Below are 55631 nucleotides of genomic sequence, written 5' to 3'. Positions count from 1 at the left end.
AACCTCAAGGAAACCCAGGTCCGCGATGTGCGCGTCGGTCAGGAAGTGCGGGTCCATGTGGATGCGCTGCCCGACCATGACATCATCGGCCGTGTGGAGAGTGTCGCCCCGGCCTCGGGTGCGACCTTCAGCCTGCTGCCACCGGAAAATGCCACGGGCAATTTCACCAAGATCGTGCAGCGTGTGCCGGTCCGTATCGCCCTACCGCATGATGCCGAAACCCTGGCTTCCCTGCGCGCCGGTCTGTCGGTGGTGATCGAGATCGACAAGCGCGATGCGGGCAACCCAGCTGCCCTGGCTCAGTTGGCCCAGCACTAAGGTCCTTCATCATGGCACAAGCAGCCACAATGCCGACGGGGCGCCCCCTGGATGCCCCGGTGCCGACCCGTCGCGTCATCGCCTTTTTCGCGATGGTCGTCGGCATGTTCATGGCGATCCTGGATATCCAGATCGTCTCTGCCTCCCTGGCGGAAATCCAGGCGGGTCTGTCGGCCTCATCCGAGGAAATCGCCTGGGTTCAGACGAGTTACCTCATCGCCGAAGTGGTGATGATCCCGCTGTCCGGGTTCCTGGGCCGGGTTTTTTCAACGCGCTGGGTCTTCGCGGTCTCGGCGGCTGGCTTCACGTTGATGAGCGTCGCCTGTGGCCTGTCGACCTCCATCGAGGAGATGATCCTTTTCCGCGCGCTCCAGGGCTTCATCGGCGGCGGCATGATCCCGTCGGTCTTTGCCGCCAGCTTCTCGATCTTCCCGCCCTCCAAACGCTCGACCGTCACGCCGCTGATCGGCCTTGTGGCCACCTTGGCGCCGACCATCGGGCCGACCATCGGCGGCTATTTGACCGAGCTGATGTCCTGGCACTGGCTGTTTTTCATCAACATCATCCCCGGCATCATCGTCGCCCTGACCACCTTCAGCCTGATCGATTTCGACAAGCCCAACCTGAAGCTGCTGGAAAACTTCGACTGGTGGGGCCTGCTGTTCATGGCGATGTTCCTGGGCGGCGCCGAATATGTGCTGGAAGAGGGGCCGCTGAAGGATTGGTTCGACGAAGACATGGTGACGATTTTCACCGTGATCGCCGTCGGCGGTGGCATTGCCTTCTTTACCCGCATGTTCACGGCCAAGCAGCCGATTGTCGACTTGAGTGCCTTCAAGAACCCGAATTTCGCGATGGGCTGCCTGTTCTCCTTCGTGATGGGCATCGGACTCTATGGCCTGACCTATATGTATCCGCTCTACCTGGGGCGGGTGCGGCATTACTCGTCGTTGATGATCGGCGAGACGATGTTCCTGTCGGGCCTCTGCATGTTCCTGACCGCCCCGATCGCCGGGCGCCTGTCGACCAAGGTCGATCCCCGCTACATGCTGGCAATCGGCTTCGTCGGGTTCGCCATCGGCACCTATATCGCCAGCGGCGTCACCAAGGATTGGGACTTCTACGAACTGCTGTGGCCGCAGATCTTCCGCGGCGTGTCGCTGATGATCTGCATGATCCCGGTGTCGAACCTCGCCCTTGGCATGCTGCCGCCCGAACAGCTCAAGAATGCCTCCGGGCTTTATAACCTGATGCGCAATTTGGGCGGCGCGGTGGGGCTAGCCTCGATCAATACGATCATGAACAGCCGCTTTGATCTACATCTCGCCCGCCTGCACGAACAGGTGGATGCCAGCAGCGCGGCGGCCCAGCAGTGGCTGAATTCCCTGGCGCAGAAGTTCGCGGGCGGGGTCGATCCGCAGGCGATGGCGCTGAAGCAACTGACGGCAATGGTCCGGGCCGAGGCCTATGTCATGAGCTTCGGCGATGCCTTCATGGCGTTGACGATCCTGTGCGCCGCGCTGGTGCCGGTGGTGCTGATGGTCCGCAAGCCGCAGGCGCGGGCCGGGGGAGGCGGCGGCCACTAGAAGCCTACCCCCTTCTTGTGTTCGCCAACCCAACCGGCGCCTTCGACTTGATGTGAGGGCGCCGGTTCTTTCTTGTCCCAATACATTTTTGTCTGTTCCAGGCAGCAGGGGCTGCGATTATTTTCCGGGTCCACATGTTCTGTGGAGCCCCCGATGACCACCCTGATCCCTAGCCAGCGACAGCTTTTCGATATCCCGGAGGATATCGCCTACCTCAATAGCGCCTATATGGGCGCTTCGCCCCGCCCGGTGGTGGAGGCTGGCAATCGCGCCTCCCAGCGCAAGGCAATGCCCTGGCAGATCACGCCCGCCGACTTCTTCACGGATTCAGAAAAGGCCCGCAGTCTCTTTGCCCGGATGATCAATGCCGGGGCGGACGATATCGCGCTGGTGCCTGCCGTCTCCTACGGCATGGCGGTGGCAGCCAAAGTGCTGCCGATCAAAAGCGGTCAGCGCATCCTGACGCTCATCGAGCAATTTCCCTCCAATGTCTATCCCTGGCAGGACCTCGCGCGTCGCAAGGGCGCCGAGTGTGTCTCACTGCCCCGGCCCGCCGATGACGACTGGACGTCCGTGCTGCTGAGTGCCATCGATGCACAGACGGCCATTCTCGCGGTCCCCCATTGCCATTGGACCGACGGTGGGCTGGTCGATCTGGTGGCGGTGGGCGAGGCTTGCCGCAAGGTCGGTGCCGCGCTCTGCATCGATGCCACCCAATCGATGGGCGTGCTGCCGTTCGATGTGCAGCAGATCCAGCCGGATTTCGTCGCGGTCGGTGGCTATAAATGGCTGCTGGGGCCCTATAGCTATGGCTATCTCTATGTCGCCAAACGCTGGCAGGAGGCCGAACCGCTGGAGGAAACCTGGCTTGGCCGCCGCTATTCGGAAGATTTCTCCGGCCTCGTCAATTATCGCGAAGACTATCAGCCGGGCGCGCGCCGGTTCGATGCGGGGGGACGCAGCAACTTCGCCCTGACCCCGCCAGCGATTGCCGCGCTTGAACTGATGCTGGGCTGGGGCGCGGATAATCTCAGCGCTACTTTTGGCGCCCGCAACGATGCCATCGCGGCCCGGATGGAGGAGCGCTTCGGCCTCAAAAGCGTGCCGCGCCATCGCCGGGCGCCGCATTACTTAGGCCTGCGCTTCCCTGGCGAGGTTCCGGCCGACCTTCCCGCCAAGCTGGCAGCGGCCAAGGTCTATGTCAGCGTGCGCGGCAAGGCCATGCGGGTGACGCCCCATGTCTGGACCACTGAGGGTGATGTCGAGCGGCTGTTCGAGGTGATGGGGCAGGCGTTGGGGTAATGAAGGTCGTCATCCCGGGACTTGATCCCGGGATCTCCTCCGAGGCCGCATCAAGCAAGGGCTGTCATCCCGGACTAGATCCGGGATCTTGTGTAGACAAACCGCGTCGAGAAATTGGCCGGAGCCCGGCCACCGGAGATCCCGGGATCAAGTCCCGGGACGACGAGTTTAGGTGATGCTACACCCTAATCCAATCGATCTCCAGCTTCGTCCCCGCCGTTAGCAGCAGGCTATGCAGCGGGGAGAAGCGAGGCAGGTCTTCCTGCCACAGCGCCAGTTGCTCATCACTCGCATCGGTTCTGATCCGAACTGTCTGACGCACCTCCGGCCAGGCGTTCGGCAGGGCTTGCGCCAGCCAGACGCCCCGGCGGTCGAGGGTGGCGTCGGCGGTCACTTCCACATGATGGATGGCGAGGCCGTCGCGGCGTCCCAGGCGGCGCAGGATGATATTGGTCACGCCGATCAGGGCCGCGACGAAGGTTTCGGTCGGGGCGGCACCCTGGTCGGTGCCATCACGCTCGGGCGGTTCGTCGAGGATGATCTCATGGCCCCGGCACATCACATGGCTGCGGGCGTAGGTCGGGCAGTCGCCTGCCAGTTTCAGGGCGACCGGCCCCAGAAAAACCGGATCGATTTTCAACGTGCCGCGCGTCGCCATCACCTTGCTCCTCCTCAGTCCGTCCGCTAAGCTTACTGTATCGTTTAAGCACGCATAAAGCATGGGGGCAGGCAATGAAAAAGCGCACGTTTGGTAAGGGGTTTACGGTTGCACTTATGACCGGTGCGGCGCTGTTCATTGGAAGCGCACCGGCAGTAGCGCAGACCAGTTTCAAGTTCGCTGGGTCGGCCGACGTCGCGTCGATGGATCCGGCGGGCCGGTTCGAGATTTTCACCCTCGGTTTCCTGCATGCGATTTATGAGCCGCTGATCCGCTACAACAGCGATCTGAAGCTGGAACCGGCGCTGGCGACCAAATGGGAACAGCCCGATCCGACCACCTGGCGCTTCACCCTGCGCGACGGTGTGAAGTTCCATGACGGCACGCCCTTTACCGCCGAAGACGTCGCTTTCACCATCCTGCGCGGCAAAGCCGAAGGCTCGGCCATGATCCCGACGCTGGCGCTGGTGACCGATGCCGTGGCGGTGGATGCCAAGACGGTGGATCTGAAGCTGTCGCGCCCCTCGGCCACCATCCTCAACGATCTCGCTTTTGTGCTGATCATGAGCAAGAAGTGGGCGGAAGCGAACGGATCTGCGACCCCGACCAATCTGCGCGCCAACAAGCTGGTGCCTGCCCACACGCAAGCGATGGGGACCGGTCCCTATAAGCTGGTGGAGCGCGCGCCGGATGTGTCGACCGGCCTTGCCCGCAATGCCGACTGGTGGGACAAGCCTGCCAAGCCGCTGCCTGAAAAGATCGACTATAAGCCGATCAAGGCCGCGAGCACGCGGCTTGCGGCACTGCTGGGTGGCGAGATCGATTTTGTCGATCCGGTGCCGCTGCAGGATATCGCGCGGCTGAAATCGACAGCTGGTTTCACCGTCAGCCAAGCGCCCGAACTGCGTACCATGTTCCTCGGCATGGATCAGGCGCGGGACGAGCTGCTGGAAAGCAGCGTCAAGGGCAAGAATCCCTTCAAGGATATCAAGGTCCGTCAGGCCTTTTATCAGGCCATCGACGTGGAGGCCTTGAAGAGCCGCCTGATGGGCGGGGCGATCCAGCCGACCAATTCCATGATCGGTCCTGGCATCGTCGGCTATGACGCCAGCCTGGAGCCACGCTTGCCCGTCGATGTGGCGGCGGCCAAGAAGCTGATGACGGATGCGGGTTATGCGGACGGCTTCACGGTCGGGATGGATTGCCCGAACGACCGCTGGGTGAATGACGAACAGGTCTGTCAGGCGGTTGCCAGCATGCTGTCGCGCATCGGCGTGACGGTTCAGCTGCGCAGCCAGCCGGTCGGCCCGTTCCTGGGCAAGCTGTTCAAGAAGGAAACCAGCTTTTATCTACTGGGCTGGACGCCGGGGAACAACGACGCGCTGGACGTGCTCAAGCCGATCATGTCGCCGGCAGAGGGCGGCGCGGGCTTCTTCAACTTCGGTGGTTACAGCAATCCGAAGGTGACCGAGCTGATGAAGGCGGTGGAGGTCGAAACCGACACGGCTAAGCGCAATGCCATGATCTCGGAAGGGTTGAAGATCCACTCGACCGACATCGGCCATATCCCGCTTTATCGCCAATATACCAGTTGGGCCTACAAGAGCAGCGTCAGCGTCGTACAGCGCGCCGACGGTATCCTGCCCCTCTGGCAGGTGTCGGTTCAGTGAGGGCGCCGCTGCCGCTTGATGCCGTGCTGGGGCTGGCGAGCGATCTGATCCGCGCGCCCAGCCAAGGTGGCATCGATACGCCGGTCGCGGTGCTGGAAGTGGGGGCGAGGGCGCTGGGCGCCCTTGGCCTCGCACCCCGCCTGCTGGATGACGAGAATGGTCAGCCGGTCGCTTTGATGGCCGAGATCGAAGGCGGCAAGCCGGGACCGACTTGGGTTCTGAATGCCTGCATCGATACGGCGCCTGCCGGTGATCGCGGGGCCTGGAGCCTCGATCCCTTCGCCGGGGTGGTGAAGGATGGCTGGCTGTGGGGACGCGGGTCGGCCGACAGCAAGATCGCGGTCGCCAGCTTCTGTCATCTGGCGGCCGAGCTGGCGAAATCGAAAGACAGCTGGCATGGCAAACTGATCGTGCTGTTCGACGCGGACGAGCACACCGGCCGCTTTGGCGGTATCAAGCGTTTCATCAAGGAACGCCGGGATATCGGCGGCGTCATGGTCGGCTATCCCGAGAATGACATCGTCAATATCGGGGCGCGCGGCTTCTGGCGGGCGAAGATCGAGGTTTATGGCACCGCCCAGCATTCTGGCGCGGTTTCGCCGGTGCCGAAGAATGCCACAGTGAAGCTGGCCCGTCTGATCCAGGCCATCGACGCGGTGACGCCGCCGCCGCCGCCCGAAGGGGCGCCGTTCCCGCTGCCGCCCAAGCTGACGGTGACAGGGGTGGAAGGGGGCAGCGGATTTGCGATGGTGCCGAATGCGGCCTCGCTCAATCTCGACTTCCGCCTGACGCCCGCCTTCCAGGCGCCGGTCGCGCAGAAGCTGATCGAAGGGATCGTGGCCAAGCTCGACGCCGAAATCCCCAGCGAACGGCCCACCAAGATCGCCGCACTTGAAAGCTGGGGGGCCTATAAGCTGCCTGCCGATTCCCAGTTGGGAACGGCGCTGGTGGCCGGGGCGAGCCTTGCCGCCGGACGTCCTGTGCCGGGGGAGGTCTGCGGGCCATCGAATATCGGCAACTACCTCGCCGACCTCGGTATTCCGGCGACCTGCGGGTTCGGCGTGACCTGCAAGGGCGTGCATGGCGCGGACGAGCGGATCGAGATTGCCTCAATTCCGCTGGTTTGGGATGCCTATGGTCATGCGTTGGAGAAACTGCTGATCGGCTAGTCCCCCATGCCATCCCGCTTTATCGAGACGATGATCGACATCCCGGCGCCACCCCGCGTGGTCTGGGATGTCCTCACCGACTTTGCTTCATATCCCGAGTGGAACCCCTTTATCCGCCGAATCGATGGAGAGGCGGTCGATGGGCGCTCCATTCGGGTCTGGCTGAAGGCGCCGGGGCGGCCGACATTCAAGATCCGCCCGCGTCTGACGGCGATGGTGCCGCGTCAGGAAATGCGGTGGCTCGGTAGTTTCCTCGCGCCGGGGGTCTTTGACGGTGAACATTATTTCCGCCTGTTCCCCCATCCCGGCGGGACCCGGTTCGAGCATGGCGAGCAGTTCAACGGCATGCTGGTGTCGGTCCTGATGGGCAAGGGGATGCAGGCCGCGACGACACGCGGGTTCGAGGAAATGAACGAGGCGCTGTCAAAGCGCTGCGAATTGATCGAATCCAAAGTTTCTGTGACAGAATAAGGGCTTGTTCCGACACAATTTTGTCGTTGGCCCGTGGTGTGGGGTTCAGTGGTTAATTCTTCAAAGAGGGGAGAAAAACCATGAGCAGCAACACCGAGGGCGAAGTCCATCTCTATCGCTCCACGCGCTTCACCCGCCTGGATGCCGTGAAGATTCCACTCATCATGGCAATGCTGGCCCTGACCGCGTTGTTCGGCACGCCCGTGGTGCTGCTGTGGGTGAATGGGGCGTTTCTGACGTATTAGACCGTGCGTATGCTGTCATCCCGGGCATGACCCGGGATCCGGCCGAAGGTCGTTGCAAGGTAGGGGCGCCTGAAACCGGTCATAAGGGCGGCCGGATCCCGGCTCGAGGCCGGGATGACAGGGTTTTTAGACCGCCAGTTTCGCCCGCAATTCCTGCTCCGAGAACTCGTCGCGTTTGCCGGACAGGATGATCTGGCCGCGCTCCATGATCGCCAGCGTGTCGCCCAGTTCGCGCGCAAAATCGAGATATTGCTCGACCAGTAGGATCGCCATGGTGCCGCGATCCGCCAGCATCCGTAGAACCCGTCCGATATCCTTGATGATCGACGGCTGAATGCCTTCCGTCGGCTCGTCCAGGATCAGCAGTTTCGGCCGCATCACCAGCGCCCGCCCGATGGCGAGCTGCTGCTGCTGACCGCCCGACAGATCGCCGCCGCGACGGTTTTTCATATCGGCCAGCACCGGGAAAAGATCGAAAATCTCGTCCGGGATATAGCGGTCGGCGCGGGAAACGGCGGCATAGCCGGTCTGAAGATTTTCCAGCACCGTCAGGCGGGGGAAAATCTCGCGGCCTTGCGGCACCAGGGCGATGCCCTTGCGGGCGCGGTCGGCGGGTTTCATGGCCGCGATATCCTGGCCATCGAACTCCAGTTTGCCGGAGCGAATGCCCTGCAGCCCCATGAGCGCGCGCATGAGCGAGGTCTTGCCGACACCATTGCGGCCCAGCACGCAGGAGATCTTGCCCAGTTCGGCCGAGACGGAAACCCCGCGCAGAATATGGCTGGCACCGTAATAGAGCTGGATGTTTTCGGCGGTCAGCATCGCCTTATCTCCCAAGATAGACTTCGACGACACGTTGGTCAGCCTGCACGGCATCAAGCGTGCCTTCGGCTAGGACCGAGCCTTCGTGCAGGACGGTGACGCGCGCTCCCAGCGCCCGCACGAAGGTCATGTCATGTTCGACGACGACGATGGTGTGATGCCCGGCCAGCCGCAGCAGCAGGGCGGCGGTCGCCTCCGTCTCGCTATCGGTCATACCGGCGACCGGCTCGTCCAGCAGCAGCAGGCGCCCGTCCTGGATCAGCAGCATGCCGATTTCGAGCCACTGCTTCTGGCCATGGGAGAGCGATCCCGCCAGGATATGGCGGCGGTCGGTCAGGCCGACTTCCACCAGGACCGCCTCGATCCGCTCGGCAAGGCTCTTGGTGCGGCGGGCGGTCAGGGTCGGCCAGAGGCCGCGTGGGCCGGAGGCGGCAAGGTCGAGATTGTCCCAGACGCTCAAGGTTTCGAAGACCGTCGGCTTCTGGAACTTGCGGCCGATGCCCAGGGTGGCGATGGCGGCTTCGTCCAGCTTGGTCAGATCCACGGTGCCGTCGAACAGCACGTCGCCGGTATCGGGCCGGGTCTTGCCGGTGATGACGTCCATCATGGTCGTCTTGCCCGCGCCATTCGGCCCGATGATCGAGCGCATCTCGCCCGGTGCCAGCACCAGCGCCAGATTGTTCAAGGCGCGGAAGCCATCGAAGCTGACCGATACCCCATCCAGATAGAGCGCGGTTCCGGCGGCGACCTGGGAGGCGATGGAGAGAACGGCATCAGGCATGGGTTTTCTCCTCGACCGCTGTGGGCTCCACCGGCTTGGCGGCACGCTTGGGCAATTTCAGGCCGACCAGCCCCTTGGGCAGCAGCAGCGTCACCAGGATGAACAGTGCCCCCAGGGCAAAGGGCCAGAGATCGGGTGCTATGCCGGTCAGCCAGCTCTTGGCGCCGGCCAGGGTGACGGCGCCGACCACCGGGCCGATCAGGGTCCCACGGCCGCCCAGGGCCACCATGATCGCGATCTCGATGGAATTGGCGGGTGAGAATTCGGACGGGTTGATGATGCCGACCTGGGGGACATAGAGCGCGCCCGCCAAACCCGCCAGCATCGCCGACAGCACGAAGGCCGCGAGCTTGACGTTGGTGGCGGAATATCCCAGGAACCGCAGACGGCTTTCGGCATCGCGCACCGCTACCATGACGCGGCCCAGCTTGGATTGCCCCAGAGCCCAGGTCAGCAGGAGGCCGCCGCCCAAGGCCAGGACGCTTAGGATGAAGAAACCGACGCGGGTGCCGGGGTTCGAGAGCTCGAACCCGGCGATATCCTTGAAGTCGGTCAGGCCGTTATTGCCGCCGAACCCCATCTCGTTGCGGAAGAAAGCCAGCATCAGGGCATAGGTCATGGCCTGGGTGATGATGGAGAGATAGACCCCGGTGATGCGCGAGCGGAAGGCGAGGCCACCCAGCACAAAGGCCAGCAGACCCGGCACTACCAGCGCCATCAGCAGGGCGAACGGCAGGATATCGAAGCCAGACCAGTACCAGGGCAGTTCCTTCCAGTTCAGGAAGACCATGAAGTCCGGCAGGTTGGCGTTGCCGTAGGAGCCGCGCGTGCCGATGTTCCGCATCAGATGCATGCCCATGGCGTAACCGCCCAGCGCGAAGAAGGCGCCATGGCCCAGTGACAGCACCCCGCACTGACCCCAGACCAGATTGAGGGCGACGGCCAGCAGGGCGTAGCAGGCATATTTGCCAAACAGCGGGATCAGATAGTTCGGGATGATCCCCATACCGTTCAGGACCGGCACCAGCACGGCAATCCCGGCAAGAACCGCAAGGGTGAGAAGGAGAGGGCGGGACAAGGTCATGGCTTAGCTCTCCACCGACCGGCCTTTGAGGGCGAACAACCCGCGCGGCCTGCGCTGGATGAACAGAATGATGATGACCAGCACCAGGATCTTACCCAGCATCGCGCCTGCCATCGGCTCCAGCAGTTTGTTGACGAGGCCCAGGGACAGGGCGCCCGCGATGGTGCCCCAGAGGCTGCCGACCCCGCCGAAGACCACGACCATGAAGCTGTCGACGATGTAGGCCTGACCGAGGTTGGGCGAGACATTGCCGATCTGGCTCAAGGCGACACCGGCGATCCCGGCGATCCCCGATCCAAGCCCGAAGGTCAGGGCGTCGACCCGGCCGGTGCGGATGCCCATGGCGCTGGCCATCGGACGGTTCTGGGTGACGGCCCGCATCTGCAGACCCATGGCGGAGAACCGCATGATGGCGGCGAGTCCGGCGACGACCGCGACGGCGAACAGGATGATGACGAGGCGGTTCCAGGTCACGACCTGACCCGCGACGATCTCCATGCCGCCGGTCATCCAGGTCGGGTTGGCCACCTCCTTGTTGGGCGCACCGAAGATCGAGCGCACCGCCTGCTGCAGCGCGAGGCTCACGCCCCAGGTCGCGAGCAGGGTTTCGAGCGCGCGGCCATAAAGGAAGCGGATGATCCCGCGCTCGATGGCGATGCCGATGGCGCCTGCGACCAGGAAGGCGGCGGGCACTGCGACAGGCAGATACCAGTCGAGGAAGCTGGGCGGCAGATAGGTGCGGAAGACCTGCTGGACCACGTAGGTCGTATAGGCGCCGATCATGATCATCTCGCCATGGGCCATATTGATCACCCCCATCACGCCAAAGGTGATGGCAAGACCGCAGGCCGCCAGCAGCAGCACCGAACCAAGGCTCAGGCCTTGGAAGATATTCAGCCCGAAATAGACGAAGCTCAGACGGGTATCGATGGAAGCCAGTGCAGTGTCGATGGCCGTTTTGACCTGGGGGTTTTCCTCTGCTGCCAGACGGGTACGCAGCAGCCCTTGGGCGCGCGGGGTCGCCTGCTCGCCCAGGTTCTTCACGGCAGCGATCCGGCGGGCTGGGTCGGGATCGTTCAGTTCGACGATGGCGAGCGTGCTTTCGATCCGCTCCTTGATCGCCGGAACTGTCTCGGCGGCCAGGGCGGTGCGGAGCAGGGGAATGCTGTCGGGGGTCGGGCTGGCCTGGATCGCTTCGACCGCCGCCGTGCGGGCGGCGGGATCGCTGTCGAACAGGGCCAGACGGCCCATGGCGCCGCGCAGAACGCTGCGCACGCGGTTATTGAGCGGGATCGGTGCCGCACTATCGGTGACGGCTGCGCCGGTCAGGGCGTCCTTGCCATCAATCACCAGGGCTCCGGCGTCGGTTGCCTGGAGGTTCCCGTCCGACAGGGCCTTGAGGATTGGCAGAACCTTCGGGTGGCCACTGGCGGCCAGCGTCTCGATGGCGGACGCGCGCTCGGTAAAGCCGCCGGTCGCCAATTGCCGATAGGCGTCGTCGGCGCTTTGCGCGAAGGCGGGCTGGATCAGCATCAACAGCCCGAATATGAGCGAGAGCAGGCGCATGGCCGTCCCCTAAGCAACCAGTAACAACATTAGAAAATCCGGGGCGACGGTGATCGCCGCCCCGGGAGAACCGAACTTCCTAGAGGGGTTTGAAGCGGGGTTCGGTGCAGTTGCCGCAGACCCAGGGGAAGGTCCAGTCGGCTTTGAGCTTGGCGCTCTCGGGGATGAAGGGCGACCAGGCATCGGCCTTGATCGGACCCTTGGTCTGCCAGACGGTCTGGAACTGACCATTGGCCTGGATTTCACCGATCATCACCGGCTTGGAGAGGTGGTGGTTGGTGTTCATCACCGCTTCGAAGCCCGACGGCGCCTTGACCTTCTGGCCGTAGAGAGCCTGACGGACGGCATCGACATCGGTGCTGCCGGACTGGGCCACGGCCTGCGCCCACATCTTGAAGCCGATCACGGTGGCTTCCATCGGATCGTTGGTCACGCGCTTCGGGTTCTTGATGAAGCTGTGCCACTGCTTGATGAAGGCGTCGTTTTCGGGCGATTTCACCGACTGGAAGTAGTTCCAGGCCGCCAGATGACCGACGAGGTTCTTGGTGTCGATACCGGCCAGTTCCTCTTCACCGACCGAGAAGGCGACGACCGGAACCTGTTCGGCCTTGATGCCCTGGTTCGAAAGTTCCTTGTAGAAGGGAACGTTGGCATCGCCATTGATGGTCGAGACGACGGCGGTCTTCTTGCCGGCCGAGGAGAATTTCTTGATGTCCGAGACGATGGTCTGCCAGTCGGAATGACCGAACGGCGTGTAGTTGATCATGATGTCTTCGGCGGCGACGCCCTTGGACTTCAGGAAGGACTCAAGGATCTTGTTGGTCGTGCGCGGATAGACATAGTCGGTCCCGGCCAGGACCCAGCGCTTCACATCGCCGCCGTCCTTGCTCATCAGATATTCGACGGCCGGGATCGCCTGCTGGTTCGGGGCGGCACCGGTGTAGAAGACGTTGCGCGAGGATTCCTCACCCTCGTACTGCACGGGATAGAACAGCAGGCCGTTCTTTTCCTCGAACACCGGCAGCACCGACTTGCGGCTGACCGAGGTCCAGCAACCGAAGACGGCCGCGACCTTTTCCTTTTCCAGCAGCTCGCGCGCCTTTTCGGCGAACAGCGGCCAGTCGGATGCCGGATCGACGACAACGGCTTCGACCTTCTTGCCCAGAAGACCGCCGTTCTTGTTGATCTCGTCCACCATCATCAGGACGGTGTCTTTGAGGGTCGATTCCGAAATGGCCATGGTGCCGGACAGCGAATGCAGGACGCCGATCTTGATGGTGTCGGCGGCAAAGGCGCTGGATGCAAAGGCGACAAGGCTGGCAGAGAGCAGCAACGCAGTCTTATTCATGATTGGGCCTCCCAAAGGCGGTTGACGTGTTGCATTGCGGTAAAAGCATGCGGCGTGCCAACTGCGGTTTTTGGCCAAATATTCAAAAAGTCATATTTTGTTTTTCGCATCTCAAACGAGCGTTGTTCATAAAATTGACGCGGATTTTGGTGAATTTAAGCTCAACGCATTGAGATAAAAAGGCATTATGGGCGATGATTAAATTGCGATCATCAGTTCAATAAATGAACAATATTTCAGATATTTCTCTTTATTTCTCAAATATTTCTGTATTTGCCTATGATTATTATTGATAATCGCCGTCGTGAACGCCCGTCAAGTCTCTTGACGGGCGTTGCAAAAAGCGACGATGGTTAAGGTGACAGGGTAAGTTTTCCCATATGTTTCTGGCGGTGCAAAAAAGCTAACGACATGGCCGAGCATGTTCTGATTGTCGAAGATGATGAGGCCGTTCGCGGATTGCTGGCGGCGGTCTTGAGCCGTGCCGGGCACCGGGTGAGCGAGGCCGAGGATTGGTCGGAAGCCTCCGCCGTGCTGCATTCGGTCAGCGTCGACCTGATCCTGCTGGATCTGACCTTGCCCGACGCCTCGGGTCTAAGCCTCACCCGGTCGGTGCGGGCGCTATCGGATGCTCCGATCATCATCGTCTCCGAACGGGGCGGCCCGGAGGAGCGGGCGCAGGGGTTGGAGTTCGGGGCGGAAGATTACGTGCCAAAGCCGGTTTTCGCCCGCGAGCTGCTCGCCCGCGTACGCAACGTGCTTGGGCGTCGTCAACCCCTGGCGCCGGGTGCCTCGCAGGTCTGGAAGATCGAAGGGGCGAGCCTGGATCCCGCTGCCCGCAAGGTCTGCAATGGCGAGGGGATCGCCATCGACCTGACGCCGACTGAGTTCGATCTGCTGCATATCCTGACCCAGCGCAGCCCGCGCATCCAGAGCCGCGACCAATTGATGGATGCGCTCGGCACGGGCGAGGGCGACAGCGGTGCGCGCAGTATCGATATCCTCGTCAGCCGCCTGCGCCGCAAGATGGGGCCCGTGGGGGCCTTCATCGAAACCGAACGCGGCCACGGCTACAGGTTTTCGGGGCGCGTGCAGCGCGGCGCCTAGAGCCCTGACGGCGCCTTGTCGTCGAGGACGGTTTCACGCCAGTGCCAGAGTGCCGCCAGCCCCGGTGCCAGGGCCTGATCGAGCGTGGCCAGCATCTCGGGGTCATTCGGCATGGTTTCGAAGATCCGGGCGGCATCACGCAGCCCCGCAAGGCCATAGCTGCCTGCGGCCCCTGCCAGCCGGTGGGCCGCATCCGCACTTCCCTTGATATCGCCTGCAATTGCCGCTCTTTTAATCGCTGCGAGGTGGCGACGCAGAATATCGGGTAGGGCATCGAGCAACCGGGCCGTCTCCTCAGTCCCAAGGGCGGCAAACAGATCATCGGGCAGATTGCGGTCGAAGGCGGTCAAGGTGGCGGGTGCCACCATATTCTCCCAGAGCTCACGCCCCTGCATCGCCAGCGATAGCGCGCGGGACAGGCGTTGGGGGTCGATGGGCTTTGCAATCAGTCCCATCATGCCCGCCGCCCGGCAGGCCGCCTGATCGTCGGGCATAAGGTTCGCCGTGACGGCCAAAACCGGCAGACGCTCGCCCGCTTCGGCAGCGGTTTCGATCAGACGGCGCGCGACGGCCAGCCCATCGACGCCGGGCAGATGAAGATCCACAAGCGCGATATCGAAACTGCCGGGAGTGAAGAGGTCGAGCGCAGCGGTGCCGTCTTCGGCAAGGCTGACCCGATGGCCATCGCGTCGCAACAGTCCGGCGATCACATCGCGATTCACCATCTCGTCCTCGACAATCAGGATGCGAAGCGGTGTCGTCGGCAATGTCGGGGCGGTGTCATCTACCGGGGCTTCGGTTGCGGGCAACTGCAGGGTGACGCTGAAACTGCTGCCTTGTCCTGGCTGGCTCCTCACAGCCAGCGTTCCCTCCATGGCCGAAACCAGACGGGCCACGATGGCGAGGCCGAGGCCTGAGCCGCCGAAACGGCGGGAGAGGGCGCTGTCCACCTGATAGAAGGGTTCGGTCAGGCGTGGCAGTGCCTCTGCTGGAATACCCATGCCGGTATCGCTGACCGTGAAGGTGAGGGCATCGCCCTGCGCCGCGATTTCCAGGACGACCCGCCCGGCGGTGGTGAATTTGATCGCATTGCCGATGAGGTTGAGCAGCACCTGACGCAGTCGGGCGGGGTCGCCGCGCACATGCTCGGGAATCGTTGGATCTAGTGTCAGATCCAGGACCAAGCCCTTGGCTTCGGCAGGATTGCGCATCAGGGCGACCAGATCGCTCGCCAACTCGCAAGGCTGGAACGCCTGATCCTGCAGTGTGATGCGCCCCGCCTCGATGGCCGCGATATCCAGGATATCGTTCAGCAGCGTGGCCAGCGTTTCCCCCGACTGGCGGATAGTCCGCACATGCCGTCTCGCCTCGGCATCCATACCGCAGCTATCCAGCAACTCGACCATCCCCAGCACGCCGTTCATCGGGGTGCGCATCTCATGACTCATGACGGCCAGGAATTCCGTCTTGGCGCGTGTGGCGGCTTCGGCCTGCTCCTTGGCGGTCGAAAGCTCGGCGGTGCGTTCGTCGACCATCCGCTTCAGGCCGGTCTGATAATCCGCGATCCGCGTCGCCATCTCGTTGAAGCCACCGGCAAGATCGTCGATCTCGCGGCTACCCTGATGGCCTTCGATGGGGGTGAAACGGCCATGGGTCAGGTCATGGGTCGCCTCGGCCAGATCCTTCAGCGGGGCTGCGATGCCACGGCCGACGAAGACGGAGGCGATGATGGTCAGCAGCAACGAACCGCTGATGACGACCCAACCTGCGATGCGCAGGCGCTGCACGGCGGCCAGACTCTCCCGCACATCGGTGCGCACCACCATTGCCCAGCGGAAGGAGGGGAGGTAGCGCCAGGCGGCCAGCACTTCCTCGCCCCCGGCATCGATAGCCTCTCCGACACCCCGATCCCCACGCAGGGTGCGGGCTGCGATATCGGCCAGGGGCAGGTCGGCGTTCCAGGCATCGGCGGGGACGATCAGGGTGGCGCCGGTGCGCCCAAGGCCTGTCGGATCGGTGACGATATCCCTGATCGCGCTGCGGTCGAGGGTCAGGGCGACCACGCCGATCAGGGCGCCCTCCCGCAGGACCGGGGCGACGGAGGCGGTGACACGGCCGTCGCCTTGGGCGAAATCCGCCACTTCGGCCTCCAGCAGCGTCCGCGCCCGGTCGACGGCGGCCAGCAGGGGGCCAGATTGCAGGGAGAGGCTACTGCCCGTGGTGAAGAGCGGCTTGCCGCTGGGGTCAAGCAGGATCAGTTCGTGGGCTCGGAAAGCCTCGGCATGGCGACGCAGGGTTGCGGCGGTTTCCGGGGTATCCGTTTCGGTCAGCGCGGCAGCGACGGTGGGCAGGGTCGAGAGCAGCGCAATCTCCGCCACACGGTCGCGGGCGAAGCCTTCGATGCGCGCCGCCTTCTGATCGGCCACGGCGGCGAGGCTGGAGCGGATCTCGTCCACCAGATTGCGCTCGACCGTAGAGAAGTAACCCCAGACGAACAACATCAGGGGCAGCAGGCCCAGCAGCATGTTGCCCGCTGCGATCTCGCCCGCCAGTGGCAGTTTCAGCCTGAGCGATTTCAGGGAGCTGACCATTGGCCTCCCCATTTGCGATAGAGCTGATCGAGGAAGGTCAGCCAGTCGGCCTGACTCATGAGGGCGGGGAAGGGGACGGGACGGATGGGGCGTCCGCTGTCCCACAGGATCGCGAAGCTACCGTCCGCCTGGATCTTGCCGATGCGGACGGTCTTCCAGACGTGCTGGCTGATAGTGTCGATCTGGATCAGGCCACCGGGGGCCATCATGCTCTGCCCGCGTACATGGCTGCGATAGTCCCGCCAGTCGGCCGACCGGGCTTCGGTGACCGCCTTGGCCCAGAGATGTACGCCGTAGTAGGCGGCCTCCATCGGGGCGGTCGTCACATAATCCTGGCCGAAACGCGCCTTGAAGCGACGGACGAAATCCCGGTTCTCGGGCGTGTCGACCGTCTGGAAGTAATTGCGCGCGGCATAATCGCCCTTCATCAGGTCGGGACCGATGGCCTTCACCTCGGCCTCGGCGACGGAAAAGGACATGACCGGCATGGTTTCGGCCGTAATCCCGGCCGCACGCAGCGCCTTGTAGAAGCCGATATTGCTGTCACCATTGATCGTATTGAAGATCACATCCGGCTTGGTGGCCTTGATGCTGGCGGCAATAGCCTCGAAATCCTGACCGCCGAGGGCGACATACTCGTCCCCGACGATTTCGCCCTGCAGGGCCGTGACCTGAAGGGCGATGATCCGATTGGCAGTGCGCGGGAAGACATAATCGCTGCCGACCAGGAAGATGCGTTTGCCGAGGTTATCGAGCGTCCATTTGATCGCTGGGATGATCTGCTGATTGGGGGCGGCGCCCGTGTAGACGATGTTCGGGGACTGCTCCAGCCCTTCATATTGCACGGGGTAGAAAAGAACGGCGTCCCGTGCCTCAAAAATGGGCTTTACGGTCTTTCGGCAGGCACTGGTCCAGCATCCGAAGATGGCAGAGACCTTGTTCTGGGCGATCAGCCGCTCGGCGCCACCGGCGAAAGTGGGCCAGTCGGAGCGGCCGTCCACGACGATAGGTTCGACCGGACGCCCCAGCACGCCACCTGCTGCATTAAGCTCCTCGATGGCAAACAGTGTCGCATCGACCACCGTGCGCTCGGACACGGCCATGGTTCCGGTCAGGGAATGCAGCACGCCGACCTTGATCGGCCCCCTTACCGGGCCTGTGCCGTCCGAGCGCATCTGCACTGTCATCACGGTCGCAAAGCCGATCATCCCGGCCAGAACCAGGGCAGCGAAAAGATTGCGGCGGCGAAGGGCGTGATCGGGCATCGCGAGGGGGCTGGCTGAATTGGAAATCCGGGTGCCGCTATGCAAGGCGCGCGCCCGGATACCGCACCTGATCAATCGATTTGCTAAAAGCGTTTGCTTAACGGCGGTTTGTTCGACAGGCGCACAATTTTTCGCCGTCAGATCCGAAAAATTTGGTTCAAAAATGTCGCAGGTTCAGCAATATCTGATAAGCATACCTCTACTAATGAAGGTCCCTTGGGCAGAAGCGGATAAGAAAGAGGAAACGATGAAAGCCAAGCAATTCCTGGTCGTCTCGATGTTGGCGCTCGCGCCTGTCGTTTCCGCCAAGGCAGGCGAGACTCCGGCCCCGGCCGGTTCGTCCGTCTATCTGATCGAGCCGAAGGATGGTTCGACCGTGAAGAATCCGGTCAAGATCGTCTTCGGTCTGAAGGGCATGGGCGTGGCGCCCGCTCTGGTCGAATGGCCGAACACGGGTCATCATCATCTGCTGATCGACGTGGATAACTTCGACCCCAACAAGCCGCTGCCGAACAATGCGACCCATCTGCATTTTGGCGGTGGCGAGACCGAGAAGATCATCAATCTTCCGCCGGGGAAGCACACCATTCAGGCCGTGCTGGGCGACCATAATCACGTTCCGCACGCGACGCCGGTCCAGTCGGAAAAGATCACTATTACCGTCGAATAATTTCGACAGGAGCGGCGGCGTTGAATCTCAGCATCACACAGCGGTTCTGGCTCGCTACGACGCCGATCCTTCTCATTGCCGTGGCGGTCGTTGCCACGACGATCACGCTTCTCTACGACAAGGCCTGGCGCGAACAGGCCGAGGCGACGCAAATCGTGCTTATGAAGCGCGTCGCCCAGGAAGCGGCCCCCGCAATCCATCTCAAACAGGCCGCCATCGTCGAGAGGCGTATGCGGGCCTTTGTGCAGGATGCGGGACGCAGTCTTTCGGGCTTCACCGCCTATGACGCCGAATTGAATGCGGTCGGGACGTTCCACCAGGATAAGGCCATCCTGCCGGAATTCCTGCCTATCCTGAAGGCCACCAAGCAGGCCTTGGACGAAGCAGGTGCAACCTCCACCGGCGTTGAAATCCGTGAAGTCGGCGATCTGAATATCATGATGGTCGCAACCCGGCTCTCGGATAACACAGTTCCCGGCTATGTCGTTGCTGCCTGGAATGCCGATATCATCGCCGACGTTACCGATTACGCCACGTTGGTGGCATTCGGTGTCGGCGCTGCGGCGCTTCTGGGCTGCCTGCTGGTTCTCTGGATCACGGCCAGCCAGATCACAGGTCCTCTGAACCGCATCACCATTGCCATGACCAAGCTGGCGGGCGGCGAGCTCGATATCGAGCTGCCGAATGCCACGGGCCGTGAAATCGGCGCGATGCGTAAGGCGACCGAGACTTTCCGCGACAATGCCTCGCTACTGGCGGAGCAGCGCAAGGCGCTTGAGGAGCAATCCGGCCGTATCGCCGATGCCAGCCGGGCGACCGGCGGTGCCGTCGGGCGGGTCCGCGACGGTGCCCATGTCCAGACGACGGCGCTGGGGCAGGTGGCGAATGCCATCGGCGAATCCGTGCGTGCGATCACTGAAGTCTCGGATAATGCCCAGGGCGCCAGCAGCCTTGCCAACCAGGCCTCGGATCTGGTGCGCGAAGGCCAGGACGCCATGACGGATCTGCTGAAGCGCGTCGGTGTCATCGGCGAGAATGCGGCCCGCATCGGTGCGATCACCAAGGCGATTACCGAGATCGCGAACAAGACCAATATGCTCTCACTCAATGCTGCCATCGAAGCTGCCCGTGCGGGTGAGCATGGCAAGGGCTTTGCCGTGGTTGCCGAAGAGGTGCGTAAGCTGGCCGACAGCTCTGCCCAGTCGGCCGAGGAAATCGCGCGCATCGTGGCCCAGGCGGTCACCGATGCCAATGCCGGTCAATCGGCCTCGCAGGAGGTGCGCGGCCTGATGGATAAGATCGCCGGACAGGTGACCTCCACCGACGCGCGCATCCGTTCGATTGCGGTTGCCATCGAGCAGCAGCAGTCGACCCTCTCGGACATCGACTCGAGCCTGGGCGAGCTTAAAAGCGTGGCCCAGAGCAACACGGTTGCCGCTGAAGAGATCACCGCGACCTTCCGCGATCTCGAACAGCTTGTCTCCAAGGAGAAGGCGGTCGTCTGACCGCCGGTTTCCGGTCAAAGAAAAAGGGGCCTCGCGGCCCCTTTTTTATTGGCTGTACCTTAGAGCTATTTGGCGCCCAGCATCGACTTGATCTTGCCGAACAAACCGACCTTCACGACCGGCGCGGTCGAATAGAAGGGGTCGGAATGGATGTGGTCGCTCTCTAAGCCCAGGGACACCACGGTGCGGGTCAGGGCATCGATCATGGGTGGCGGACCGGCGGCATAGACCTTGAACCCGGCAAGCGAGTTCCAGTCGTTGGCGATGGCGTCATGGACGAAGCCGGAGCGGCATTCCTCATGCTCTTCCTTGTTCGCCAGGATGATATCGGTGCGGAAATTGCCATAGGTTTGCTGCATCGACCGCAGCAGTTCCTCGGCATAGACATTCGCGCGCGAGCGCAGGCCGAAGAACAGATGCACCTGCCGATCCGGGTTTTCCTGCAAGGCGGTGCGCACGATGGACAGCACAGGGGCCAGGCCCGTCCCGCCAGCTGCGCAGAGGATCGGACCTTCATGGGTCGAGCGATAGAAGGCCTGACCGAAGGGGCCATCGATATCGACTGAATCGCCCACCTGCAGCTTCTCCGCGACATAGCCGCTGGCCTGCCCGCCGGGGAGAATGCGGATATGGAACTCCAGTTCTTCGTCGTTCGGATGGCTGGCCATTGAATAGGCGCGAGGCGAGCAAGAACCGAACGTCAGTTCCGAATATTGCCCGGCCTTGAAGGGCAGGGGCTCGGCCGGACGCAGCACGAGGCGACGGACATCGGGCACCGGGGCGTCAATGGCAACCACCTTGGCCTTCACCCGGCGCGGCGGGATAACCACAAGCGACACATCGAGCGCGGTCAATGAGGCTATCGCAATATCGCCCTTGGGCTGCGAACGGCAGGCAAGGATCAGGCCTGCGGCCTTCTCCTGATCGCTGAGCACGCCCTTGTCGTAAGGGGCCATGGTGACCTGACCTTCGACCAGACGGCACTTGCAGCTGCCGCATTCACCGCTGCGGCAGCCGAACGGCAGCGGGACGCCCGCGTCCAGCGCGGCATCGAGCACCGTTGCCCGCTTGCCTGCGAAGACCGGCTCCTGCCAGCCGTCGATCAGGATCTTATTCATTGGTACCCCCCGACAGCTTTATTCGCCCAGTTCCAGACGGACAGGACGTGTGTGGTATGAGTGCCGGGTCTGCGCATGCTGGAATGCGGAAACCCAGAAATACATGTCTTTGGCGATCGGCAGGTCGTACTGCGATCCGGTATCGAGAGCGCGCTTCACTTCCAGGCGCCAGACTCCATCCGACCAGACAGCCTCGGCGGCGATATGGCCACGGTCGCCCTGGAAGGGGCCGCGCACCAGCACGCTCGGCAGGACGGTTCCAACCGGGATATTGGCATCCATTTCGGCCGTGTAGGGAACTGTCTCTTCATACAGCAGCCACCAGTCGGCGCGGTCGGCGCTGCTGTGGTCGATGCCGTCACCTGCGATGGCAGCGCGAACAAGCTGCCAATCCTTGGGCAGGCGGCGCGGCACGACACCGTCGGCAAGACGGGCCGCCGGATCCTTGCGGTCAAAGTTCTGCACGTAACCGCCGCCGGTATCGGGATCCATGTTGAAGCCGCCGCGATAGCGCTCGTCACCCGCCGGCTTTTCCAGCGGTGCACCGATATAGCCGTCATCCATCTGCGAAACGACGCGGTTGCCGGTGCGTGCGGCCTTCCACTGCCAGAGATCGACGATGGAGCCATCGGTCATATAATGCATGCCGCGACCATGGGTCGATTTCTTATCGCTCAACACTTTCGAGCCATAATGCGCTGAGCCGCCTGCAACTTCGGACGCACGGGACAGCATCACCGCGAACTGATCTTCGTAGAATTCGCTCTCGTCGCCCCGGTCGGCTTCGGTCTGCTTGATGGTCCAGCCGGTTTCAGTCTTCACCATCGGGAACAGCTTCATCGAGCGTTCGGTATCGGGCCATTCGAAGGCGAAATAGGCGGTGGTGCCGTCGTGGATCGCCTTTACGGTGACATCGATTTCTCCGCCCTCAACCGTATGAGCGCGCGCGGTGGGAATGACGATAGCCTTGGCGCTTTTCCAGACCTCATCGTCGAACTTGCCATCGAGCACCGGGGCGCTTGCCACCTTTGGCAGGGTGAGCGTGCGCAGAGCGATATGGTCGATCCAATAGACGCCGCCAGCGACGGCTGCAACCACCACGAAAGCGGTCGCCCCAGCCACGCCATAGGCCAGACGCGGCATCATGATCTTGGTCAGCTGACGGATGCCGCCATAGGCGATCTGGCCACCGATATGGATCACGACGTAAAGGATGAGAGCCCAGGAGAGAACCCGGTGAGTCGCGCCCAGGAAGGCCGCGGGCAGCAGACCGGCGCCCCAATAGGAGATCGAGCCGGAAATCGCCAGCAGCAGGATAATGGTGAAGCCGACCCAGAAGATCGCGACATTGCGCGCCTGCCAGCGGGTGGCACCGTCGGGTGATTTCAGGGCCTGACGACGGTATCTGTCGAAGATGATACGGCTGCCGAGCCCGGCGCGCAGCAGATAGACGCCATAGCCCAGGATGACGGCGGTCAGACCATAGCCCGCCCACACATGCCACTGACTGACCGCGCCATGCAGCAGAACGGCATCCAGCAGAAGGCTCCAGCTGGCATCGGGGCTATCAGTGGAAATTCGCAGGCCGGACAACAAAGCCACGCCCAATGCCAGAACAGCCGCCCAATGGAGAATGACGGTCGAAAGGTCGCTGCGTCGTTTTACAGTCGAGTTCAGCGCGCGCCGATCACCAAATTTCATACCGCTATGCCCTTCGTGACCCGCGAAAGCGTGAAACCATTCCCCAATTCTGACCTAGGCGACGCCATGGGGAAGCGCATCCCTTTTTTCTACCCACTTAATACCGTCGAAAACATTTTATCACAAACTCATTATATCCATCGGCGGTCAAGAAACGGAAGATGTTCTATCTCGCAAGTGCAATATCGACAATTTAATAACATTCCCGTTAGGTTAATGTCTCGAGGCGATATGGTTAAGACTGCGCTGCGTTGGCCGATTTTATCGGTTTATGACAGTCGTTTGGGCATTCGGATTGTTTACAAGACGTTCGCACAAGCCGTAGGCTGACGGACAAGACGGCATCCGGCGGACGGGCATCGGTCATCCTCTCCTGTCGTCTTGAAGATGCCGTTTTGTCACAAGCGGTGATCATCGAATGGGGCGGGCAGAGGGTCTATGACGGAAGAAGTCGGGGCGGCGGAAGCTTCGGGCGGCAGCTTCAAGTGGGCCCGCATCAGCGTTATGGCGCAGATCATTGCGCTGGTGACGCTGGTTCTGGTCGGCGCACAGGTCGTGCTTCTGGCCTTCGCCATGCGCTCGAACGAGGTGGTGGTCTATAATATCGCGGTGCGCGATAAGCTGACGACCTCGGCCATCAACAGCTTTTCGATGCTCGTGAACGAGTATGAAGGCCGTCAGGTTGGCGCGCTCGCCCATGTTTATTCGCCGCAGGAATCAGCGGTCCGCCTGCCGACGATCCAGAAGGAACTGGCCGCCAGCTGGACCACGGTCCTGCGCGAACTCGAAGCCTATCTCGACCCCGAAACCGTGCGTTCCGCCCGTCAGCAGGTCGACCGTCTGCCGGATTTCGCCGAACGGCTCCGCCAAGCCTATGTGCGCGGGGATGATGCGGCCTATATCGCCATGCATAAGGAATGGCTGACGATCAAGCCGGGCCTAGACGCGTTTGTTGCTAAGGTACGCGCTCGTATCGAGGCCGCGGCGGACGAGAATGTCGAGGCTGCAGATAATTCGGCTGAACTGGTGCAGCTTCTGGCGCTGTCGATCGGCGTGATCGGCGCTGGGGTTCTGATCGCCAACTGGTACGTCCTGTCCTTCAAGATTGCCCGCCCTGTCCGCGATATGGCCGAGGCGATGCGGGCGCTAGCGGATGGTCATATCGGCGACGAGGTGCAGGGCACCGGGCGCGTCGGTGAAATCGGCATGATGGCGCGGGCGCTGAAGGTGTTCCGTGCCCAGGCTATCAGCTCCGCCGAACTGACCGACCGCGTCGCGCAATCCATCCGGCAGGTCGCGACTGCGGCCAATCAGGCAAGCTCTGCTGTCAGTCAGGTGTCGGACGGCTCCTATACCCAGCTCAACGCCTTGAAGCAGACGGCAGCATCGCTGGAGCAAAGCTCACGCGCAATTGCCGATGTGGCGCGCTCCACCCAGCTCGCCTCGGAGCAGGCCAAGAATGCGGCCGATCTGGCCATGGGCGGCATCGAGCAGATGGCCGACATGGTCGATATCGTCACGGCGATTGCGGATTCGAGCGCGCAGGTGGAGCAGATTACCGGCGCCATCCAGCGCATCGCCGCCCAGACGAACATGCTGTCCCTGAATGCCGCCATTGAGGCTGCGCGAGCAGGCGAACATGGCAAGGGCTTTGCCGTCGTCGCCGAAGAAGTGCGCAAGCTGGCCGATAATTCCGGGGCGCTGGCCCAGAAGATCGCGGTGCTGGTGCAGCAATCGACCGAAGCAACCGGACGCGGTGTGCAGATGGCCGAGGAAGTCTCGGGCAATATGCAGCGGATCGCCGAGGGCGTGAAGCAGAGCGACCGTCTGGTCGGTGCCATCGCCGGGGCGATGGAGGAGCAGCAGGCAACCGTCGGCGGCATCAATAGCAATGTCTTCGAGCTGACGCGCATCGGTCAGAGCAATTCGACCGCCGCCGAAGAAATCACGGCGACCATGGTGCATCTGTCGAAGCTGGCCGATAAAACCCGCATCGAAGTCGATCAGTTCAAAAAACTGGTCAATTGATGATGGCGGATCTCGGAGATCGCCTAGGCGCCGACAGCTGGAGTATCCCTGGCGAAGAGCACGCGAAGGGTATCCGGAAGACTTTGCTGCACGGGCTGATGCAGGATGTCGAGCGGATCGCGGGCATCAAGGTCGCGACGCCGGTCGAAAACAAGCTGCAGCGGATTTTTGCCAAGGTCGATGTCGGGACGCTCGACCAATGGGTGCGCCATCTGCGATCCAGCCCGTCGGACAATCCGGACTGGTTGTCGCTGATCGAGAGCCTGACGGTCCATGAGACCTATTTCTATCGCGACATGCCCCAGCTCGATCTGGTGCGAAATGTCGTGCTGTCCCGGCTGATCAGCCAAGCCATCGAACGCGACACCAAGACCTTACGCATCTGGTCGGCGGCCTGCTCGACGGGTGAGGAGGCCTATACACTGGCGATCCTGGCCTTCCAGGCTATGGAAGCCGCAGGCGTCGCCTATGAAGAAGCGGGACAGGCCTTCAAGCTGGCGCCGGGATGGAGCCTGAAGGTCACCGGCACCGATATCTCCCGCCTCGTCCTGCGTCAGGCGGAAGGCGCAGTTTATGAAACCGGGCCGATGTCGTCGTTCCGCGATATGCCGGATGCGACCATGCGCTTTTTCCCGAAATATCGTCTGGCGCCGGGCAGCCTGCGGGTGCGCGAAGACATTCGGAAGGTCGTGAAATTCACACCCTACAATCTGCTCTCCCCAGTGGCGATGAGCGGAATTTATGATCTCATTGCCTGCCGCAATGTATTGATCTACATGGCAAAATCTGCGCGTCATGCCATTCTGGAAAGCCTGACGGGTGTGCTGCGCGACGATGGCGGGCTGATCCTGGGGCCGACCGATCAGTTGCACTTGGGCGTCGTGAAGCGGTTTTCGCCTCCTCTGGATGGCGCTTCGCCGGTCTTCTTCAAAAGCGGGGCGACGACATGAGCGAGATCACGACAGACGCCTGGCTGATGATCGAATGCGATGGCGAGCTTTACGGCCTGCCAGCGCTGCAGGTTGACCGGATCGCTGAAATGCCCCCGGTCACGGCGCTGCCCTATGCGCCGACGGCGGTTCTGGGGCTCGTGGCGCTGGGCGGGGTCGTGCTGCCGCTCATCGATCTTGGCGCTTACTTGAGTGGCCGGACACCGTCCCGGGACAAGACATTGGGCGAAATGGTGCGGCTGACGCTGGAGGATCGCGGTCTCGCCTTGCGGGTCGACCGGGTACTGAGTCTTGCCACCGTCCGCCTTATCGATGAGGAAACGGCGGACTGGAATGGTCGCACCGCGACCTTGATCGATCCGATGACCCATGGCTTGACCCGGTTGGCTCCCAAGCTACCGGCAGAGGATGAACCGGGCCTGCTGGCGCAATCCGGCATGGGCCGGGTTGCGGTCGAGCAGGAGGAAACCGTCGCGGTCCTGGTGGTGGAGCAGGGCGGCATGCTGTTCGCCCTCGATCTCGACTCGGTGATCGAGATCCATGACGATCTCGTCTGGTCCGAACTGCCTGCCGCGCCGGAGGTGGTTTCCGGTGTCGTCAATCTACGCGGCAAGCAGGTGCTTGTCCTGGGGTTGGGGACTTTGCTGGGGCAGGAGCGGCCCGGCGGGGAAATCACCCTGGTCTGCCGCCGGGAGATTGCCCGCTTTGCCCTGTCGGTCGACAAGGTGCTGGGGATTCGCCGCTATCCGCCCAAACGCTCCCAGGGGATCGAGGAGACAGGGGCTGGACTCGACGGCTATTACACCGACGCCGAAGGGCGGATGATCGGCGCGCTCAATCTGTTCCGTCTTGTCGAGGACGATCTGTTTTATCAGTTCGGCAGCCTGTTCGCCGATGTGGATGATGCCTTTGGCGCCGGATCGCAGATCCGCCAGATCGAACGTAATTTCATCATCTTCCGTCTGGGCACCGACCTCTGCGCCCTGCCGGTTGAGTCTGTAGAGCGGGTGGTGGAATGGAGCCAACCCATCGCCCTGCCGGAGGCTGAGAATGCCGCCGTCACCGGGGCGGTCGAGATCGGCGGGCATATCCTTCCTATCGCGCCGCTCCATGCCAAACTCGGCAAGACGGCCAGCGCGCGTCCGACCGCCTATATCGTCGCCAAGGATGGGACCGGCAGTTTTGCTTTGCCGGTCGATCATCCCGAACGCTTGATCTCACTTCCCATCGATACCATCGAAGAAGTGGGAACAGGCGAAGCGTTGATCGAAGGCATCACCCAGATCGCAGGTCGTTATGTCTGGATACTGGCGCCGGACAAGATCCTGGATCCCGAAGCCAAAAACGGGGTTACTGGGGGCGGGGTCACCGGATGATCAAGGTCCTCGTCGTCGACGATCTCGGCTTCATGCGTATTGCACTTCGGCAGATCATCGAAGCCGAAGGCGATCTGACCGTCGTCGGTCAGGCACGCAATGGGGTCGAGGCGGTCGAAATGGCCGAGACCCTGAAGCCGGATGTCATCACCATGGATATCGAGATGCCGGAAATGGACGGTATCGAGGCGACCAAGCGCATCATGGGGTTCGCCAATCCTCCGCCCATCGTCATGGTCAGCAGCCATACGCAGGAAGGGGCGGAATCGACCATCCGCGCGCTGCGGGGCGGGGCGGTGGATTTTGTGTCCAAATCCTCCTCCTTCACCCAGAACGACCTGGGCCAGATCAACAAGGAACTGCGACCGAAGCTGCGCCAATGGGCTGGCCAGCGGCCGCGCCGTCAGCTGCCTACCCCTGTTCCGGTAAAAGGTAAGGCACTGGAGCCGACCCAGGATAATGGTCGCACCCTCGATACCGCCCGCACGGGCGAAGGGGCGGACTTGATCGTCATCGGAGTGTCGACCGGCGGCCCACAGACTTTGCCGCGCCTGCTGATGGCGATGGGGCCGGTGCCGGTTCCTATCGTGATCGCCCAGCATATGCCGGAGTTTTTTACCCGTTCGATGGCCGAATTCCTGGGGCAGGAAACCGGCCTCAACGTGTTCGAAGCCGCCAGCGGCGTCCAGGTTGGTCCCGGTGCTGTTGCCGTGCTCAAGGGCGGGCGGGACTGGATGGTGGCGCCCAAAGCGGACGGCTTCGTCGTTCGGGGCGCGTCTGCTCCGGGGACCGTACACCCGTCGGTTGATACGCTTTTCCGGTCGGCGGCCTTAGCTGCCCGGCGACCGATTGCCGTAATCCTGACGGGTATGGGCGATGATGGGACAGAAGGAGCGTCGCATTTTCACCGACGCGGCCTGCCAGTCCTGGTACAAACTCCAGAAACTTGCGTTGTCGGCGGAATGCCGTCAGCCGCAATAGAGGCGGGTCACGCCTCGCACGTCCTGTCCATCGAGGCACTGGCCAGCCGGCTGTCGCGATGGGCCAAGAGCAACCGGATCCAGACTTCAGCGAGTGTATCCTAGCCATGACCAAGAACATCCTGGTGGTGGACGACAGCTTCATCATGCGGACGATCATCAAAGATATCGTCGAAAGCGACCCGGACCTTAAAGTTGTCGGCATGGCCGAGAACGGCAAGATCGGGCTGCAGAAGGCACGTGAGCTGAAACCAGACCTTATCCTTCTCGATATCGAGATGCCGGAAATGACCGGGATCGAGATGCTTCAGCGTCTGATGCTGGTCGGCAAGATCAAGGTGATCATCATCTCCTCGGTCGGGCAGGTCGGCTCGCCCCAGGCGCTGCAGGCCCGCAAGCTGGGGGCGCTCGACGTTATCCCCAAGCCCTCGGGCGCGATGAGCCTCGATCTTCAGGAAAAGAAGGGTCACGAAATCGTCCAGGCGGCGCGCCGCGCTCTCAGCCTCGACGCTGCTGCTTCTTAAAGGGGCGCCCGCGATGGATGTGGCCGAAACCCTCTGGCAGGAATTCGCGAATGAGACCGAGGAGCATATCGAGCTTCTCGAACCCTTGCTCGCGGGGGCTGGCAGCGGTCTTTCGTCCGAAGACATCGCGCAATTGTTCCGCTCGTTCCATTCCGTCAAGGGCGTTGCCCGGGCGATGGATGTGGGGGGGATGGAGCAGATTTCCCACGGGGCGGAAAATATCCTCGGTTTGGTGCGCGAGGGTCACGCGCAGCTCGAGGAAGCGGTCGTCGATATCCTGCTCCAGGCCGTCGATGCCCTGAAACGCCTGCGGGCCGACGTGGTGGTCAGCCGCCAGAACGTCGAGGCGCCTGCAGAAATCGTCGCGATGCTGGATCGCGTCTATGGCCTCCTGAAGTCGGCCGTGCCTGAGGCATCGTCGGGCGGTGGTGGAGGCGGTTCGGAGCTCGCACCAAGTGTGGCGTCGACCGGCATATCGGCCTCCGAACTTCACGAGGATGTCGAGCTTTTAAGCGTTTTTGCCGATGTCATGGGGCAGCGCTTGCCCGATGTGGCCTTGGCGGTGTCGCCCCAGGTCGATGAACCGGCGGTGCGCGAGCAGATCCTGGACGCCGTCCAGTCGCTGGCCCATGGCGCCGATGTCATGGAATTCGAGGCGCTGGCGGAGACCTTCAAGGGGATCGAGACGCTGCTGCCCGCCGACCGGTCGGTGACGGATGAGGTCCGGCGCGAACTGCTGCCACTGCTGGGGCAATTGCGGACCCAGGCCGAGTTGCTGGGCGAGGCTGTCGGTGCCGATGTGGGCGTGGCGGCTTTTGCATCGGCCCTTACCGTTGCCCTGGGGCCGTCGGTCGCGACGCTGATCCAGGATCTGTCGAATGCCGTCAGCCATGTGGAGCTGACGTTGATCGAAGAGGGCGGCATACCGTCCGAGGCGGATGCCGCCGAAATCGTCAGCCTTTCCAAGATCGCCGGGATCGCGCTGGGGTGCCTCGGGCATCAGCTGGCCGCCGATCTGCTGGCGCTGGTTGAAGATCTGTTCGCGCGTGCTGCCCAGGGGGCCGTGACGCCCACGACGGAAACCCTTGCTGCTACCCGCGCGATCCTGGAAGCGGTCGATCCGCGTCTGCCGTTCCAGCCTGGGCTTTATCGCGACAGCGATATCTCGGAAAGCGAGAGCGAGGAACTGGCGGCAACCTTCCGGGGGGCGCTGGCTGCCGGTGCGGCGCGGGGACCGGCGGAAGGACGCCTCGTCGGTTCGGCCTATATCCGCGGGCAGCTGTTCGAGGCGCTGACGGGCGATCAGGTCCCGCAGGTCGAAGAGATGCTGGAGGCGGGGTTCACCGCCTATACGATGCTGCTGCATCTGGAAGCCGATACGGATATCGCGGGCACCATTGTCGGCTGGCTGACGGGCGAGGCGAAGGCAATCACCAACCGCACCGTCCTGCGCGGGCACGAGAGCTGGTTCGAGTTCCTGGTCCTGTCGTTCCATGCGCCGGAGCAGGTGACGGAGATGCTGGCGCAGATCGATCCGCGCCAGCGCTGCCTGCGTCTGCTGCGGCAGTTGACCGAAGAACCCGCCGGTATCGTCCTGCTGGGGACCGAGGAAGAAGACGAGGAAATCGTCACTGCCGCCGCTCCGGTTGTCGAAGAGCAGGCGGTGGAACGGGCTGGTCCTGCGCAGCAGCGCGGTCAGGGCGGCATGGTGCTGCGCGTCCGTTCCGACTCGATCGATCGCTTCATGGTGCAGATCGGTGAACTGCGTGTCATCGCGACCGGCCTGACTCTGCTGGCCGATGATGGCGAGGTGGCGAGCGCCATCACGCGGATCCGCCAGACTCTGGGCGAGCTGCCAGCCCACGTGGCCAGCGAACTCAGCACGGCACTGGCGACCATCGACAGCCATCAGCGCAAGGTACGCGACCTTGATCAGCGTCTGGATGGCGCGCTGGTGCAGCTGCATTCCGTCGCCCTCGACCTGCGTGTCGTGCCGCTGGATACGGTCTTCAACCGCTTCCCGCGCGTGGTGCGTGATCTGGCGCAGAGCCAGGACAAGGATGTCGCGCTTAATCTCGAAGGGCGCGAAGTCCGTATCGATAAGAGCATGGTCGATCTGCTGATCGACCCGCTGATGCATATGGTCCGCAATGCCATCGACCATGGGATCGAAACGCCGGCTGATCGCAAGCGCGCGGGTAAACCCCCGCGTGCTAGCCTGACCCTGCGCGCGGTTCAGCGGTCCAGCGAAGCGGTTATCGAGATCATTGACGACGGGCGCGGCATCGATATCGAGGTGGTGCGCCAGAAGGCCGTGTCGCGCGGCTTGATTTCGGAAGCCGAAAGCCGCCGCCTGACCGAAGAAGAGATCATCCGCTACATCTTCCGGGCTGGCTTCTCCACCGCTGAAGTGGTGACGGATCTTTCCGGGCGCGGCGTCGGGATGGACGTTGTCCTGACCTCCGTCACCCGCATGGGCGGCAGCATCGATGTCCGCTCCACCCTGGGCAAGGGCACGACCTTCATTCTCCAGTTGCCGCTGACAGCATCCTTGCAGAATACCCTGCTGGTCGAGGCCGCGGGACAGACGCTAGGTATTCCCGAGCGTAACGTCTCGGCGGTCGAGGATGTGACATCGGACATGATCCAGCTGGTCGGCGGGCAGCGGGCGATCCTGCATCGCGGCATCTTCCTGCCGGTCTATCAGCTTGGCAGCCTGCTGGGGCTGGAGAGCGATCCGACGCCCAGGGCACGCTTCCCGCTGGCTGTGGTCTCCAGCGGTCATACGGCCATCGGCATCGAGGTGGACCGGCTGCTACGCCGTCAGGAGGTTTTCCTCAAAGATCTGCATCCCGAGATCGCCAAATTCCCCGCTATCGGCGGCGCCTCGATCCTGGGCGACGGCCGGGTGGTGCTGATCCTGGATGCCGACGGCTTGATCCAGACCGCCAAGCGCAGCGGCAGGCCCGCTTCGGCATTGGCTATCGTTGGCGAAGAAGAGACCGTATGAGCGGCGGGGCAGGCGACACGGGGCTCTATCTGACCGTCTCCGCGTCGGATGGGTACGAGCTGCTGTTCGAAACCTCCCTGTGCCGGGAAATCCTGCCGCTCGCAACAGGCCAGACCTTGCTGAACTGGCATGGGGTCGAGCTGGAGGTGCTGGACCTCGCTGCCCTCTTGAGCGAAGGGCGGGAGCAGGGCAGCACGGCCATCGTTTATGCGCAGGGCGAACAGGAAAATCTGGTGGCCGTCGCTGTAGGGGCGGCGCGGGGACTACGCAGGCTGGAAGGGCGCAGTTTTGCGCCATTGCCGCCGGTTTCCGAGCTGGGTGACATTCTGTTCGACGGGGCCTTGGCCAATAGCGACGGCACCATCAGCTACCGCGTTGCTGCATCGCTCGATATGAGACGTCTTGCCGCGGAAGCGGCGCCATGGTACGGGGCGAACAAGAATTCGTCCGAGAAACCTGATGGAGCAGGACATGGCACTGGCTAACGGCGACTTGATCGAGGCGGTCGCATCGACCGTTCTTGGCGGTCCGACCGTCGACGCGTCGGGGGAAACGCTCGCCGCGCATCTGCCAGCCGCCCTGGATATGGCGTTGCAACGCCTGATCGACCTGGATTTCCCGGCGATTGAAGACCCGTCCCCGATGGCGATCCTGATCGCCCTGGCGCGCGCGATGTTGCCCGCGACCGGTGGTGGCGCGCTGCGCTTGCGCCTGACGCCCCTGTTCGGCGGTGGCAGCATGCTCGCCTATCGCCCGCGTGAGCGCGGTCAGCCGGAAGTTGCCCGCGATACGCTGCATGATCAATTGTCGGCCAAGCTGGTGATGGCGGATGGGCGCGAGATCGGTACGCTGATCGTTGCAGCCCCGAAGCCTGTGGACCCGGCGGCCGAGCCATTGTTGCGTCACGCCGCGAGTTACATGACCAGCCGCCTGCTGCGCCTCTGGACGCCCGCGCCGGGCATGATGGCGGATGTGGTGCCGCGCCTCGTGCGGATCGAGGAAACGGTCTACGACGAAACGGACGAAGCCTTAAGCAAGGTTCTCTCCATCGCTTGCGATGTGCTGGAGGCGGACCGGGGCACGATCTGGCGCCATGACCGATCGATCCATGAACTGCGCGCCATCGTCGACGGTCGTGACGGCACCCGCGTCGAGGTGCGGATCGGTGCCAATGAGGGCTTGGCGGGGGCGGTTTTCTCCTCGGCTGAAGCCATCCGCATGCATGATCCCTATCAGGATCCTCGCTTCCATCCCGCCATCGACTGGCGGCTGGGACGGCGCACGCGCGATGTGATGATGGTGCCGATCAGGACCGCCCAGGGCGAGACAATCGGCGTCCTGGAAGTGGACAATCGCGCCAGTTCCGAACCTTTCAGCGAGGTTGACGAGCAGCGCCTGAAGGGCTTTGCCGATCAGTTGGGCATAGCGGCGGAAAATGACCGCATGCTCACCGAAATCCTGGGCATGAAGGCCTACAACGAAAGCATCCTGCGTTCGCTTTCGAACGGTGTCATGACCATCGACAGCGCCGGGCTCGTGAATTACGCGAACGAGGCGGTGGGCCGGATCCTGAAGCGTGACGGCGATGTCTTCATTGGCCGCTCGCTGACCGATATCTTCACCGAATTCGACAGCTGGCTACCCGATGCGGTGGAACAGGTGGCCGAGACGCTGGAAGAGCGTCTGCTGCCTGCCGTCGAATTCTATAACGCTCTCGAAGATAGCTGGATCCCCGTCAATCTGTCCGTCGTGCCGCTATCGGACGGGCGCGGGACCATGCTGGGCTTCATGCTGCTGTTCGAAGACATGTCGCGCGAACGTGAGCTGCGCCGCACCATGGCGCGCTATATGCCGACCGAGGTTATCGAGAAGCTGATCGAACAGGCGGATACCACGTTGGGCGGTGTCAGCCAGCAGGTGACGGTGCTCTTCTCGGACATCCGCAACTTCACCGGCATCTCCGAACAACTCGGTTCATCGGAAACGGTGACGATGCTGAACGAATATTTCTCCTATATGGAGGATGTGGTCACCAACCACGCGGGCATCATCGATAAATATATCGGCGATGCGATCATGGCCCTGTTCGGCGCCCCGTTCCCGACGGGTAACGACCCCGATAATGCCCTGCGCGCCGCCTGCGACATGCTCACCGTGCTGGGCATGCTGAACAAGGGGCGGGCGATGGAAGACAAGCCCCTGATCAAGATCGGCATCGGTATCGGTACCGGCATGGTCATCGCGGGCAATATCGGATCGCCCAAGCGCATGGATTTCACCGTCATCGGCGATGCGGTCAATCTGTCCAGCCGGATCGAAAGCACGACCAAGCTCTATGGCGCCAGCGTGATCATCTGCGGCACAACCCGCGCCGGGATCACCCGCGAAGTTCCCATGCGACGTCTCGACTCTGTGCGGGTGCGCGGTCAGACGGTGGCAACCGATCTCTATCAAGTCCTCCAGGTACCCGAGGCCGATGGCTTAAGCGATGTGGAAGCGGGTATCCGCCTCTATGGCGAGGCTTTGGATCTCTATCTCGCCGCCGATTGGGAAAAGGCCGAGGCGGCATTCCAGCGCTGCGTCGACGCCAATCCCGGCGATAAACCCGCCCAGACGATGATTGAGCGCTGCAAGATCTATCGCCGCCGCACCAACATGCATTGGCAGGGCGCGACAGCGCTCGACGAATTGCATTAGGGTTTAGGGTACCCTCTGCCTGTCATCCCGGGCTTGACCCGGGATCCGGCCGTAGGTTGTTGCAGCCCTGAAAGGCTTTAGACCGGCTATAGGGTCAGGCCGGATCCCGGCTCGGGGCCGGGATGACAGGGCTTAGTTGGATTTCTGCGGCTTCCAACTTGCGCCCCTGCAGCTTCTCCACAATCTCCACCGCCTCGAATTCCTCCGGGATCGCACAGATGCGCCAGCGTGACGCCCAGCGGCCAAAGGCGGGTGACGCGGTCAGAACCGTGATCGGGATCGCTCCGAACAAGCCAACCAGCAAAGGCGCCGCCCAGGGCAGGGCGCCGGGTGCGCCGTGCCAGAGAATGGCCAGCAGCCCGGCGGCCAGCGCGAACTGTGGCCAGAGGCCCTTGGCGGCGGCACTCCAGGAGACGGCATAGCCGCTGCGGCGCTGGCTGCTCCAGATCACTGCCCGCCCAAACGGCAGCCCCGCCATGAACAGGGTTTCCGCAAGGGCGACAGAGGGGGCGAGCAGGGTCATGGAGATGAACTCCAGCAAGGCCCCGGCAGTGATCCGCAGAATGCCGCCGTAGCGGCGGCGTTCCCGCGCCTGCAGCAGCAGATCCAGAACGCCCAGCAGCTTAGGCGACAGGCTCATGCCGAACATCAGGCCGAAGAGGGTGAGACCCAGTTCCACCGGGAATACCTCGGTGCCGGTCTGGGGCAGGAACGGTTGAACAGCACCCAGCAGAATGAAGATGATCCAGGCAGGCGCGCCGATATACATCATCACCGCCAGGAACAGCTGAATGCGCGAGGCGGGCAGCAGCCCTTTCATGCCCAGCAGGCGGAAATACTGCATGTTGCCCTGGCACCAGCGCAGGTCGCGGGTGATGAAATCGGGCAGGGCCGGTGGGTTTTCTTCATAGGAGCCGCCTTCTTCGGGCAGGACACGCACCTCGAAACCGGCGCGGCGCATCAGGGCTGCCTCCACCTGATCATGGCTGAGGATCCGGCCACCCAGCGGCGGCTTGCCCGGCAGGATCGGCAGATGGCAATGGTCGCGGAAGGGGGCGATGCGGATCAGCGCGTTATGGCCCCAATAGGGGCCGCAGTCGCCCTGCCACCAGGCGCTGCCCATGGTGTAGGTCCGCATCCCCTGGCGCATGCCGAACTGGAACAGGCGGGCGAAGAAACTGTCGCTCGGCAAGCCGACTGCCAAGGTCTGGAGAATTCCAAGCTGCGGATTGGCCTGGCAGACCCGCACGAGGCGCAGCAGGGCCGGGGCGCTCATCAGGCTGTCAGCGTCCAGGGTGACCATGAAGTCATAGTCGGCACCCGCGCGCTCGCAGAACTCGCGGATATTGCCCGCCTTGTAGCCCGCGTTGTCGGTGCGGCGGCGGTAGTGAATCTCCTGGGGGAAAGGATCGGCGGCGCGCAGGGCTGCGATGGCGGCTTCTTCAGCCTCTATGCTGGCGGGGTCGCTGCTGTCGGACAGAAGATGGATGTGGAAGGCGCGGCCATGGCCGCTGGCTTCCAGGTCGGCGCGCATCAGGGCGATGCGCCGGGCAACCGGGGCAACATCCTCATGCCGGATGCACATCAAAAGCGCAGTGCGGGCCAGGATCGGATCGGCCTCGCTTGCTCGCGCCAGAGCTGGATTGACGATGGCTGCAGGGTTGCGGGTTAACCGCAGCAGCAGAAAGCCGATGAGGGCGTTCCAGAAACCCAGGATCGTCCAGGGAGCGCTGAGCAGGAAGCAGACGAGCAGGCCCATCTCCGCCCAATTCCAGCCATTGACCGATAATAATCTGGCCATCAGCATCCCAACCCCTGCCAAGGTCGTAAGGTTGAGGGCGCAGACGATCAACCGACGTATTGTCGGCTGCTCAATACTCGAGGTCGACGCGGCGCTGTCTCGCATACTTCGGGGCTCGCAGGCTGGGGACACTTCCTAAGAATACGGTCGGAAGCGGCAACAGGATGATAGGCAGGATGAAAAAACCGCAAGCTCTCTGGACGGTCGCGCCGAACGAAATGGAACTGCGGGACGTGGATCTGCCCGGCGCGCCGCCAGATGGGGCCGCGCGGGTGCGGGCGCTCTACAGCGGTGTGTCGCGCGGAACGGAACGCCTGGTGATGGGCGGGCATGTGCCGGAGGCCGAATGGCAGCGCATGCGGGCGCCGTTTCAGGAGGGGGATTTCCCCTTTCCGGTCAAATACGGCTACTCCCTGGTCGGCGAGGTGGTGGCCGGCTCGCCCGCCCTGGGCGGTCGCCGTGTCTTCGCCCTGGCCCCGCATCAGAGCCTCATCGATTTACCGGAGGCAGCCTTGCGCCCGATACCCGACGAGGTGCCGTCCACCCGTGCGATGCTGGCCGCTAATGTCGAAACGGCGCTGAACGCCTTGTGGGATGGCGCGGCGGGACCAGGAGATCGCATAGCGGTTGTCGGCGCCGGGCTTGTGGGCGGGTTGGTCGCAGCCCTGGCCAGCCGGTTGCCGGGGGCCGAGGTAACGCTGGTCGACCCCGACCCCAAGGCAGCGGAGCTGGCGCTGCATCTGCAATGCCGCTGGACCCGACCCGACGATCCGCCCACGGATTGTGATCTGGTCTTTCATGCTTCCGGTCGGGGAGAAGGGCTTTCGACGGCTATTGCCTGCGCCGGGTTCGAGGCAACGGTGGTCGAGATGTCCTGGTATGGCGCGACGCCCGTGACGGTGCCGCTGGGCGGGCGGTTCCATGCAGGCCGGATCCGGCTCGTTTCCTCGCAGGTCGGATCGGTTTCAACGGCCCGTCGCCCGCGCTGGGATTACGCCCGCAGATTGGGTAAGGCCCTCGATCTGCTGCGTGATCCTTTGTTCGATATCTTCGTTGGTACAGGGGTGCCGTTTGAGGAATCGGCGACTCGTCTTCCTGCCCTCCTGGAAACGGGTGGGGGTGCGGGACCATATCTATGCTATTGAAGCGATAAAGCAAAATTGGGAGGGGAAGCCCATGTACGCCTTGGAAGTTCGCGACCACATCATGATCGCCCACAGCCTGCCGCGCCCGGTCTTTGGCCCGGCCCAGGGGATGCATGGGGCGACCTTCATCGTCGATGTCGCGTTTTTCCGTGAGGAACTGGACTCCGACAATCTGGTCGTGGATATCGGCTTGGCAGCGACGGCCCTAAAGGCGGTGCTGGCGCCGTTGAACTACGGCAATCTGGATGCGGTGCTGCCGGGTGAGATCACGACCACGGAATTCCTGTGCCGCCATATCTTCGAAGGCATGAAGATCTCGATCCATCAGGGTAATCTTGGCGCTAATGCCGGTGGCCTGAGCCGGATGCGGGTGACGTTGGAAGAAAGCCACGTGGCGCGTGCCTGGTTCGAGGGTCCGCTCACCGATGCATGAGTTTGCCTTCGCGGTTCCTGGCGATATCAACCAGGCGACCGGCGGGTATGTGTACGATAGCCGACTGCTGGCGGAATGGCGCAAGGCGGGGCTCGATGTCCCGCTTCTTACCCTGCCCACGACCTATCCGGTCGTGAAACGTGCAACGCTCGCCGCCACGGCAGAAGCCCTGAAAGACAGTCCCGACACGATCATCGTCGATGGGCTGGCCTATGGTGTGCTACCGCCCGATTGGTTGCATGCTCAGCGCAAACGCTGGGTCGCGCTCGTCCATCATCCCCTGTGCCTGGAAACCGGCCTGACGCAGGAGCGGGCGGCGGAGCTGCGCCGCTCGGAGCTGGCTGCCCTGGCCTTGGCCGAACAGGTCATCTGCACCAGTCGGGTGACGGCCGATACGCTGCTGCGCGAATTTGGGGTTTCGGCCAAGCGGCTGTTGGTGGCCGAGCCGGGGGTCACGGTCTATCCACCGTCGATCCCGCTTGGGCCCGATCTGCTGCTGGCGGTCGGTAGCGTCATTCCGCGTAAAGGTTATGACGTGCTGGTCGCTGCCCTGGCGCAGGTTGCCGACCGGCCCTGGATCTGCCGGATCGTGGGCGGGTTCCGTGACCCGGCCCATGTCAAGGCACTTCGCCGTCAAATCGCCCAGGTCGGTTTGCAGACTCGCATCCTGCTGGTCGGGGAGCAGGCGGAGGAAGAACTCTATTCGCTCTATGGTCAGGCGACGCTGTTTGTCCATGCGGCCCATTATGAGGGGTTCGGAATGGCGCTGGCGGATGCGGTGGCCAGTGGTTTGCCCACCGTCGCGGCATCGGGCGGGGCCGTCGGTCAGATTCTGTCCTCCGGCTGTGCCGTCTTGGTGCCGCCGGGTGATGTCGAGGCTATGGCCAAGGAGATCGGCCGGTTGCTGGACGATGGGCGGGCGCGTAAGCGCTTGTCAGCCAAGGCCAAGACGGCGGCGGGGCGCTTCGGCAGTTGGGCTGGAAGTGCGGCAGCCGTTGCGGATTTCGTTCGAAAGGGGATCAAGGTATGAGCGGCTTTTCAAGCCAATGGCTCGCCCTGCGGGAACCGGCCGACCTGGCGGCGCGGGCGCCGGGGCTCTTGACGCGCCTGCGGGCCTGGGGAGGCTCCAGGGATCTGCGTGTTATGGATCTAGGCGCGGGGACCGGATCGACGCTCCGCAGTCTTGAGGCAACCTTGCCGCTGGCACGCTGGGTGCTGGCCGATGCCGACCTGGGTCTGCTGCTGGAAGCCAAGACCCGGCATCCGGCGGTGGAAACCGCGCAGATCGACCTGAGTGGCACCCCCTTGCCTGCGGTGGCGTGCGATCTTGTCACGGCTTCCGCCTTGCTGGATCTGGTGTCGGAGGAGTGGCTGGATCGGTTTTGCGATGCCTTAAGCGCTCGTAACCTGCCGCTCTATGCTGCGCTCAATTATGATGGCGTGATGGAATGGCATCCGGTGCATCACCTGGATGTCGCGATCACAACTGCGTTCAATCGCCATCAACAGACCGATAAGGGCCTAGGCCCCGCGCTGGGTCCGCTGGCGACCGAGGCGGTGCGCAAGCGTTTGGAAGCAGTCGGCTATAGCGTTGATATTCAGCCAAGCCCCTGGCGATTGCGCGATACGCCCCTGCATGCTGAACTGCTGGAGGGGATTGCCACCGCTGTTGGCGAGACAGGGCAGGTTCCAGGACATGCGATAGCCGACTGGCTTGCCTTCCGGCGCCTGAACGCCGGTGAAGCTTCAATCGGCCACTGGGATTTATTGGCCTTGCCAAGCTGACAAATCGATGGATTGCTCGATCCTTATAATCGGATAGGGAGAGAGTTATGTCCTTCGAACATTGGTTGGCGTTTGTTGCAGCCTCCGTCGTGCTGCTGGCGATCCCTGGGCCGACGGTTCTGCTGGTTATCTCCTATGCTCTCGGCCATGGCCGGAAAGCGGCAGCCGCGACGGTGGCCGGCGTCGCTCTTGGCGATTTCACCGCCATGACTGCGTCGATGCTGGGGCTTGGGGCTTTGCTCGCTGCCTCCGCTCTGCTGTTCACCGTGCTGAAGTGGGTGGGGGCCGCTTACCTTATCTATCTCGGCATCAAATTATGGCGGGCGCAGGTGTCGGCGGGCGATGGAGTGACGGCGGTGGCGGCCGAGCGCCCCTCGAAAATCTTCTTCAACGCCTATGCCGTGACCGCGCTGAATCCGAAAGGCATCGTCTTCTTCGTCGCCTTCCTGCCGCAGTTCCTGGATACGGCGCGTCCGGTGGTGCCGCAAATGGCAATCTTCATGGCGACCTTCCTGGTGCTCGCCACCGTCAATGTCCTGACCTATGCGACGCTCGCCTCATTGGCCCGGCGCCAGATCGGTCGACCCTCGGTCCAGAAGGCCATCAACCGCATCGGCGGTGGTTTCCTGATCGGCGCGGGAATTCTGACGGTCGCCTGGAAGCGGGCTTAGAGCTAACGGAGTAGGCTGTCGACCAGTTTCTGCGTCTGGACGACCAAGGCAGGGAAGTAGGGCTGCGTTGGTAATTCGCGGGTGATACAGGCCACCATTTCTTTATGGGCCTGCTCCTCAAGTGCCCAGATAGTGTCGAGTTGTTTCGGATCTTTATTCTTAGCCGCATTATAGGCCTCAAAAGCGCGGCGGCTGGCTTCTTCTGTAGCTTTACCGGCTGCCGAGCACGCCGGAATTGGTGCGACCGGAACGGCGGTATTTGTCTGCAGCATGAAGACCCGGTCGCCGCTGAGGAGAGAGAGGATGATGGTCTGCGGCATCTCCGGGCTCGAGTCCTGAGCAAAAAGCCCCAACAGCGCAGCTCCAGTGCTTTGGCCATCGGGCAGCACGACCGGAAGCTCAGCATAGCTGGTGAATCCGGAATCGGTCGAGAGGGCGTAAGTGTAGGTTTTGTCCAGACGTAGAGCTTCTTTGATGGACTTCGGCCGCTCGGGATCGCTGTCGAGCCAAGTTTGTAATAGCGCTTGCGTCGAGATCACAAGGGTGCTCCGCCCGCTATCAGTGCCCTCATAATAGAAGCCGTCGAGCTTACCGAACCCCTGTTCTTTGATCAGCGTTTCCAGATGAAGCTGCCCCTCCGGTGCAAAACCCTCAATGGCCGCTGAACCTATGAGGTTCTGTAACATTGGCTTCAATTCTGCGAGGCCCTGATTGTTCTTTTTGAGTACGGCATCGCTGTCGTGGGACGTCGCTTCCCGGTCGATCTCTTCAATGAGCCGATCTCGCTTGGCAAGATATGCTTCCAGCGGTGTCGCCGTCTGAGCTTCTGATGCGCAAGTGAGCGCAAGAACGCAGAACAATACCCTCTTCATGAAAACCTCCGGTTGTCGAAGGTTATAACATGCGACGAATCAGGCCGTCTCGCCGGATGAAGTGATGATGCAGGGCTGCGCCGATATGGGCGCCAATCAGGACCAGTAGGACCCAGGCTCCAAGTCCGTGCAGCCCCAGCAGCAGCTTTGATAGTGCTTCGTCCTTCTGGAAGAAGACCGGCACTTCGACAAGGCTCCAGACGAGGATCGGGGCGCCGAAGGCCTGGGTCCCGATCAGCCCTACGATCGGCTGGGCGAAGAAGGCGGCATAGAGCGCCAGATGCACACCGTTGGCCGCCAGTTGCTGGATCGGGGCAAGGCCCGGCACCGGGCCGGGGCGGGGGGTAAGGAAATGTACCGCCACCCGGATCGGCGCCAGCAGCAGGATCGTCACGCCGAGCGAGCGATGCAGGTCGAACAGGCTGTTCTGCAGCGAACCACCATCGATCCGGATCATGAGAAAGCCGGTGCAGAGGGCGGTCAGCATCATGGCCGCCATCATCCAATGCAGGATCTTCAGCGATGGGCTGTAGCGCTCGATTGTCTTCGTATCCGGCATCCTATCCTCGCATCTGGCAGTCGAAGAGAATCTCGCCATTGCCCAAGGGGTAGGAGCGGGTCGGCGGGCGCAAGGCCGCATCGACTTTGTCGATGGGGGGCAGTTGCAGCCCAGGGCGTCCCGACCCCAGGATCATCGGCGCTACCAGCAGATGCAGGCGGTCGAGCGCGCCAGCTTCGATGAAGCGCGACACCGTCACGGCGCCGCCCTCGACCAAGACCCTTCCGATCCCCATTTCCGCCAATCCTTGGGTGATGGCTTCAGGGGAGATACGGCCGGTACCATCGGGCAGATGCAGTATCTCGATACCGGCGGGGCGAGTGCGGGCGGCTTTCTGGATCACGATCCGGCGCACGCCGTCGTCGCGCAACGCCGCCACATCGTCAGGCATCCGGCCGGAGGGGTCGAGGATGATGCGGGCGGGCTGGGGACCTGCGACCCGTCGGACGGTCAGCTGCGGATTATCAGCCAGAACCGTGCCCACGCCCACCAACACCCCATCGCACAGGGCGCGCAGCCGATGCAGATGATCGAGGGCGGGGGCGCCATTGATATAATGGGAATGGCCGCTTTCGGTCGCTATCCGCCCGTCGAGCGACTGACCGAGCTGGGCCACGACCCAGCTTTTGCTGTCCAGCAATGGCGCGATCCAGCCCGGCGCGCCGTCTGGATGATGCCCGGCAAGCACCTCCTGCCAATTCTCTGTGACGGCTAAGTTATTTTCGGTGTCGGGTTGATCCATTTGGCCCTCTCGCGGGTATCTCCTAGGTCACGTCAGGAACGGGGAGGATAGCCGCCGATGTCGTCACGCTCGGAACGTCCGTCATTCTTTAGCGGTCTCGACCGCAATCGTCGACCGATTGAGGTGCAACGCGCCTTGGCCGAAGTTCGTGCCGGCCGCCCGGTGCGAATCATCGGTGCGGATCGCGAGCGGCTGGTTGCCTCTGCCGAATTGGCGGACCTCTCACTCTTGCAGGACATGCGGTCCCTGTCGTCGGAAGTCTCCCTGGTGATGGCGCCGCCGCGTCTCTCGCGCCTTGGCATTACCAGCGATATCGCCATGCGGATGCCGGTCGCGGACAATCTCGCGCTGATTGCCGACCTGATCGCCGCACCACAGCCGCGTCAGCCTGCCGCAATGGTATCGGCCAGCGTTGCCGAGATTGCGGGACTCGAGCTGATGCGCCTCGCGTTGCTGCTGCCCGCCTTGGTGGCGGTGGAGGTGCAGGACGAACAGCGCGAGAGCTTGGGTGGCCTGCTTTCTGTTTCGGTAGATGCCATCATCGCCTTCCGCAGCGAGGCTGCCGAGGCAATGGAGATCGTCAGCCGTGCCCGGGTGCCGCTGGTGGAGGCTGCCGACGCCGAGTTTGTCGTCTTCCGGGGCGGCGACGCTCAGCGCGATCAGGTGGCGATCCTGATCGGCAATCCTGATCCATCCGAGCCTGTGGATGTCCGCCTGCATTCCGCCTGCCTGACCGGGGACCTGTTCGGTTCGCTGCGCTGCGATTGCGGCGACCAGTTGCGTCGCGCGGTCGGGGAAATGGCGGAGCGGGGCGGGGTGCTGCTCTACCTCGATCAAGAGGGGCGCGGCACAGGCATCGCCACCAAGATGCGCGCCTATGGCCTGCAGGACGAGGGATTGGACACGGTTGAAGCCGATGCCCTACTGGGGTACGGCGTCGACGAGCGGCGCTATGACGTTGCCGCCCAGATGCTCAAGCAGTTGGGCTTCCAGCGGGTGGCGCTGATGACCAACAACCCGGACAAGGTTGCTGCTCTGCGCCAAGCCGGACTGGAGATCGTCAGCCGCACCGCCATCTTCGGCGCCGTCACCGCCCAGAACCGCCGCTATCTCAACGCCAAGGCGACGAAGGCAGGCCACATGCTGGGCGAACTGGCCCTGGGCGGAGACTGACGAGCGCCAAACAAAATCTCGTCATCCCGGACTTGATCCGGGATCTCATGTAGACTGACTGCGTCGAAAAGTCGGTATGAGACTGGCCACCCAAGATCCCGGATCAAGTTCGGGATGACAGGCTTGCTTGAAGCGGGAGGTGACGATGATGCAGACGGCATCCTGGCGCAGATTGGACGTAACAGGACGCGATAGCGTTCGCCTGATCGCGGCCGACAGCGGTCATCGTCTGGAAGGGCGCGCTTCCTTCGACCATCAGGGCGATGAAGCCCGACTCGATTATGCAGTCACTCTTGATGCCGACTGGCGCCCGACACGGGGGATTGTCTCCGGCTGGATCGGAGCGCGGCCGGTGGAGCGGCTCATCCTGCATGACGGCCATGGCTGGACGCTGGATGGGCGATCGGTTGGTCTCAGTCACTGCATCGATCTCGATTTCGGCTTCACCCCCGCCACCAACTTTCAGCAGATCCGGCGTCTGGATCTCGCTATCGGAGAAACGGCGGAGCTCATGGTCGCCTGGCTCGATGATGAAGCGGCGAGCCTCACGGAACTGCGCCAGCAGTACGAGCGAACCGGAGAACATACCTATCGTTACGTCTCGCCCGATCATGGGTATGAGGCGGTGCTGGAGCTTGCTCCGAACGGCTTTGTTAAACTCTATCCCGATCTCTGGGTGATGGTGAGCTAGCCTGCGGCCGCCTGGATGGCGATGCGATTTCCTTCGCTGTCGCTGATCTCGGCAACGAACAGCTTCCCGTCACCGACATCCGTTTTGGGAAACAGCAGGCGGCTCCCCTGCTGTTCGGCCTTGGCGAGGGTATCGTCGATATCCGAAACGCCAAGATAGAGGATCGCCCCGTTAAGAGTCGGCACATAGGCATCGCCCTCGGCCAACGCGCCGCTGGCACCATCCATGCCCGAGGTGAAGGGGAAATAGGCCATCCGGTTGCCGTGGATCTCCACGATCTCGCCGAACTCGATCCCGAACACAGCAGCATAGAAACCCATCGCCCGTTCGATATCGAGCACGGGGATTTCGACATGCAGGATCAGATTCACGGCGCCTAACTCAGGCTCCGCGCCGTCGCCATCTGATCGAGCAGGTGGCCGAAGCCGTCGGCGGCATGGTCCAGCAGCGTCTCGCCGATGCGGGCTGATGCTAGTTCCGGGCGCCCAATGGTGCCGCTGGGGCTGAGGTCGGAGGTCATCCACCCCCAGCCGATAGGGCCTTGGGGCGCCAGCAGCGGTGGCAGGCCATCCGTGATCGCGGGGCTCGATTTCGCCTTGCCGACCATGCCGGGATCCAGCGCCAGCATGATGGAGGTTTCCATCCAGCCGCCGTGCCAGTCCTGGGCCGGGTCGGCTGGGGCCTGGAACGCTTCAGGCAGGCCGAAGTCCAGCCAATGGGCATTGGCGACCAGCATCTTGCAGCGGGTACGCAGTTTCAGGGCAGCGATCTCGGCCAGCGCGCGATTTCCGCCGTGGCCGTTGGCAAGGACAAGGCGGGTGATGCCGGTCCGGGCCAAACCTTCGCCGATGGCGAGGATCTGGGCGATCATGGCCTCGGCATCCTGGGACAAGGTCCCCGGACGGTCGGCATGCTCCGCCGATGCACCCAGCCACAGGCAGGGCAGGCGGGCGACAGGCTGAGCGGTTGCGACCCGATCCAGGATCGCTTCGATGATAATACGGTCCGTCGCGAGCGGCAGATGGGAGCCATGGGCTTCCATCGCCGCCAGCGGCAAGACGGCCGTGGTCAGCTTTGAGGCTGTCGCCTGTGTCAGGCGACCGAAATCAATGAGCATTGGCTAGGGCTACGGCTTGATCAGACCGGCGCTCACAGCTTTGACGGCGGCCTGCACGCGGGTCACCACGTCCAGCTTGCGCATGGCGTTTTCCACGTGGAAGTTCACCGTGCGCTCCGAAATCCCCAGCACGGTCGCGATTTCAGCCGAGGATTTGCCACGAGACACCCAGGTCAGGGTCTCCAGCTCACGCTCGGTCAGGTCGGTGCCGACCTGGGCCATCTCGGCCCGGCGCCCGGCGGCGCGCGACAGGCGGGTCTTCACGATTTCCAGCAGAATGTCGAAATCGATCGGCTTGGTCACATAGTCATCGGCGCCCAGACGGCGGCCTTTGAGCACATTGTCGCGATCGGTCAGGGCGGTCAGGAAGATGAACGGCACCTGCCAGTAACCCGGCGAGCTTGCCGTCAGGCGCTCCAACAAGTCAAAGCCGGTCATGCCGGGGAGCAGCACATCGCACAGGATAAGATCGGGCTGAAAGGACAGCGCCTCATTCAGGCCCGCGCGTCCATCTGCAACGGATCGGACCACGTAGCCAGCTTCCTCCAGCTCCTCGACCAGGAGTTCGCGGGTGTCGGGATCGTCTTCAATGCAAAGGATTTTCGACGTCACGTTTTTTTCTCCCCAGGGCAACGACTAGCGGTCATTGAATAGCGACGGTAACGGCTTGTTGGATCGGCAGGCGGATCGTAAAGCGCGATCCTTCGCCAAGGCGGCTGTCGACATCGAGCATACCGCTATGCATACGCACAATCTGGTCCACGAAGTAAAGCCCCACGCCAGTTCCCGGTGTCATGGCGACGTTGCTGGCGCGATAGAAGCGACCAAGAATCCGGTCGCGCTCCGTTTCAGGAATGCCTACGCCGCGATCGATGACCGAGATCAGCACGTCATCCTCATGACTCCCCGCAGTAACGGTTACCGGTTCGCCCGGCGGGGAGTATTTGAGCGCGTTTGACACGAGATTGCCAACTGCATGTTCAACCAGTTTTGGATCCGCCTCGATGATGTCGGGCAGCGGCCCCAGGATCAGTTCGACCGTACGGCGCGGGTGCTGATCGCGGTAGCGGTTGACCACTTCCTTCAGCAGAGTGACGACGTCGAGCGGGCGTGGCAGGCAGAGCGGGGCGGCATCGTCCCACTGCGCGGTGCGGGTCACACTGTCGATCAGGTCGGTCATTCGGATCACCGCCGACCGGATGCGCCCGCAGCGCTCCTCGATATCATCTGTCGTGACCCGATTGCCGAGTTTCTGCAGCCGCCGGGCATGGCCGTCGATGGCGGTTAGCGGGGTGCGGAACTCGTGGCTGGCCATGGTGATGAAATTGCGCTGCTGATCCATCAGTTCGCGTTCGCGCGTCAGGCTGTTGGTCAGCGCCATGGTGTTGTCGCGGAAGACCTCAATGGTGCGCGCCATGGCTCCGATCTCGTCCTGGCGAGTGGTATGCAACACCTCGGTATCGATATCGCCGCTGGCGATGGCCCGCATGATCCGTTCAAGGTTGAGCAGCGGTCGCGAGAAGTCGAAGGCGACCAGCACCATCGCGCCGATGGACAGCAGCAGGCTCGCCCCGACCAGAATCAGGAACAGCTGGCGGGCCTCATCGAATGCCAAGGCGATCCGCGCCCGTTCGCGACCGGCCAGTTCCCGGTCCCGTTTGGTGATCAGGTCCAGGGTGCGGTTATATTCGACGTACTTCTGTCGCGACTCACCGCGATATAGGAGTGTTGCCTCTGAGGTGTGGCCGTTCGAGGACAACCCGATCATGCGCGAGGAGATACGCTGATAATCGTTCCAGCCTTTCGCAAATTTTTCGATCTCATCATCCATCGGCAGCCCCGACTTCTTGATGAGTTCGCGATAATCCGACAGCTGTTGCGAGAGGGTGTTGGAGGCATTCGCCAGCGCGCCGGCGATGGAAATCATCTCGTTCGGGTCCGGGGCGACGACATGGCCGATTTCCATGCGACGATAGTCGGAGAAGAGACTTTGCAGACTGCCGACAACCTGCAGGCGCTCCATCCAGATATCGGAAATCTCACTGGCGCCCTTGTTCAGCTCCTGCAATGCCCGCAGGCCGACGCCCCCGATGACGGTCGGCAAAGCAAAGAAGGCAATCACCAGCAGCGCGAACTTGAGGCGCAGCGACGCGTGTTTCATCGGCAAGGGCTCAACGGGGCGGGGCGTTTCGGCTGCAGGCATGCCCGAAACCTCTTTATTAACTATGAGCTAACGAGGGCGAAGCTAAGTCCTGGGAAATCTGACAGGGGCTAGCTTAACGCACGAAAGAGGGAAAGGGTGCGCAAAACGCATGCCCCTATACATGTGTCAGTTGGTTTACAGACAGGAGCGCCGTTGATATGGTCCGCGCGCTCACGGTCAAAGCCTTCTGCTTTGGCCGTTTTCCATACGTGAATCAGGGTTCGGGACGCGCCATGAAGATTCTCACCGGTAATAGCAACCGCCCATTGGCCGAGGCGATCGCAGCGTACTTGAACCTGCCGCTGACGCGGGCCAGCGTTAAGCGCTTCTCGGACATGGAAGTCTTCGTGGAAATCCACGAAAATGTCCGCGGCGAGGATGTGTTCGTCGTTCAGTCGACCTCTTTCCCGGCCAACGACAATCTGATGGAACTGCTGGTGACGCTCGACGCGCTGAAGCGCAGCTCGGCCCGCCGCATCACCACCGTCATTCCTTACTTCGGCTATGCCCGCCAGGACCGCCGCTCCAGCCCCCGCACGCCGATCTCGGCCAAGCTGGTGGCGAACCTGATCACCACTGCCGGTGCCGACCGTGTTCTGACACTCGATCTGCACGCCGGTCAGATCCAGGGCTTCTTCGATATCCCGACCGACAATCTGTTTGCAGCCCCGGTGTTCGTGAAGGACATCCAGGAGCGCTTCCAGGATACGAGCGATGTCACCATCGTCTCGCCGGACGTCGGCGGCGTGGTCCGTGCCCGTGCCATCGCCCAGCGCCTGGACTGCAACCTGGCCATCATCGACAAGCGCCGCGAAAAGGCGGGCGTGTCGGAAGTCATGAACATCATCGGTGAAGTGCAGGGGCAGCGCTGTCTGCTGGTCGATGATATCGTTGATAGCGCCGGTACCCTCTGCAATGCCGCTTCGGCTCTGATGAAGGCCGGTGCCAAGTCGGTCTTCGCCTATGTGACCCACGGCGTTCTGTCGGGCGGCGCGGTCGAGCGTGTGACCAACTCGCCGCTGGAAAAGCTGATCATCACCGACAGCATCGGCGCGACCGAGGCCGTGCGTGGCGCTCATAATATCCAGCAACTGACCATCGCTCCGCTGATTGCCGAAGCCATCCGCCGCGTTTCGGAAGAAAAGTCGGTTTCGAGCCTGTTCTATTGATCTTCGGCGGAAAATACGTATTCTCCGCCGATCCGACGTTCGGCACCCCTGGAGGCCGGCGTCGATACCGTATTGGGAATGGTTCCGATACGGCGCTTAACCTAAGTGAGTAATGCAATGTCGCAAGTTTCCGTCTTCAACGCCGAAGCGCGTGACCGGGCCGGTAAAGGGGCCGCCCGTGCCGTCCGTCGTGCCGGTCGTATCCCCGCTGTCATCTATGGCAACAAGCAAGAGCCGCTCATGATCTCGCTTGAGCCGCGCGAACTGACCAAGGAGCTGCATCGTGGCGGCTTCTATTCGCGCCTGTTCGACATCACTGTCGACGGCAAGAAGCATCGCGCGCTTGCTCGCGACGTCCAGTTCCATCCGGTGACGGACGTTCCCGAACATGTCGACTTCCTGCGCATCAGCGCCGACTCGACCATCCGCGTCAATGTTCCGGTTCACTTCGTGAACCAGGAAAAGTCGCCGGGCATCAAGAAGGGCGGCCTGCTGAACATCGTTCTGCACGCTGTCGAACTCGAAGTTGCTGCTGCCGACATCCCCGATCATCTGACCGTGGATCTGTCGAAGTACGACATCAACGCTTCGATCCATATCTCGATGATCGAGATTCCGAAGAGCGCAAAGCTGCTGCACGCCGAGACCGACTTCACCGTCGCGACCATCGTTCCGCAGTCGGGCGCTGCCGAAGCGTAACGTCTAAAGATATCGGTTCGGTTCATGTGGCTTTTTGTCGGATTGGGTAACCCCGGCCGCGAGTACGCCAAGAACCGGCACAATATCGGCTTCATGGCGGCGGACGAAATCGTCCGCCGCCATCGCTTTTCCGGCTGGAAGGCCGACCGGAAGCTGATGGGCGAAGTCGCCGATGGCGAGATCGCGGGCGAGAAGATCGTCGTCCTGAAGCCCATGACCTATATGAATCTCTCGGGCGACAGCGTCGGTGCAGTCGCGCGTTTCTATAAGATCCCTATCGGGAATATCTGCGTCTTCCACGACGAGCTCGACCTGCCGCCGGGCAAGGTACGCGTCAAGAAGGGCGGGGGCCATGGCGGCCACAATGGCCTGAAGTCCATCGATGCCCATTGCGGCAAGGACTATTGGCGCGTGCGCCTCGGCATCGGCCATCCGGGCGACAAGAACCTCGTCAGCCCCTATGTATTGGGTGATTTCTTCAAGTCCGAAACCTGGGTCGACCCCCTGGTGGATGCTGTGGCTGAGGCCGCAGGTGACCTGACAAGCGGCTCCGAAGTTGCCTTCATGAACAAGATCGCGCTCCAATTGCCGGTGGCGAAGTAAGGCGACAGGCCCTTATGGGCCATGGGGTCGACATGGGGCCATTCTGATGCCATTCTGACCCCTATGAAGACGGCCCGCAAAATCATAGATGACGATCCCGAAACGGCACAATTGCGTCAGGCCGTGGAAGAAGCGCGTTTGGCGGCTGCTAAGGGTGATCTCATCCCTCATGAAAAGGTTCGCGATTGGCTATTAAGCCTCGCTACGGGAGATCGTAAGGATCCGCCGACGCCGTGAGGGTCGTTTGGACAGGGCCTGCGGTTAAAGATATCGCGGCTCATTCTGCATATTTGAACCAAGTAAACCCGTTAGCGGCTCAGGCGCTGGCCATTGCGCTCTTTACAGCTGGCGACAGCCTTGCGGCTTTACCTTTGCGGGGCCGCGTCGGACGCCTTGCAGATACGCGAGAACTGCTTGCCGTATCACCCTATGTCATTGTTTATGAAGTCGGCGTCGATGCCGTAACGATTCTTCGTATCTGGCACGGCTCACTCCTGGCCTAAACTACTAGGACCTCAGCATGTCCATCGATACCGGCGGTACGACCCGCACCGATCCCATTCCCGACGTTGCCGATCCTTATGCGTTGTTCGCCGATTGGTTCGCCGAGGCAAAAACCAAAGAGATCAACGATCCCAACGCCATGTATCTGGCGACCAGCACACCCGATGGCTTCCCATCCTCGCGTGCCGTGCTGATGAAGGATTACGACCCGCGAGGTTTTGTCTTCTACACGAACTATGAAAGCCGTAAGGGCGGGGAGCTTTTGAGCAATCCGCGCTGCGCGCTGCTGTTCCATTGGAAGACCATGGAGCGTCAGGTTCGGGTCGAGGGGACTGCTATCCCCGTGATGCCGGAAGAGGCCGACGCCTATTACGCCAGCCGCCCCTATGGCAGCCGCATTGGCGCCTGGGCGTCCAGTCAGTCCCGACCGCTCGACGGGCGCGACACGCTGGTCAAGCGCGTGGCCGAGGTCGAAGCGGAATATCCCAGTGAAACCGTGCCGCGTCCTCCCCATTGGTCGGGCTTCCGGGTAACGCCTGTCAGAATCGAATTCTGGCAGGCCATGCCTTTTCGTCTCCATGACCGCATCGTCTACAGCGCGGTAGACGGCGGCGGCTGGACCACCGGGCGCCTCTATCCATGACCACGGCGGTGCGATCAGCCACCTTAGCCGAACGCAATCGCCTGACTCGGATTGCGGCGCAGGCCAGTGTGACTGTCGCGCTCATCCTGGTCACCGGCAATGCTTTTGCCTATTTGCAGACGGGGTCGGTCGCGGTTCTGTCGGCCCTGGTGGATAGCGCGCTCGACGTTGGTGCGTCGCTGATGAATGCTGCCGCCATCTGGTATTCTCATAAACCACCCGACGCCGAACATCGCTTTGGACACGGTAAAGTCGAGGCGTTGGCTGGTTTGGGGCAGGCGAGCCTGATCGGTGGTTCGGCCGTGTTCTTGCTGACCGAAGCCGTGCAACGGGTCATCGCCCCCCAGACACCGGTTTCGCCCGAGGTCGGTATCGCGATGGCTGCTTTTGCTTTGATTATTACGGGCGGTTTGGTTGCGTTCCAATCCTATGTGATGAAGCGCACCCAGTCGGTTGCGGTGGCGGCAGACAGTCTGCATTACCGCTCCGATCTGCTGCTGAACGGCGGGGTGATTCTGGCCCTGAGCCTAAGTCATTTTATCGGCTGGCCCTACTTCGATCCGCTGTTTGCCTGCCTGACCGGCGCGCTGGTCCTGAAAGGGGCGGCGAGCATCGTTGTCACCTCCGCCAATATGCTGATGGACCGTGAATTGCCGGAGGCGGTGCATAACGAGATCGTGTCCCTCGTCACGGCCACGCCGGGTGTCCTGGGCGTGCATGATATCCGTACGCGCGGTGCGGGGCCGGATACCTTCATCCAGCTTCACCTGGAACTCCCGGACGAGATGAAGCTAATCGACGCCCATGTGATCACGGATGACGTCGAAGCGCGCCTGCACGCAGCCTTCCCCGGCGCCCATATCATCACCCATCAGGACCCCCATGGCGTGGTGATGAAGGCGCGGGCGGGGAAGAGGGAGCTGCCTTAAGCTTTCGTGTTTTTGCAGCTTTTGGTAGAATTGGCAGATGAGTGACAGCCGACAAGAACTACCAACCGATTTGCAAAGAGACCTCAAAGAGCTTGGTGCGGATTTAGCAACCTTCCATGTATCCCTTGATGTGCTGGCGCGTGTACTGCGGCAGTTTGGTGCTCTGCCTGTCGAAAAAATCGCCAAGCTGGATGGGGAGATAGCTGCAGCCGGAAAACTCTTCGTTTTTTATGGCGAACATATAGGCGACCATTCGCTTCCCAATCCTTTGAGAGAGTTTCTGGAGCGGCGGGGGGTACTTCCCGAGCCGAAGCGGTCGATTACCAAGATTGAAAAGGAGCAGATGTTCCACCAGCTCCTTCAGGTCGAACCGGATCTGGAGTTTCTGTTCCTGTTTCATCGCAACGGTTATCTGCGTCAGGCTGCGCTCGATAAGCTGGACGCACCGTTACCGAACGGTTTCTTTCTGGCTGCTCTGGCCTATCGGCTGAACGATTGGGTGCCGCAGGTTAGCGCCGCGGCCGCCGGTTGCCTTGCCCGTGTGTTGCCCAAGACGGAGAGGGAGATCATCGCGAAGGCGGCAATAGGCCTGATGGATCGGGCCTTTCATTGGCGCCGATGGGGTGCGGAAGCTGAAATATTGGAACAGGCCTTTTCGCAAGCAGATGTCGTGCCGCTCATCGCTAGTATCCTGAGAGAGGCGAAGACAGGTCCGATGGGGCGCACGCTCGGACTGGCCCTACGTTGGCCTCTATTGGACGAGCATATCTCTGATCTATCCAAAAATGCTGTGATGCCTGCGGTTCGCGGCAGGGCTCTGCGGGTCCTGCTCGACGGGAGAGCCACATGGCACATCGGCTATGAAAAACAGATGGTCAATCCCTACCATCGGATCATCCGACGAGTACCAAGTTTTCAGAGTCGGTCAGTCATGCGGAGCGAACCGCTGGAGGCGATCATCCATCAAGGCGCCCTCGACCGCTCGCCCGCCGTCCGGAAAGTCGCCGCCACCGCCCTGGTTCAGAACCGCCAGACACTTGCCAATCGAGACGAGATCATCGCACTGCTCAAAGACGACCGCAGTCCTTCGGTGCGTTCAGCGATTGAGTTCGTCGTCCGCAAGCTCAAAGAGGAGGCAGCCTCCTCTTCACTGGCGTCGTCTTGATGACGGCGGTATAGGTCATGGCGTGGTCGACGAGGCTTTCGAGCACATCATCCATCTCCTCGACAGACCGCACCAGCATATGGGCGAAGAAGGCGTCCTCGCCGGTCAGTTTGTAGCACTCAATGAACTGCGGGATTTCCTGGATCAGCTTTTCCACAAGATGGATCTTGCCGGGCAGGGGGCGCACCCGCACCATCGCGCCGATGGGATAGCCCAGCGCCTTGGTATCGATATCGACGGTGAAGCTGCGGATGATCCCGCTCTCCTGCAGCTTGCGGATACGTTCGGAAACGCTGGGGGCAGACAGGCCGACAAGGCGCGCTAACTCGCTGATCGGCTGCCGGGCGTCCTGTTCAAGGGCGGCTAAGAGCCGGGCGTCAATCTCGTCCAGGCTATGAGTTTCAGATCGTAGGCGTTTCATCGCTTCTGCCTATCTTTCAAAGGCGAAAATCGTATCGGCTTTCGGACCATCCATATAATGGCAGGGCTCGCCTTGCTATAGTCTGGCGGGCTTTCCAAGGGGCGTCGAGATGGTTTGGGGTATTCTGGCGGGGTTGACGACATGTGCGCTCTGGGGGCTGACCTATGTGGTTCCCCGGATGATCGAGCCTTTCAACGCCCTCGACCTGACCGTCCTTCGTTATGTGATCTTCGGTCTGGCTTCCGTCGCCATCATGGCGCACCCCAAGGTGCGGCGGCATCCACTGACCCGCCCGCAGGTCTGGATTGGGCTTGCGACGGGCGTCATCGGCTATCTTGGTTTTTTTCTGGCTGCCGCTTATGCCGTGCAACTGGCGGGCGCCGCAATTCCGCCGCTGATGATCGGGGCGATGCCGGTGCTGCTGGCGGTGATCGCCAATTATCGGGATCGTACAGTCTCCTGGGGCAAGCTGGCGCTGCCGATGGTCGTCATTGCTGCGGGTGTACTGATCGTCAATGTCTCCGCCCTGCGCAGCGTCACGGTCGACGACCGGCTGGCGCTTCTGCTGGGCATCTTCCTGTCGGTGATCTCACTGGCAATCTGGGTCGCCTATGGGTTGGTCGTTGGCTGGATCATGAAGGGGCCTGACGCGCCCAATACGCTCAACTGGACCGGTATCCAGGGGATCGGCGCCGCTGTTTCAAGCCTGTTCCTGCTGCCCCTGACCAGCTTTACCGAGGTGACGGCGACCGGGGAACAGTGGCTGCATTTCGGTCTGCTGTGCCTCGTCATGGGCTTGCTGGGTGCCTGGTTCGCCACCTGGTGCTGGGGCTTTGCCGCGCGACGCCTGCCCTTGGCATTATCGGCGCAGTTGATTGTGGCCGAAACGGTTTTCGGCCTGGTCTATGGTTTTCTCTATGAGGAGCGTTGGCCCGATGCCGCCGAAAGCATCGGGGCGGGCCTGCAGCTTTTCGGCATGGTGACGGCGATTGCCGTCTTCAGCCTAAGCAGCCGCGTAGAGCGCAGAAAGGCGCGCGAAGCCGGCGACGTCGATCTCCTCGGCGCGGGCGGTCGGCAATAGGCCTGCCTGCTCCAGAAACGGGATCGGGTCGCGGCCAAGGCTTTTGAGGCTGGAGCGCAGCATCTTGCGGCGCTGGCCAAAGGCTGCAGCGGTCACCCGCTCCAGCATCGACAGGCTGCCGCAGGGTTCGCGATTGGCGCGCGGCGTCAGCTGGACAACGCTCGACCAGACTTTCGGTGGTGGCGTGAAAGCCTGGGGCGGCAGGTCGAACAGGCTTTCGCAATCCGCCTGATACTGTGCGATGACGGCCAGACGACCATAGGCGTCGTCATTGACCTTGGCGCAGATCCGGTCCGCCACTTCCTTCTGGAACATCAAGGTCAGCGACTGATAGCTGTCGATCACCCGCAGCCAGCCGATCAGCAGTGGCGTCCCGACATTATAGGGCAGGTTCGCGACAATCCGATAGGGCGCGGGGCCCAGGGTGCGAGGGTCGACCTCTAGGGCATCGCCCTCGATCACCTGCAAGCGTCCGCCAGCGGCTTCGACCACCGGAGCAAGGCCCGCGACCATGCGGCGATCCATTTCGATGGCGACCACATGTTTACCACCCGCCAGCAGCAGCGCGCGCGTCAGGCCACCGGGACCGGGGCCAACCTCGATTACGGTGCCTTCGCTTAAGTCCCCGGCATAGCGGGCGATCTTGCCGGTCAGGTTCAGATCCAGCAGGAAGTGCTGACCGA

53 protein-coding genes (2 of these 53 cut by a window edge) are annotated in these 55631 nt (G+C 62.4%); 33 read left to right on the top strand and 20 right to left on the bottom strand.

All coding sequences use genetic code 11. The annotated features are described in order from the left end of the window. The 3 genes from ACFSM5_RS00835 to ACFSM5_RS00825 form a co-directional block, all read left to right on the top strand. Positions 1–318 carry the 3' end of an HlyD family secretion protein gene (locus ACFSM5_RS00835; RefSeq protein ID WP_379874134.1) on the top strand. The gene continues 828 nt to the left of window position 1, outside the view, so 318 of the gene's 1146 nt are visible here — the last part of the coding sequence; its start codon lies off the left edge, out of view; it ends in the stop codon at positions 316–318. An 11-nt stretch (positions 319–329) separates the two neighbouring features. Then, positions 330–1904 (top strand): DHA2 family efflux MFS transporter permease subunit, encoded by a 1575-nt coding sequence (locus ACFSM5_RS00830; RefSeq protein WP_379874131.1) that lies wholly within the window; start codon positions 330–332, stop codon positions 1902–1904. 153 nt (positions 1905–2057) lie between these two features. After that, positions 2058–3206 (top strand): aminotransferase class V-fold PLP-dependent enzyme, encoded by a 1149-nt coding sequence (locus tag ACFSM5_RS00825; RefSeq protein WP_379874128.1) that lies wholly within the window; start codon positions 2058–2060, stop codon positions 3204–3206. A gap of 178 nt (positions 3207–3384) precedes the next feature. Here the strand turns inward: ACFSM5_RS00825 and ACFSM5_RS00820 are convergent, their stop codons facing one another. Continuing rightward, positions 3385–3864 carry an OsmC family protein gene (locus tag ACFSM5_RS00820; RefSeq protein ID WP_379874125.1) on the bottom strand — a complete coding sequence of 160 codons (480 nt, stop codon included), beginning with the start codon at positions 3862–3864 and terminating at the stop codon, positions 3385–3387. Between the two features lie 74 nt (positions 3865–3938). Here ACFSM5_RS00820 and ACFSM5_RS00815 point away from each other — a divergent pair, with 74 nt between their 5' ends. From ACFSM5_RS00815 to ACFSM5_RS00800, 4 genes are all read left to right on the top strand, one after another. Next, the gene (locus tag ACFSM5_RS00815; RefSeq protein ID WP_379874122.1) at positions 3939–5534 is read left to right on the top strand and encodes an ABC transporter substrate-binding protein; all 1596 of its coding nucleotides are present in this window, start codon (positions 3939–3941) and stop codon (positions 5532–5534) included. Beyond that, entirely contained in the window at positions 5531–6703 is a 1173-nt protein-coding gene (locus ACFSM5_RS00810) for a M20 family metallopeptidase (RefSeq protein WP_379874119.1), read from the top strand. The genes ACFSM5_RS00815 and ACFSM5_RS00810 overlap by 4 nt, the downstream gene beginning before the upstream one ends. 6 nt (positions 6704–6709) lie before the next feature. Beyond that, positions 6710–7174: an SRPBCC family protein gene (locus ACFSM5_RS00805; protein ID WP_379874116.1), complete on the top strand. Its 465-nt coding sequence runs from the start codon at positions 6710–6712 to the stop codon at positions 7172–7174. Positions 7175–7254: 80 nt separating this feature from the next. Further along, the gene (locus tag ACFSM5_RS00800; protein ID WP_379874113.1) at positions 7255–7419 is read left to right on the top strand and encodes a hypothetical protein; all 165 of its coding nucleotides are present in this window, start codon (positions 7255–7257) and stop codon (positions 7417–7419) included. A 126-nt stretch (positions 7420–7545) separates the two neighbouring features. Here the strand turns inward: ACFSM5_RS00800 and urtE are convergent, their stop codons facing one another. The 5 genes from urtE to urtA (ACFSM5_RS00775) form a co-directional block, all read right to left on the bottom strand. Continuing rightward, a complete protein-coding gene (gene urtE, locus ACFSM5_RS00795) occupies positions 7546–8241 on the bottom strand; it encodes an urea ABC transporter ATP-binding subunit UrtE (RefSeq protein WP_379874111.1) in 696 nt (231 codons plus the stop codon). 4 nt (positions 8242–8245) lie between these two features. Beyond that, complete coding sequence (urtD, locus tag ACFSM5_RS00790) at positions 8246–9022, bottom strand: urea ABC transporter ATP-binding protein UrtD (RefSeq protein ID WP_379874109.1); 777 nt, start codon at positions 9020–9022, stop codon at positions 8246–8248. Then, positions 9015–10106 (bottom strand): urea ABC transporter permease subunit UrtC, encoded by a 1092-nt coding sequence (gene urtC, locus ACFSM5_RS00785; RefSeq protein WP_379874107.1) that lies wholly within the window; start codon positions 10104–10106, stop codon positions 9015–9017. The genes urtD and urtC overlap by 8 nt, the downstream gene beginning before the upstream one ends. Before the next feature lie 3 nt (positions 10107–10109). After that, positions 10110–11672 (bottom strand): urea ABC transporter permease subunit UrtB, encoded by a 1563-nt coding sequence (gene urtB, locus ACFSM5_RS00780; protein ID WP_379874105.1) that lies wholly within the window; start codon positions 11670–11672, stop codon positions 10110–10112. A gap of 79 nt (positions 11673–11751) precedes the next feature. Then, positions 11752–13020 (bottom strand): urea ABC transporter substrate-binding protein, encoded by a 1269-nt coding sequence (gene urtA, locus ACFSM5_RS00775; protein WP_379874103.1) that lies wholly within the window; start codon positions 13018–13020, stop codon positions 11752–11754. 411 nt (positions 13021–13431) lie between these two features. Between urtA (ACFSM5_RS00775) and ACFSM5_RS00770 the strand changes: the two genes are divergently transcribed. Beyond that, complete coding sequence (locus ACFSM5_RS00770; protein ID WP_379874101.1) at positions 13432–14127, top strand: response regulator transcription factor; 696 nt, start codon at positions 13432–13434, stop codon at positions 14125–14127. On the opposite strand, the gene ACFSM5_RS00765 is transcribed toward ACFSM5_RS00770, so the two are convergent. Together ACFSM5_RS00765 and urtA (ACFSM5_RS00760) are read right to left on the bottom strand one after the other, a co-directional pair. Beyond that, the gene (locus ACFSM5_RS00765) at positions 14124–16718 is read right to left on the bottom strand and encodes a hybrid sensor histidine kinase/response regulator (RefSeq protein WP_379874099.1); all 2595 of its coding nucleotides are present in this window, start codon (positions 16716–16718) and stop codon (positions 14124–14126) included. The two genes, ACFSM5_RS00770 and ACFSM5_RS00765, sit on opposite strands and share 4 nt — an antisense overlap. After that, on the bottom strand, positions 16703–18028 hold the full coding sequence (gene urtA, locus ACFSM5_RS00760) for an urea ABC transporter substrate-binding protein (RefSeq protein ID WP_379874097.1): 1326 nt from the start codon (positions 18026–18028) through the stop codon (positions 16703–16705). The genes ACFSM5_RS00765 and urtA (ACFSM5_RS00760) overlap by 16 nt, the downstream gene beginning before the upstream one ends. A gap of 202 nt (positions 18029–18230) precedes the next feature. Between urtA (ACFSM5_RS00760) and ACFSM5_RS00755 the strand changes: the two genes are divergently transcribed. Both ACFSM5_RS00755 and ACFSM5_RS00750 read left to right on the top strand, forming a co-directional pair. Further along, positions 18231–18653, top strand: a complete 423-nt coding sequence (locus ACFSM5_RS00755) for a DUF4399 domain-containing protein (protein WP_379874095.1) — start codon at positions 18231–18233, stop codon at positions 18651–18653. 20 nt (positions 18654–18673) lie between these two features. After that, entirely contained in the window at positions 18674–20158 is a 1485-nt protein-coding gene (locus ACFSM5_RS00750) for a methyl-accepting chemotaxis protein (protein ID WP_379874093.1), read from the top strand. A gap of 65 nt (positions 20159–20223) precedes the next feature. Here the strand turns inward: ACFSM5_RS00750 and ACFSM5_RS00745 are convergent, their stop codons facing one another. Continuing rightward, positions 20224–21276 (bottom strand): 2Fe-2S iron-sulfur cluster-binding protein, encoded by a 1053-nt coding sequence (locus tag ACFSM5_RS00745; protein WP_379874091.1) that lies wholly within the window; start codon positions 21274–21276, stop codon positions 20224–20226. 18 nt (positions 21277–21294) lie between these two features. Next, entirely contained in the window at positions 21295–22977 is a 1683-nt protein-coding gene (locus ACFSM5_RS00740; protein ID WP_379874089.1) for an ethylbenzene dehydrogenase-related protein, read from the bottom strand. A gap of 438 nt (positions 22978–23415) precedes the next feature. Here ACFSM5_RS00740 and ACFSM5_RS00735 point away from each other — a divergent pair, with 438 nt between their 5' ends. From ACFSM5_RS00735 to ACFSM5_RS00700, 8 genes are read left to right on the top strand one after another with little or no spacing between them, the layout of a single operon-like run. Continuing rightward, complete coding sequence (locus ACFSM5_RS00735; RefSeq protein ID WP_379874087.1) at positions 23416–25005, top strand: methyl-accepting chemotaxis protein; 1590 nt, start codon at positions 23416–23418, stop codon at positions 25003–25005. Positions 25006–25007: 2 nt separating this feature from the next. Further along, the gene (locus ACFSM5_RS00730) at positions 25008–25955 is read left to right on the top strand and encodes a CheR family methyltransferase (RefSeq protein WP_379874085.1); all 948 of its coding nucleotides are present in this window, start codon (positions 25008–25010) and stop codon (positions 25953–25955) included. Then, on the top strand, positions 25952–27331 hold the full coding sequence (locus ACFSM5_RS00725) for a chemotaxis protein CheW (protein WP_379874083.1): 1380 nt from the start codon (positions 25952–25954) through the stop codon (positions 27329–27331). Before ACFSM5_RS00730 ends, ACFSM5_RS00725 begins: the two co-directional genes overlap by 4 nt. Next, complete coding sequence (cheB, locus tag ACFSM5_RS00720; RefSeq protein ID WP_379874081.1) at positions 27328–28416, top strand: chemotaxis-specific protein-glutamate methyltransferase CheB; 1089 nt, start codon at positions 27328–27330, stop codon at positions 28414–28416. The genes ACFSM5_RS00725 and cheB overlap by 4 nt, the downstream gene beginning before the upstream one ends. A 2-nt stretch (positions 28417–28418) precedes the next feature. Beyond that, positions 28419–28835, top strand: a complete 417-nt coding sequence (locus ACFSM5_RS00715) for a response regulator (protein WP_379874079.1) — start codon at positions 28419–28421, stop codon at positions 28833–28835. Positions 28836–28848: 13 nt separating this feature from the next. Then, positions 28849–31845 carry a chemotaxis protein CheA gene (locus ACFSM5_RS00710; RefSeq protein WP_379874077.1) on the top strand — a complete coding sequence of 999 codons (2997 nt, stop codon included), beginning with the start codon at positions 28849–28851 and terminating at the stop codon, positions 31843–31845. Beyond that, positions 31842–32330 carry a hypothetical protein gene (locus tag ACFSM5_RS00705; protein ID WP_379874075.1) on the top strand — a complete coding sequence of 163 codons (489 nt, stop codon included), beginning with the start codon at positions 31842–31844 and terminating at the stop codon, positions 32328–32330. The genes ACFSM5_RS00710 and ACFSM5_RS00705 overlap by 4 nt, the downstream gene beginning before the upstream one ends. Continuing rightward, positions 32317–34542: an adenylate/guanylate cyclase domain-containing protein gene (locus tag ACFSM5_RS00700; protein ID WP_379874073.1), complete on the top strand. Its 2226-nt coding sequence runs from the start codon at positions 32317–32319 to the stop codon at positions 34540–34542. The genes ACFSM5_RS00705 and ACFSM5_RS00700 overlap by 14 nt, the downstream gene beginning before the upstream one ends. 94 nt (positions 34543–34636) lie before the next feature. On the opposite strand, the gene mdoH is transcribed toward ACFSM5_RS00700, so the two are convergent. Beyond that, a complete protein-coding gene (mdoH, locus tag ACFSM5_RS00695) occupies positions 34637–36448 on the bottom strand; it encodes a glucans biosynthesis glucosyltransferase MdoH (protein ID WP_379874071.1) in 1812 nt (603 codons plus the stop codon). 71 nt (positions 36449–36519) lie between these two features. Between mdoH and ACFSM5_RS00690 the strand changes: the two genes are divergently transcribed. The 5 genes from ACFSM5_RS00690 to ACFSM5_RS00670 are packed head-to-tail and all read left to right on the top strand — an operon-like array spanning position 36520 to position 40377. After that, positions 36520–37488 (top strand): zinc-dependent alcohol dehydrogenase, encoded by a 969-nt coding sequence (locus tag ACFSM5_RS00690; RefSeq protein WP_379874069.1) that lies wholly within the window; start codon positions 36520–36522, stop codon positions 37486–37488. A gap of 31 nt (positions 37489–37519) precedes the next feature. Then, on the top strand, positions 37520–37921 hold the full coding sequence (locus ACFSM5_RS00685; RefSeq protein ID WP_379874067.1) for a 6-pyruvoyl trahydropterin synthase family protein: 402 nt from the start codon (positions 37520–37522) through the stop codon (positions 37919–37921). After that, a complete protein-coding gene (locus tag ACFSM5_RS00680; protein ID WP_379874065.1) occupies positions 37914–38951 on the top strand; it encodes a glycosyltransferase family 4 protein in 1038 nt (345 codons plus the stop codon). Before ACFSM5_RS00685 ends, ACFSM5_RS00680 begins: the two co-directional genes overlap by 8 nt. Further along, positions 38948–39706 (top strand): methyltransferase domain-containing protein, encoded by a 759-nt coding sequence (locus ACFSM5_RS00675; RefSeq protein WP_379874063.1) that lies wholly within the window; start codon positions 38948–38950, stop codon positions 39704–39706. Before ACFSM5_RS00680 ends, ACFSM5_RS00675 begins: the two co-directional genes overlap by 4 nt. Positions 39707–39753: 47 nt before the next feature. Then, positions 39754–40377: a LysE family translocator gene (locus tag ACFSM5_RS00670; protein WP_379874061.1), complete on the top strand. Its 624-nt coding sequence runs from the start codon at positions 39754–39756 to the stop codon at positions 40375–40377. Between the two features lie 2 nt (positions 40378–40379). Here the strand turns inward: ACFSM5_RS00670 and ACFSM5_RS00665 are convergent, their stop codons facing one another. Genes ACFSM5_RS00665 through ACFSM5_RS00655 form a run of 3 tightly spaced genes read right to left on the bottom strand, consistent with a single transcriptional unit; the run spans position 40380 to position 42550 of the window. Beyond that, a complete protein-coding gene (locus tag ACFSM5_RS00665) occupies positions 40380–41249 on the bottom strand; it encodes a hypothetical protein (RefSeq protein WP_379874059.1) in 870 nt (289 codons plus the stop codon). Between the two features lie 22 nt (positions 41250–41271). Next, complete coding sequence (locus ACFSM5_RS00660; protein WP_379874056.1) at positions 41272–41808, bottom strand: cytochrome b; 537 nt, start codon at positions 41806–41808, stop codon at positions 41272–41274. Between the two features lies 1 nt (position 41809). Next, positions 41810–42550 carry a RibD family protein gene (locus tag ACFSM5_RS00655; RefSeq protein WP_379874053.1) on the bottom strand — a complete coding sequence of 247 codons (741 nt, stop codon included), beginning with the start codon at positions 42548–42550 and terminating at the stop codon, positions 41810–41812. A gap of 57 nt (positions 42551–42607) precedes the next feature. Between ACFSM5_RS00655 and ribA the strand changes: the two genes are divergently transcribed. Continuing rightward, the gene (ribA, locus tag ACFSM5_RS00650; protein ID WP_379874050.1) at positions 42608–43723 is read left to right on the top strand and encodes a GTP cyclohydrolase II RibA; all 1116 of its coding nucleotides are present in this window, start codon (positions 42608–42610) and stop codon (positions 43721–43723) included. Between the two features lie 145 nt (positions 43724–43868). Further along, positions 43869–44414: a putative glycolipid-binding domain-containing protein gene (locus ACFSM5_RS00645; RefSeq protein WP_379874047.1), complete on the top strand. Its 546-nt coding sequence runs from the start codon at positions 43869–43871 to the stop codon at positions 44412–44414. Here ACFSM5_RS00645 and ACFSM5_RS00640 read toward each other — a convergent pair. Genes ACFSM5_RS00640 through ACFSM5_RS00625 form a run of 4 tightly spaced genes read right to left on the bottom strand, consistent with a single transcriptional unit; the run spans position 44411 to position 47734 of the window. Beyond that, positions 44411–44785 carry a VOC family protein gene (locus ACFSM5_RS00640; protein ID WP_379874044.1) on the bottom strand — a complete coding sequence of 125 codons (375 nt, stop codon included), beginning with the start codon at positions 44783–44785 and terminating at the stop codon, positions 44411–44413. The genes ACFSM5_RS00645 and ACFSM5_RS00640 overlap by 4 nt on opposite strands. A gap of 5 nt (positions 44786–44790) precedes the next feature. Next, positions 44791–45531, bottom strand: a complete 741-nt coding sequence (locus ACFSM5_RS00635; protein WP_379874042.1) for a creatininase family protein — start codon at positions 45529–45531, stop codon at positions 44791–44793. 9 nt (positions 45532–45540) lie between these two features. Continuing rightward, entirely contained in the window at positions 45541–46143 is a 603-nt protein-coding gene (locus ACFSM5_RS00630) for a response regulator transcription factor (protein ID WP_379874039.1), read from the bottom strand. Between the two features lie 31 nt (positions 46144–46174). After that, entirely contained in the window at positions 46175–47734 is a 1560-nt protein-coding gene (locus ACFSM5_RS00625; protein ID WP_379874037.1) for a sensor histidine kinase, read from the bottom strand. A 233-nt stretch (positions 47735–47967) separates the two neighbouring features. On the opposite strand from ACFSM5_RS00625, the gene ACFSM5_RS00620 reads away from it, so the two are divergent. The 7 genes from ACFSM5_RS00620 to ACFSM5_RS00590 all read left to right on the top strand — a co-directional run bounded on the left by ACFSM5_RS00620 (position 47968) and on the right by ACFSM5_RS00590 (position 53446). Next, positions 47968–48903, top strand: coding sequence for a ribose-phosphate pyrophosphokinase (locus ACFSM5_RS00620; RefSeq protein WP_379874034.1), 936 nt, complete (start codon positions 47968–47970; stop codon positions 48901–48903). Positions 48904–49020: 117 nt separating this feature from the next. Then, complete coding sequence (locus tag ACFSM5_RS00615; protein ID WP_379874031.1) at positions 49021–49602, top strand: 50S ribosomal protein L25/general stress protein Ctc; 582 nt, start codon at positions 49021–49023, stop codon at positions 49600–49602. A 24-nt stretch (positions 49603–49626) separates the two neighbouring features. Further along, entirely contained in the window at positions 49627–50205 is a 579-nt protein-coding gene (pth, locus tag ACFSM5_RS00610) for an aminoacyl-tRNA hydrolase (RefSeq protein ID WP_379874028.1), read from the top strand. Positions 50206–50438: 233 nt separating this feature from the next. Continuing rightward, positions 50439–50708, top strand: coding sequence for a type II toxin-antitoxin system RelE/ParE family toxin (locus ACFSM5_RS00605; protein WP_379874025.1), 270 nt, complete (start codon positions 50439–50441; stop codon positions 50706–50708). 17 nt (positions 50709–50725) lie between these two features. Beyond that, positions 50726–51352, top strand: coding sequence for a pyridoxamine 5'-phosphate oxidase (gene pdxH / locus ACFSM5_RS00600; RefSeq protein ID WP_379874022.1), 627 nt, complete (start codon positions 50726–50728; stop codon positions 51350–51352). Beyond that, positions 51349–52281, top strand: coding sequence for a cation diffusion facilitator family transporter (locus ACFSM5_RS00595; protein WP_379874020.1), 933 nt, complete (start codon positions 51349–51351; stop codon positions 52279–52281). Before pdxH ends, ACFSM5_RS00595 begins: the two co-directional genes overlap by 4 nt. A gap of 37 nt (positions 52282–52318) precedes the next feature. After that, complete coding sequence (locus tag ACFSM5_RS00590) at positions 52319–53446, top strand: hypothetical protein (protein WP_379874018.1); 1128 nt, start codon at positions 52319–52321, stop codon at positions 53444–53446. Here the strand turns inward: ACFSM5_RS00590 and ACFSM5_RS00585 are convergent. Beyond that, positions 53406–53867 (bottom strand): Lrp/AsnC family transcriptional regulator, encoded by a 462-nt coding sequence (locus ACFSM5_RS00585; RefSeq protein WP_379874016.1) that lies wholly within the window; start codon positions 53865–53867, stop codon positions 53406–53408. The genes ACFSM5_RS00590 and ACFSM5_RS00585 overlap by 41 nt on opposite strands. Before the next feature lie 109 nt (positions 53868–53976). On the opposite strand from ACFSM5_RS00585, the gene ACFSM5_RS00580 reads away from it, so the two are divergent. After that, positions 53977–54948, top strand: coding sequence for a DMT family transporter (locus ACFSM5_RS00580; protein WP_379874013.1), 972 nt, complete (start codon positions 53977–53979; stop codon positions 54946–54948). Here the strand turns inward: ACFSM5_RS00580 and rsmA are convergent. Further along, positions 54871–55631 carry the 3' portion of a 16S rRNA (adenine(1518)-N(6)/adenine(1519)-N(6))-dimethyltransferase RsmA gene (gene rsmA / locus ACFSM5_RS00575; RefSeq protein WP_379874011.1) on the bottom strand. 76 nt of this gene lie beyond the right edge of the window, so 761 of the gene's 837 nt are visible here — the last part of the coding sequence; its start codon lies beyond the right edge, outside the window — the gene reads right to left on this strand; it ends in the stop codon at positions 54871–54873. The two genes, ACFSM5_RS00580 and rsmA, sit on opposite strands and share 78 nt — an antisense overlap.

The sequence above is a fragment of the Lacibacterium aquatile genome (assembly GCF_042683105.1).
In the GTDB taxonomy this organism is placed as follows: domain Bacteria; phylum Pseudomonadota; class Alphaproteobacteria; order Elsterales; family Elsteraceae; genus Lacibacterium; species Lacibacterium aquatile.
Note: the sequence above shows the minus strand (reverse complement) of the source record. Positions and strands in the feature narration are given on the sequence as shown.

Excerpts from the sequence above, each read along its gene's own strand:
- ACFSM5_RS00830 (WP_379874131.1), top strand. The coding sequence starts at position 330 with ATGGCACAAGCAGCCACAATGCCGACGGGGCGCCCCCTGGATGCCCCG.
- ACFSM5_RS00825 (WP_379874128.1), top strand. The coding sequence starts at position 2,058 with ATGACCACCCTGATCCCTAGCCAGCGACAGCTTTTCGATATCCCGGAG.
- ACFSM5_RS00820 (WP_379874125.1), bottom strand. The coding sequence starts at position 3,864 with ATGGCGACGCGCGGCACGTTGAAAATCGATCCGGTTTTTCTGGGGCCG.
- ACFSM5_RS00815 (WP_379874122.1), top strand. The coding sequence starts at position 3,939 with ATGAAAAAGCGCACGTTTGGTAAGGGGTTTACGGTTGCACTTATGACC.
- ACFSM5_RS00805 (WP_379874116.1), top strand. The coding sequence starts at position 6,710 with ATGCCATCCCGCTTTATCGAGACGATGATCGACATCCCGGCGCCACCC.
- ACFSM5_RS00800 (WP_379874113.1), top strand. The coding sequence starts at position 7,255 with ATGAGCAGCAACACCGAGGGCGAAGTCCATCTCTATCGCTCCACGCGC.
- urtE (WP_379874111.1), bottom strand. The coding sequence starts at position 8,241 with ATGCTGACCGCCGAAAACATCCAGCTCTATTACGGTGCCAGCCATATT.
- urtD (WP_379874109.1), bottom strand. The coding sequence starts at position 9,022 with ATGCCTGATGCCGTTCTCTCCATCGCCTCCCAGGTCGCCGCCGGAACC.
- urtC (WP_379874107.1), bottom strand. The coding sequence starts at position 10,106 with ATGACCTTGTCCCGCCCTCTCCTTCTCACCCTTGCGGTTCTTGCCGGG.
- urtB (WP_379874105.1), bottom strand. The coding sequence starts at position 11,672 with ATGCGCCTGCTCTCGCTCATATTCGGGCTGTTGATGCTGATCCAGCCC.
- urtA (WP_379874103.1), bottom strand. The coding sequence starts at position 13,020 with ATGAATAAGACTGCGTTGCTGCTCTCTGCCAGCCTTGTCGCCTTTGCA.
- ACFSM5_RS00770 (WP_379874101.1), top strand. The coding sequence starts at position 13,432 with ATGGCCGAGCATGTTCTGATTGTCGAAGATGATGAGGCCGTTCGCGGA.
- ACFSM5_RS00765 (WP_379874099.1), bottom strand. The coding sequence starts at position 16,718 with ATGGTCAGCTCCCTGAAATCGCTCAGGCTGAAACTGCCACTGGCGGGC.
- ACFSM5_RS00755 (WP_379874095.1), top strand. The coding sequence starts at position 18,231 with ATGAAAGCCAAGCAATTCCTGGTCGTCTCGATGTTGGCGCTCGCGCCT.
- ACFSM5_RS00745 (WP_379874091.1), bottom strand. The coding sequence starts at position 21,276 with ATGAATAAGATCCTGATCGACGGCTGGCAGGAGCCGGTCTTCGCAGGC.
- ACFSM5_RS00740 (WP_379874089.1), bottom strand. The coding sequence starts at position 22,977 with ATGAAATTTGGTGATCGGCGCGCGCTGAACTCGACTGTAAAACGACGC.
- ACFSM5_RS00735 (WP_379874087.1), top strand. The coding sequence starts at position 23,416 with ATGACGGAAGAAGTCGGGGCGGCGGAAGCTTCGGGCGGCAGCTTCAAG.
- ACFSM5_RS00730 (WP_379874085.1), top strand. The coding sequence starts at position 25,008 with ATGGCGGATCTCGGAGATCGCCTAGGCGCCGACAGCTGGAGTATCCCT.
- ACFSM5_RS00725 (WP_379874083.1), top strand. The coding sequence starts at position 25,952 with ATGAGCGAGATCACGACAGACGCCTGGCTGATGATCGAATGCGATGGC.
- cheB (WP_379874081.1), top strand. The coding sequence starts at position 27,328 with ATGATCAAGGTCCTCGTCGTCGACGATCTCGGCTTCATGCGTATTGCA.
- ACFSM5_RS00715 (WP_379874079.1), top strand. The coding sequence starts at position 28,419 with ATGACCAAGAACATCCTGGTGGTGGACGACAGCTTCATCATGCGGACG.
- ACFSM5_RS00710 (WP_379874077.1), top strand. The coding sequence starts at position 28,849 with ATGGATGTGGCCGAAACCCTCTGGCAGGAATTCGCGAATGAGACCGAG.
- ACFSM5_RS00705 (WP_379874075.1), top strand. The coding sequence starts at position 31,842 with ATGAGCGGCGGGGCAGGCGACACGGGGCTCTATCTGACCGTCTCCGCG.
- ACFSM5_RS00700 (WP_379874073.1), top strand. The coding sequence starts at position 32,317 with ATGGCACTGGCTAACGGCGACTTGATCGAGGCGGTCGCATCGACCGTT.
- mdoH (WP_379874071.1), bottom strand. The coding sequence starts at position 36,448 with ATGCGAGACAGCGCCGCGTCGACCTCGAGTATTGAGCAGCCGACAATA.
- ACFSM5_RS00690 (WP_379874069.1), top strand. The coding sequence starts at position 36,520 with ATGAAAAAACCGCAAGCTCTCTGGACGGTCGCGCCGAACGAAATGGAA.
- ACFSM5_RS00685 (WP_379874067.1), top strand. The coding sequence starts at position 37,520 with ATGTACGCCTTGGAAGTTCGCGACCACATCATGATCGCCCACAGCCTG.
- ACFSM5_RS00680 (WP_379874065.1), top strand. The coding sequence starts at position 37,914 with ATGCATGAGTTTGCCTTCGCGGTTCCTGGCGATATCAACCAGGCGACC.
- ACFSM5_RS00675 (WP_379874063.1), top strand. The coding sequence starts at position 38,948 with ATGAGCGGCTTTTCAAGCCAATGGCTCGCCCTGCGGGAACCGGCCGAC.
- ACFSM5_RS00670 (WP_379874061.1), top strand. The coding sequence starts at position 39,754 with ATGTCCTTCGAACATTGGTTGGCGTTTGTTGCAGCCTCCGTCGTGCTG.
- ACFSM5_RS00665 (WP_379874059.1), bottom strand. The coding sequence starts at position 41,249 with ATGAAGAGGGTATTGTTCTGCGTTCTTGCGCTCACTTGCGCATCAGAA.
- ACFSM5_RS00660 (WP_379874056.1), bottom strand. The coding sequence starts at position 41,808 with ATGCCGGATACGAAGACAATCGAGCGCTACAGCCCATCGCTGAAGATC.
- ACFSM5_RS00655 (WP_379874053.1), bottom strand. The coding sequence starts at position 42,550 with ATGGATCAACCCGACACCGAAAATAACTTAGCCGTCACAGAGAATTGG.
- ribA (WP_379874050.1), top strand. The coding sequence starts at position 42,608 with ATGTCGTCACGCTCGGAACGTCCGTCATTCTTTAGCGGTCTCGACCGC.
- ACFSM5_RS00645 (WP_379874047.1), top strand. The coding sequence starts at position 43,869 with ATGATGCAGACGGCATCCTGGCGCAGATTGGACGTAACAGGACGCGAT.
- ACFSM5_RS00635 (WP_379874042.1), bottom strand. The coding sequence starts at position 45,531 with ATGCTCATTGATTTCGGTCGCCTGACACAGGCGACAGCCTCAAAGCTG.
- ACFSM5_RS00625 (WP_379874037.1), bottom strand. The coding sequence starts at position 47,734 with ATGCCTGCAGCCGAAACGCCCCGCCCCGTTGAGCCCTTGCCGATGAAA.
- ACFSM5_RS00620 (WP_379874034.1), top strand. The coding sequence starts at position 47,968 with ATGAAGATTCTCACCGGTAATAGCAACCGCCCATTGGCCGAGGCGATC.
- ACFSM5_RS00615 (WP_379874031.1), top strand. The coding sequence starts at position 49,021 with ATGTCGCAAGTTTCCGTCTTCAACGCCGAAGCGCGTGACCGGGCCGGT.
- pth (WP_379874028.1), top strand. The coding sequence starts at position 49,627 with ATGTGGCTTTTTGTCGGATTGGGTAACCCCGGCCGCGAGTACGCCAAG.
- pdxH (WP_379874022.1), top strand. The coding sequence starts at position 50,726 with ATGTCCATCGATACCGGCGGTACGACCCGCACCGATCCCATTCCCGAC.
- ACFSM5_RS00595 (WP_379874020.1), top strand. The coding sequence starts at position 51,349 with ATGACCACGGCGGTGCGATCAGCCACCTTAGCCGAACGCAATCGCCTG.
- ACFSM5_RS00590 (WP_379874018.1), top strand. The coding sequence starts at position 52,319 with ATGAGTGACAGCCGACAAGAACTACCAACCGATTTGCAAAGAGACCTC.
- ACFSM5_RS00585 (WP_379874016.1), bottom strand. The coding sequence starts at position 53,867 with ATGAAACGCCTACGATCTGAAACTCATAGCCTGGACGAGATTGACGCC.
- ACFSM5_RS00580 (WP_379874013.1), top strand. The coding sequence starts at position 53,977 with ATGGTTTGGGGTATTCTGGCGGGGTTGACGACATGTGCGCTCTGGGGG.